We start from the raw sequence: 57,671 nt of genomic DNA, 5'->3' as shown, positions 1-57,671 counted from the left end.
TACACGGATTACGGCAGTTTGGGGCAGTACTTTATCAGTGGTACTCTAAACTTTAATAATATCCAGCGATGGGCAACTGGACAAGGCGGGTTTTGGGATACTCAAAAATGGCTAGTCGGCGATTTTAACGCAGATGGGAAAGATGATTTAGTCAACGTCTTCAATGATGGGGGTCTAGCTAGTATCGATACTCACTTATCTAATGGTGGGAGTTTTGATCTCCAGCGATGGGCAACTGGACAAGGCGGGTTTGAGGATACTCAAAAATGGCTAGTTGGCGATTTTAACGCAGATGGGAAAGATGATTTAGTCAACGTCTTCAATGATGGGGGTCTAGCTAGTATCGATACTCACTTATCTAATGGTGAGAGTTTTGATATCCAGCGATGGGCAACTGGACAAGGCGGGTTTGGGGATACTCAAAAATGGCTAGTCGGCGATTTTAACGCAGATGGGAAAGATGATTTAGTCAACGTCTTCAATGATGGGGGTCTAGCTAGTATCGATACTCACTTATCTAATGGTGAGAGTTTTGATATCCAGCGATGGGCAACTGGACAAGGCGGGTTTGGGGATACTCAAAAATGGCTAGTCGGCGATTTTAACGCAGATGGGAAAGATGATTTAGTCAACGTCTTCAATGATGGGGGTCTAGCTAGTATCGATACTCACTTATCTAATGGTGGGAGTTTTGATATCCAGCGATGGGCAACTGGACAAGGCGGGTTTTGGGATACTCAAAAATGGCTAGTCGGCGATTTTAACGCAGATGGGAAAGATGATTTAGTCAACGTCTTCAATGATGGGGGTCTAGCTAGTATCGATACTCACTTATCTAATGGTGAGAGTTTTGATATCCAGCGATGGGCAACTGGACAAGGCGGGTTTGAGGATACTCAAAAATGGCTAGTTGGCGATTTTAACGCAGATGGGAAAGATGATTTAGTCAACGTCTTCAATGATGGGGGTCTAGCTAGTATCGATACTCACTTATCTAATGGTGAGAGTTTTGATATCCAGCGATGGGCAACTGGACAAGGCGGGTTTGAGGATACTCAAAAATGGCTAGTTGGCGATTTTAACGCAGATGGGAAAGATGATTTAGTCAACGTCTTCAATGATGGGGGTCTAGCCAGTATCGATACTCATATTTGGTATTGAGCCAAGACAGGCGTAAAAATCTGTAATCTAATCTGAACATGGGAAGTGAGGTTTCACATGAATCTCAGTGCCATTAGAGTAAGAATTATGAGCTTTTACCAAAATTGCCAGAAAACCCTCTAAAAAGAAAAAACCCGCCGTAGCGGGTTACACAACAAAACTATGAACAATGAAAACTTGATTTAGCTGGAATACCTCATTTCAGCTTCCAGTTGACGGATTAGCTGCTCGTCGCCTTTTGCTCTAGCTATTTCCAAGCGATGCTCTAGGCTTTTTTGAATATTCGCTCTGTGAGTTTCTCGTGATTTGCTCAGACTTTGTAGTCTATTTTGACTCATAGTGATTACCTACTTTAGTTTTTCAATTTATGTCTTGTATTCTTAACATAGCATACATTTTGTAGCTGTTGCTACAGAAAATATATTTTTTATATATTCTTACCAAAATATGTCTAATAACCAGATAGATCGACAACCCCTTGTGACTTTACTGAGCGATTTCGGCGATCGCGATGTTTATGTAGGCATAATGAAGGGAGTCATAGCCCAAATCAACCCCAGACTGACGGTAGTAGACTTAACGCACCAAATTCCGCCACAAGACATCGCCGCAGCTAGGTTTAGCCTGATGAATGCTTATGCCCATTTCCCAGTTGGGACAGTGCATCTGGCAGTAGTAGATCCAGGTGTGGGAGGTAAGCGACGAGCGATCGCAGTAGAATTTGCTCAAGGGTTTTTGGTCGGGCCAGATAATGGTATATTTAGCGGGTTACTTAGTCAAAGTCCTGCGATCGCAGCCGTCGAACTTACAAATCTTAATTATTGGCGCACTCCTCAACCAAGCAAGACTTTTCACGGTAGAGATATCTTTGCACCAGTAGCAGCTAATCTTGCTAGTGGTGTCCCCCTCAAACAGCTAGGGCAAGAAATTGATCCAGTAAGTTTGGTAAACCTGGATATAGGCAACTGCAAGCAGACAACCATTGGTGTAATGGGTTGCATTCAATATATTGACCATTTTGGCAACCTAGTGAGTAACATTCCAGCGAGTTACGTGCAAGGCAAAACTTGGTGTGTGCAAGTTGCTGGATTGAGTGTACCAGGCCGTGAAACTTACGGTGAGGTCAAAGTGGGAGAGATAATAGCTTTAGTCGGCAGTCACGGCTGGGTAGAAATTGCCATTAATTACGGAGATGCTCACTCACAATTACAGATTAATTTACAAGATCCGCTAGAAGTCTTGTTTTTTTCAGAAAATCAGACCAGTGAATATTGTTAAAGTTAAGACAGTGAAAAATAACCAGGCTGCAAAGTGCCTGTTACTGATTTGTAGGAAAGTCAAAGAAAGTGGAAAATCCTAGATATAAAACAGAGGGTGAGCAACTGCACACCACTTAAAAACAAGCATTTTCATTCACCATAGGCAGTGCCGATTCTACAAAAATTTCCAGAAAGCAACTGCTAAAAGACGTAAGTTTAAAAATGGTGACATGAAGTTCGCCTTATTGCTCATAATAATAAAAGTAACCCTTGAGCAATTTCCTGTTGTACTCTACTAGAGAATCATAATTATATTCTTAGCTATGACTACACAAACACTCTCTGCACCAGAAGTTTATCAAGGTCAGTTTGGGGAATTTACAATTACTCAAAGCGATCGCACTGGCGTAATTATCTACCGTGCTGGATTGATAGTAGCAGCACTGAGCTTTGCCATCGGCAGCGCCTTGATTTTACTCAACAATAACCCAACTGTTGTAACTTTACTGACACCTCTATATGCTTGTTTTAGTCTCGCTCTTGGTGTAAGTTTATTTACAATCCATATCTATATGGCATCACTGCACCGAACGTTGCAAGTTTTTTGGGCGATCGGTAGTATCGCATCAGTGATTCTGGCAATCACTAGTAGTGAACCTTTAGCTCTTGCTGTTTACAATCAGCCAATTACCTTATTTGGAGTTGGTTTTATCTTCGTAGCTTTGACAGGTATTTATTTTAAAGAAGCTTTTTGCTTCAATCGCCTGGAAACTAAAATATTAACCCCAATTGTACCGCTACTGTTGTTAGGACATTTGGTAGGAATTTTACCAACTCAGGCAGAAAGCATTTTATTAGTAACTTGGGCGATATTATTTTTAGTGTTTGCTCTGCGAAAGACAGTGCAAGCAATTCCTGCTGATATTGGAGATAAGTCTGTGTTTACCTACTTGAAAGAACAACGTTTAGCTAAGGTTTAATGCGGATAAAAAATCGTCGGTGTCAAAAATTTCCCAAAATCAAACTAATCAAACGCCAAGAAATGTGGACACTTACGGCTCAAGGGTGGGCGATTGCAATCGCTTTGATTGCCTATTTAATATTTTTCCTTTTTACTCATGTACACTCATTTCTCGCCGTAACTGCCCCGCTCAAATCAGCAGAAGTATTAATTGTTGAAGGATGGCTACCAGATTACGCTATAGAAGAAGCTTTGACTGAATTTAAAACCGGTTCTTATCATCAAATAATTACTACCGGAGGCACATTAGGAAAAGGAAGTTATCTTACCGGATATAATAATTTTGCAGACGTGTCGGCTGACACCTTTATAAAACTCGGTTTAGAAGCAGAAAAAGTAGTAGCTGTTCCGACACCTTTTGTGGTTAAAGATCGTAGTTATGCATCTGCTGCTGAATTTGAACGTTGGCTATCCAATTCAAATTTAAAGATAGAATCGATTAATCTTTTTTCCTTGGATGTTCATGCCCGTAGGAGTTGGTTTCTTTTTAAAAAAATACTTACCCCTGACATTAACGTTGGTGTAATTGCTGGCAAAACGCAAGATTATAATCCAAACAAATGGTGGAGTTCTAGCGAAGGTGTGCGGACGGTTCTTGATGAAGGCATCGCTTATATTTATGCACGATTTTTGAATTGGAAAGCCTAACGGTGATACAGCAGAAATATTTGCTTCGGCAGCCATTTAATTTTTAATTTGAGATTTTGGATTTTTCAGTCAATCCAAAATCCAAAATTAAAAATGATATTACTACTGACCCAAGATTTGTAATAATGCTTGTCGATAAATTTTCAAACCCTCTGCATTCAAATGGTCGCCATCACTGGTAAAATTTTCTTTAAGAACATTATTTTCATATAATGATGCTAGTCCAGCTGCGGCAACTGGTACTTTTTCTGTTTCAGCAACTTGATTAATCAGAACATTAATCTGTTCAACTCTAGAACGTGGGGCTGCTACTGTTGGATCTGAGCTTGCTGCAACTGTCGAATAAAAAGCCGGAATCAGAAAAATCTCTTTAGTTCCCATTGTACGCAGAAGTGCGATCGCCTCTTGCAGATTTTTGCTAAATAACTCATCACTAATTCCATACAAAGCATCATTTGCACCAATGGCAATAATGGCTTTTTCGCATTTCACCTTGGTAGGAATTAAACTTTTCAGTTGTTCTAGTAATGAGATTGTACTCAGACCATTTAACCCAAAATTAAAAGTACCATTCCCAAGGGTATTGCCAAGTCCAGCCGAAATAGAATCGCCAAATAAGCAACCTGAGAACTGTTTATTCTGGGCGGCGAGTGTTTGATATTGTAGGGCAATTTTCCCTAAAGGTGAAGAACTTACGTCATCTTTCGGCCGCGCATCAGCAGAACTAGCAGAGGAATTTGCCATGCCGACTAGCTTCTGAATTTTTGACACGTCAATAACTAGTTGATTACTGGGATAGGCTTCTAGAAAGCTGGTTATTCCTAGACCATCTGGTGATTTTGCTCCGATAATGAGCGCAGATCGTAGTGCTTGTATACTGGCTTGATCGCGACGAGCGATCGCTTGGGAAGCAAAAGACAAAATTTGCTTGCCCATTCCTGTGTTTACCAACTTATCTAAAGCCACAATATCAAGCGACATTTTCACTTGAAGGGCTTCTTGAAATTTCTGTTTCTCTTTAGCGCTGAGGTAATCCAAAAAAGATTGCAGATCGGCAGAAACCTTTTGTGTTTCGTCATAGTTGCGTATATCTGCCACCGGAATTGATTGCTCAAACAATCCGTACCTGACGGTAACTTTTTCGGCTGCCCAACTAGGTAATAAACCAAGTCCACTATGCAGCAGTAAAAATATTAAGCACCCAGATAGGCTTATTAGAAGACGATAGAAATATTTCATCACAGAAGATAAGAAGATAGATAGTCAATAGTTAATAGTCAAGAGTCAAGAGTCAAAAGTCAAGGGGAATTAGGAATTGCGGATTGAGCATAGAGAACAGACAAGGTGACAAGGAAGAAGAGGGAGACAAAGAAGAGGCTTGTTCAATAATTCCCCCTTGTCTCCTCTGCTCCCCTGCTCCCCTGCCCCCCTGCCCCTCTGCTCCCCTGCTCCCCTGCTCCCCTGCTCCCCTGCCCCTCTGCTCCCCTGCTCCCCTGCCCCTCATCCCCACCTCCACATCAACAGCCAACCCCAATTTGGGAATACTCAATCCAGTAGGCGTGAGGATAGAACGGTGGTAGAAGAAGGCGCATATTGGCTAGCTTGGGCACAAATTTCCGGAATTGGGCCAGTATTACTGCGACGGCTGCAACAGCATTTTGGCACGCTGGCAACAGCTTGGAACGCTACTAAGGTACAGTTAGGAGAAGTAGAGGGTTTTGGTTTTCAGACACTAGAAAAAGTAGTACAACAGCGATCGCGTTTGCACCCAGAACAACTATTCACCAAGCACCAGCAGGAAAATTCTCATTTCTGGACACCAGCAGATGCAGATTATCCCCGTTTACTGCTAGAAACTCCGAGTCCACCGCCGATTTTGTACTATCGCGGTGAAGTCGAACTCCAAGAAAATCTTGGACAAAAACCAATGGTTGGGATTGTCGGAACCCGCCAACCTTCAGAATATGGTATCCGTTGGACTCGCCAAATTAGTACAGCTTTAGCTAAAAATGGCTTTACAGTCGTTTCTGGTATGGCAGAGGGAATTGACACTGAAAGCCACATCGCCGCCATGAAAGCAGGTGGACGCACGATCGCAGTTTTGGGAACTGGTGTAGATGTCATCTATCCGCATAAAAATCGGGATTTATACAAGCAAATTTTGACGGCTGGGCTAGTCGTCAGTGAGTACCCCACAAAAACCCCACCCGATCGGACTCATTTTCCCCGTCGCAACCGCATTATTGCAGGCTTAAGCCGCGCCATCCTAGTAATGGAAGCGCCTTTAAAATCTGGTGCCTTAATTACTGCTACCTACGCAAATGAATTTGGTAGAGATGTCTATGCATTACCTGGAAGACTAGACGATTATCCATCCCAAGGATGCTTAAAGTTACTGAGTCAGGGAGCTTCCTTCATTCTTAAGGAATTAGACGAACTGTTAACAATGCTAGGAGCAATACCACAAATTGATGCGATTGAGGCTTCTACAGCACTAGAACAGTTAATGCCAACATTATCGCCAGAATTGCAAACAGTAATGGATGCGATCGCCGCAGGCGTGCCGGAGGCACTCGCAAGTGATGCTTTACCCTTCGATTTTATTGTCCAACAAACTGGTATGGCTGCTGGCTCAGTTTCCAGTGCTTTGTTACAATTGGAACTTATGGGTTTCATTTCGCAACTACCAGGTATGCGGTATCAAAAAAGTTAAGAATCAAAAGATAACGACATTATTTAGCTTTGTTTTTAGGAACTTCCAGTTAAAAAAATATCCCGTCGTAGGGGTGCAAGGCCTTCATTGGTGTCAAATGAAGTTCAAACGCTTACCCTACAAGCATTTCACCCCACCCTAACCCTCCCCTTAGTAAGGGGAGGGAACTAAATTTTTTGTTTCCGCCCTTACCAAGCGATGCCCTGAGCTTGTCGAAGGGGGGGGATTAAGGCTGACAAGTGTAGGTTTTTTATGTGGGCATGAGTGGATACTCTCAAACAGAGTTCTAAAGGTGGTTCAAATAACGAAATTTCGTTCTTAGGTGGAAAATCAGAGACTAAAATTTGAGTTTTCAACCAACGCAAAAACCTCATTTCAGCCATGTTTGTAAAATACCTACACCTGTCAGGGGGATTAAGGGGGGTAATTTGACTTATGTGTACACCGTAGTTAGTGAGGGGTTTCGACGACTTAATTGGTAATTGAGCCGACGTCATATAACATCATTGCCAGGGTTTGACGTTAAGTTGACACCAATCTAAGGCCTTACGCCCCTACAAATCTATAAATAATTTGGGATAATTTATTTTTTGCAAGTCCCTTAGCAATTTAATCATCAGATTTCTGGCAATGTAAAAATACAATTTTTATATAAAAACAAATTACTTAAAATAATGAATCAGCGGGCTTTTGAATACCAAGTATAACTATTTTGCCTCGGAATACAATTCCAAGGCTAATAGTTCAAGTTCTCTTAACTGGACTAAACAACAATTATCTCAAGTTCGATTAAAAACTCGCCCGAACATCATTCAAGTCCACTTGAGTGAACAGTAGCTCAAAGCCCCAGAACTTAAGTTATAGACAGGATGTGGTTTAGCATAATACTTCGACTGTTACCAAAATGTGGGTAATGACGAGATTTTAATTATGGGGATTCTCTTTTTGCTTTTTAAAGCCTAAATTGGTTCAAATGACTACGGGGATTATAAGTACGTATAGCCCGGATTTTTTCATAATATTCCCGCTCTTGTTGGCTGAGGTCTTTTGGTGGAACGATCGCCACTTTCACTAACTGATCGCCTCGTCCACCTTTGGGAAGGGGCCAGCCTTTGCCACGTAAACGTAGAGATTGACCAGAACGCACTCCTGCTGGTAGTTTGACATTCACTGAACCATCGGGAGTGGGTACATCAATAGATGCTCCCAGAGTCGCTTCATCTGGTGTGATTGGCACTTCGCATACCAAGTTATCGCCTTCCATTTGGAAGAACGTGTGCGGCTGAAGTTCAACTTTTAAGTATAAATCCCCCCGTTGTTGAGTCATGGGGTTGATTTGACCTTTGCCCCGCACCCGTAGGCGAGTACCAGTTTTAGCCCCAGATGGGATGTTGACATCTATTGTTTCATTACCTAAACTGAAGCGTTTTTTCACACCATTAAATGCTTCAGCAAAAGTTAGAGCGATCGCAGCTTCACTATCCTGGGTACTACCCGCACCTCCATCTTGAAACCCAAAATCGTTAAAGCTGCTGCTAAAATGAGTTGAGGTACCTGGAGAAGTGCGGTAAGACTGACTTCGGGCGTGACTTTGGCGCCCCGCACCCGCACCACGAGGGGGAGAACCACCAAAGCGTCCTAGCAACTCATTAATGAACTCATCAAAATTGCCGTATTGAGTGAAGTCAAAGTTACCCATATCTGGGCCAGCACCGCCAGATGGGAAACCTTCACCAGCTTGTTTCCAATATTGACCAAATTGGTCATACTTTTTGCGTTTATCTGGATCTGACACAACTTCGTAGGCTTCGCTAACTTCTTTGAAGCGTGCCTCTGCCTGCTTGTTGTTTGGGTTGACATCAGGATGGTATTTGCGGGCTAGTTTACGAAAGGCTTGTTTAATTTCCTCTGAACTGGCAGTCTTGCTGACTCCCAAAATAGCGTAATAGTCCTTGAAGTCGGTTGCAGCCATCTACCAGCCTCCTATAGAAATTCCCGTTATGTTTTTTTTTAAGATGAGAGATATTGAATTTGCCTGGTATAGTGCCAAACAAAATGAATCTGATTTCAAATTAACAAAAAATATAGAAAATCAAGTGTGGTTCTCGCTCATCAAGGAATCGCAATTCCCGTACTCCGATTTTTCTGATAAGCGGCTGAGGCTGTCTAATCCTTCTTCCCGACTTGGGGGAGCATCCCGGAGTTGACGGTGCATCCGCAAAATAATTTCTTCTGGAACTTGGCGCGATCGCCTTTTATTCCGTGCCAAACACAGCCAAACTGGTGTATCCACCCAAATTCCCCTAATGTGGGTAAAGCCCAAGTTACGGGCGAAAGCAATGACTTCACGACGATGGCGGCGCTGGGCATTGGTGGCATCAAAAACAGCTGTATTAGTTGTGGAAATAGCTTGTTGAAATTGCCGCTCAATTTCGCGCCAAATCAGTAGCCACGATCCTTGAACAGCTTGGGAACCGAACAATTGCCCCCGAATGGCATCTGTAGAAATTAGAGCCATTTGGGGGCATTCTGCCAGTAATTGTTTTGCCAAAGTTGACTTACCGCTACCTGGAAGACCAATCAGCAAAATTAGTGCTGAGTGCTGAGTGCTGTTAGCGGAAGCGGGGCGTTTAGCCCGTGCTGAGTAAGAAGTTAAGAGTGAGGAGTTAGAAGTTAGGAGTGAAGAGTGATTAGAAGTTTTATTCATAACTTATAACTCATAACTTATAACTCATAACTCAGCACTCACAACTCAGCACTCACAACTCAGCACTCACAACTATTAAATGATTGTTCCATCAGGAATTACAGCATTTTTCAGTACGACAACGATGCCACTACGGATGTAGAAACCTTGACTTTCTCGGTCGGCTTCTTGCACGTTATCTTTATTGATAATTTTGACATCGTGACCGATACTGGCATTTTTATCAATGATGGCACCGCGAATAATCGAGTCAGTACCAATACCTACAGGTATATCACCTTTTTCTACGTTGCATTGGCGTTCTACAGAAGCTTGGTAAAAATCTGCACCCATGAGAAGGGACTCTTCGATAACACAACCAGATTCAATTCGCGATCGCACTCCCAAAACTGAATGTTGAATGCGGCAATTTTTCAAAATGCAACCTTCGCCGATAATTGATTCTGTGATCTGGCAATCTAATAGTTTACTCGGAGGTAAGTATCGAGCGCGGGTATAAATTGGTGCTTTCTCATCGTAGAAACTAAAAGGTGGCTGGGGCTGCTGAGTCAGCGCTAGATTTGCATGATAAAATGCTTCGATTGTTCCAATATCTTCCCAATAGTCATCAAAAAGATAAGCTTGAACGTTGTAATCTTTAGAGGCATCAGGAATAATTTCTTTACCGAAATCAGTCCTTTCTATTCCTTCTCTCAACAACTTGAACAAAACATCTTTTTTAAAGACATAAATCCCCATTGAGGCGATGTAAGGTTGTTGCTGGGCTTGTTCTTTTGATAATCCCAGTACGCTTGTATCAACCTGCATTTGGGTTAACGCTTCACCTTTGGGTTTTTCGCTAAAATCTATTACTCTACCAGAATCGTCAATTTTCATCAAGCCAAAATCTGAGGCGCGGCGCTCATCGATGGGGATGACTGAGAGAGTAATATCAGCCCCCGTTTCCCTATGGCGCTGGATAAAGTCGCGATAATCCATGCGGTAGAGGTGATCGCCTGAGAGAATTAGATATTCTTCTACATCCCATTCTTCCATTAACCATAAGTACTGACGTACAGCATCGGCTGTACCTTGGAACCAGTTAGGGTTTTCTGGTGTTTGTTGTGCAGCTAGCACTTCCACAAAGCCTTCATTGAAACCAGTAAAGTTGTAGGTACGGGCGATGTGACGATTCAGGGAAGCTGAGTTGAATTGTGTCAGGACGTAGATTTTGAATATTTCGGAATTGATACAGTTACTAACAGGGATATCGATTAAGCGGTACTTCCCCGCTACTGGTACTGCTGGTTTAGCGCGTAGTTTGGTTAGCGGGTAAAGCCGAGTACCCGCGCCACCACCAAGGATGATTGATAATACTTTTTTCACAAAATTTCTCCCGACTGCCTTTCAACTCTCACTCTCAGTTTAGGACTGTCTGCCACCACAGGTAAGGGGGATCGTCTGATTCTTAGGGATGAATTTTACAGAATGCTACTGATGATGGATAGTGAGGCTGATAAGGAGAAAAGATAGAACATTTGTATTAATTGGTTTGAGGAGAAGTAAGTGCGATCGCTATACCCGAAAAATTAACAGAGAATTGTTTTTGGAATATCACATCATATCAAGCACTGAAGCTACCTAAACTTTTCCTCTGATTTACCAAACGCAGTTGTTGTGATCGCTTCAGACTCATCACCCAAGGTTGCTCTGATAACTGTGAAATGGCATTTGGTGAAAGTGTTGCTGTGAAAATATCTTTGCCATTGCTACCACCGCTAATGCCTAAACTTTCTAAAAGAGCGATCGCTGCCGAGTCTAAAATTGGTTCTGTATGGATGAAAACCCCCAAACTCGGTTCCTCTAAGTTTTGAGTATCATTCAGCGCTGTAGCAAGTGCAGCATCTAGCTTTTGATAATTCATCACCAATTCCTTTGTAAAAGGGCGGGCAATTTTTAGCCTATCCTAAGACCAATTTATCAAATTTATGAGTTTTCATTACCTATCTTTCTACAGACTTAATGCATGAATTTCTACGTCCAATTACAGATTTAGTGCTATTATCTGTTAGCTGTTGAGCTTTCTTCAGAACCTAAATGCCCAGTATGTTTGCAAGAGTAGGCAAATAAGTTTTGAAGACTTCGGCTAGTTTACTAGCATCCGTAACAGCAGATGCTATACCTTTAAGAGCATTGAGAGCCATTGAGCAGAGTTTATTTCCTCGTTCTCCTGATGGTTTTTTCCCTTCTTCTGCTATGGTTTCTACAGCTTCTAGCGCCTCTTTTTTTTGATTTTCAGAAAGGGCAGGTTCATCATTGATGGATTTTTGCAAAGTGCTTAAAATCTTTGCTAACTCACCGCTAGTATCAGTACTAATATCTCTAAGCTGTTGAATCGAATTACTAACTTGACTGTTTGCATCTGCAAGTGTCAAGTTAGAGTTTGTGACATTGCCACCTACGGTAATATTATTACCGCTAGACATATCGACATTTCCATCTGCATTAATATTTTGATTATTGCTTTCCATGATTTCAACTTCTGCTGCTGGATTTAGTAATATATTTGCTTTTTCACCTTGAATATATAATTCGTTATAATAGTAATTTGTAATTGTTTGGTGAATAGCAGGTTTGTCAGCTTGTGGAGATACACCTACCTTGCCAACAAATATGCCTCCACCTTTATTTTCAATACTATAACGAGAAAAGTCTAATCCTTCATGCTCTTGAGCAGCTTTAGCAAGCGAAATGCCAAAAGCCCGCAAATTAAACCCATCTCGCAAAATTACATCTACTGTCTCTTGTAATTTATCGATCCATTTTTCAAAGTCACCGTCTTGAAACTCGCCACTGTCTGGCTTCCGTTCTGAAAGAATAATGCGATCGCCTTGTTTAGTACATTTTAAATAAACGTGTGAACATTTCACCCTTGTAAAGCGGGTATTTTTATTAATATTCCATTCTTGAATACAAGCACCACTCAAAGTTGCTTCAGAAAAATCAGTATCTAAAGCAGTTATTCCGCTCAAAATTGCCCCTGTCAAGTCAGCTTTTTTTAAATTAGCACCATTGAAATTGGCAACTGTATAATCTTCATTATTGCCTATTTTCTTTACTAGCAGTTTTCTCACTTTTGGATTTTCTAGTATCGTTCCTTGGAGACGAGAAAATTCTAATCCAGTTACATCTTCAAAGCTAGTACGAGTTAAATTAGCTTCTCTAAAATCTGTATGGGGCAAATGTGCGCTATCAAAACAAGCATCTGTTAAATCTGCTTTATAAAAAGACGTTCCACCTATTGATGTCCAGAATACAGCTACTTCCTTAATCAATCTCAATTTAAAAGATCCTCTAATTGCTTTTTGTGCAATCAGTGCGGCTGCTAATATAACCGGAATCGCTGCAATTCTAATTATAAAACGATCGCCATACTTTAGCTCTGGTAAAATTTTTGACACACCCATAATTATAGCTTCAGCAATCAGCCCATATCCCATAATAGCTAGGAATTCACCTATAACTCCACAGTAGATAAAACTAATGGTTATAAATAATGCTGTAGTAGTTGCACTAACCCACGCAAAAGTTATACTCAAACCTAGACATAATAGCCAGAATCCTATTCCAGTAGTCTTGTGCTTTGCCTCAAAACAAATATGAATAACAACTCCGATAACTATCAAGATAACAGTAGATAATACTACCTCGTCACTGCGAACTACAAATATTATTAATGCTATGCTATACAAAATAATTGCAGTAATTTCTATTAAATTAAAATGACTAATGTTGAAATTACTAGGTATAGCCGTCAATATTCCGCCCGCCAGAAGCATTACTATACTAAGGAAAGCAGCTACGACAATACTAAAAATACCTATTAGTATTTTTTGAATAAGCTTTTGTCCTGCAAGTGCATTTTGGAATTTGCTCTTGGTTAAAATCTTTTCTGTATATTGATTATTACGAATGTCTTGTTGATAAAATTCCACTGATAAAGTCACGATAAATTAATTACAGGTGCAATGCAAAAATTTACATATTATTTCACATATTACTTTTTCCTCTCCCCAACTTGGTATGTTTCTTAGGTCTATAGGATTCGTGGCAATCAAATCTATAAACTCACTATTGACTCCAGTTAGCAAGCTCAAATCTTTTATATTTAAATCTGTCACCTCCAAAAATTCTTGAACTCGCAGCATAGTTGGAGGTAAATCTACTTTTTCTTTATGTTGCAAATCTTCCAAACTGCAATTTAAAGCTACACTGATTTTACTGAGATTAGTATGAAATGGCTCTTGTGTTAATTTTTTATTTTCAATAGGCTGTGAACTATAAAAACAAATAATAGAAAAATCGACTTGAGACTGGTTTGCCAACTCTTTAAGAGATATTTGTTTGTCTTGAGCTAGTTCATTGAGCTTGAGTCTTACGCCTTCCCTTGTCTCTCTAGGCTTTACTAATTCTACTGTCTCTACATCTAACGCTTTGGCAATTTTTTTCAAATCCTCTATTTTTTCTGTAATATTAAAATCTGTATTTTCATTGGCATACTTCTGAATATCATCTGGAGAAATATCAGAAGCTGTACCCAGTAAATCAACAGCCATATCTTTAGCTTTGACAGGATCTAACATTTGAAATACTTGAGTAACACCAGGTTCAGTTACAGGCCAATTTAGGGCTATAGAAATTTTTTTAAAATCATCAGTAGTCTGAGTTGCATAAGTCCGAATAGCTTCTTCAGAAACTCCTGAAGTCAGACTAAGTAAATGGTAAACCTTTTCTTGTGCTAGTTCTCGAACGCGAAGTTTAACCATTGATATTAATTATGAAAGTTTTTTATAAAATTTACTACTCTAAGTTAGAAATATACAAATAAAATTAAAAATTATTTGAACAGTTAAGAATAATTTTATTATTTTGTTACGTATATTAACTTACAGGGTACATCGAGCGATCGCCTTTATAACCCTAAAGAGACACGATATATCTATAGTGTTCAATATATCGCGTCTCTCAGTCTAATTACAGATTAGCTGCGTTAATCACTCCATAGCCCCATTTGTCATCAAATGTGCCTGCGGGTTTGCCAGGAATTGCACTATTTTTACGTAGCAAGTCTTTCACAGCAGCCGGATCGAGTTTAGGATCTCGCTGCAACAGTAGTGCTACTAACCCACTTACGAACGGTGTCGCCATACTTGTACCAGCCTGAACCACAAACTTGGAATTAATCATCGATGAGCGGTCAAAATTTGCATCTGCGGAAAGTGTAGAAATAATCATCGCTCCTGGTGCTGCTACATCGGGCTTCTTCCCATCAGTGCGTAGAGGCCCTTCACTACTGAATTCCGAAATAGTATCCAATTCTAAGCCCATTTCTCGCACTTGGCCGTCAATATCTGTGTATTTGGTTTTAGTAGTATAGGCGGCAACTGTAATTGCACTGCTGGCGGCTCCCGGCGAACCAATTTTTAATGCATCTTTCACACTTTTACCAGTGAAAAACACTGATGAGCTATCATCTAGTGTCCACACATTTAAACATGTGTCAGTTGAAGAAGTGTTGCGGACTCGCAGCTGCCAAATACCTCCCATAACTTGCGACGGGCCAATACCGCGTATTTGCACAAAGAAATTATGGTCGCCGTTGGCTTGGTCTGGTGCTGGTGTCGCTAATTGCACCCGTGCATCTGGTAACTGGTAATCTTGGGCGGGATTACCGTCAGTAATGATTTTTTGAAAGGGGGTGACAAAACCGTTAGGACTCCGCACAGATACTTCCAATTCGCTGTCTTTGGCATACCAAGCGTTTAACCAAACTATGCCTACTTGATTCAAAGGGACATTAAAGCGCATACCACGAGTGCGTCCACTGGGTATGGTCGCTTGTCCATGAATGTTATCGTTTCCTTCATTACCCGCAGCACAGCAAACAATTCTTCCAGGGCCAGTTTCGGCATCGATAACTTTGGATAAGGAATCGCTACCATCATGGGCATCAGCGTGTCCGCCCAAGCTGAGATTTACCACTGCTGGGCGTCCCAACTCTCTAGCAACTCGGAAAATATAACGCACACCATCTGCAATGTGGGCATCCTGTAAATCTGACCTAACGACAACTAATTCTGCTTCTGGTGCGACACCGCCATAACTAGCATCAGCACCAGCGGCAATGCCAGCGACGTGGGTACCATGACCGCCAGTATCCTGAGAAACTGTCAGTTGCGCTCCGCTAAATTCAGCCCCATAGCTGCCCTCTGTGACTCCTGGCCCTGGCAATGTTTGATCCCAAATGTGTAAAATTCGTCCAGCAAAGGCGGGGTGTTTCGGATCGATGCCACTGTCTATAATGCCGATAATTACTCCTTTTCCAGTCAGTCCGGTTTGATTCTTAAATTCCGGCAATTTGACTGTTCCCATTGCAGTGTCCATCCTCAAATGAAGTTTGCGTGATGGCTTAATCCGCTGAATCACATCTTCTTCAGATAAGACATCTAAACTCTCTATGGGTAAGAAAGCTGTCCGCACACTCCCAGAGTTTTGATTGACTTCAATATTATATTGTGATAAATAACTTAAGTCTGCATCAGGGTCGCAGTAGATAAAAACAACGCTCTTGGTGGGCTTGACTGGGCTTTTGTGGGCAATGATGCCAAGCGATCGCTTATGTGTAACTAAAGCTTGATCTCCTTCATTTTGATAGTCTCGATATGCCAAAAGTAGTCCAGGAGAAAGTTTTTCGTGTCTCATTTTTACCTTAAATTAAATTGAGTTGCTGTCAATAAAGTAGTGATTCTAGCAGGATAAGTCGCTCTAGCATTAACGCAGGCTATGTATTTGTTTAGGTTCGATTATTTGATGCGACTATAGTTATCTATTTATTTTATAGATAACATCAAATAAGCTTAGGAGGTGGGAGTTATTCCTAAGACAATTGCTAATTCATAACTCATATTCTGGAATTACGTATCCCTCATAGTGATTTTCTGTGGTTCATAAGACATCTTTGATCGGTTGCATCTAAGAATTACCTAAGATTGGAGTAATAGGTAATTTTTATGAACCTATTAAACTAATCCATTGTCTGCTTAAATCATTACGGACAAAGTGAGGAAAATAAAATTAAGAATAATTAAGTAATAAATAAATTTCTTAAAGAATAATTCAGGAATCAGAATGCAATCAGTGACTAGTCTATCTAGCTGAACTGTTAAAAACTAAAACAAATTGTAGTCAAAATAGTTAAGACTGATAACATTTGCGTATAAAACAGGATGAAAAAGGCTAAATCACTAATAAATACTGAGAAATAACAGATTCTCTATCATAAGTAAGAACCATAAAGAAGCTAATATTTGCAACGATCACTTCTAAACATACAAAAAGTTATTCATGCAAATTCAAACACCAGACTGGGTGAAGCACGCTGTTTTCTACCAAATTTTCCCAGATCGTTTTGCCAGAAGCAAACAGCCGCGCAAACGGTTATTGCAAGAAGCCCGTTGGGAAGATTGGGACTCTATGCCAACACTCCAAGGCTATAAAGGCGGCGATTTATGGGGCATTATGGAGGATTTAGATTACATCCAGAATTTAGGGATTAACGCGATTTATTTCACACCCATTTTTCAATCCGCCAGTAATCATCGCTATCATACCCACGATTATTATCAAGTTGACCCGATGTTAGGGGGCAACGAAGCTTTTCAGGAATTGCTCGATGCAGCCCATCAACGGAATATCAAAGTTGTTCTGGATGGAGTGTTTAACCATTCCAGCCGGGGCTTTTTCTTTTTCCACGACGTTTTAGAAAATGGCCCCCATTCTCCTTGGGTAAATTGGTTCAAAATAGAAGGCTGGCCCCTTTCACCATATAATGGAGAATTTCCTGCCAACTACGTGGGGTGGGCGGGAAATCGGGCCTTGCCAGAATTTAACCACGACAATCCAGAAGTACGAGAATACATTATGGAAATTGCCGAATATTGGATTAAATTCGGCATTGACGGTTGGCGATTGGATGTACCATTTGAAATCAAGACTCCTGGTTTTTGGCAAGAATTTCGCGATCGCGTTAAAGCCATTAATCCCGAAGCTTATATTGTGGGCGAAGTCTGGGGAGATTCCCGCCAGTGGTTGGATGGGACGCAATTTGACGGCGTGATGAATTATCTATTTGCTGGGCCGACAATTGCATTTGCGGCAGGCGATCGCGTAGTCTTAGAACAAGTCCAAAGCCGCGACTATCAACCTTATCCACCCTTATTTGCTGCCGAGTACGCCACCAAAATCCAAGAAGTACTGCAACTTTACCCTTGGGAAATTCAGCTAACTCAACTCAATTTGCTCGCAAGTCACGATACAGCCCGATTGATGACCATTGCAGGCGGCGATATAGCCAGTATAGAATTGTCAACTCTACTGTTACTCACCTTTCCCGGCGCCCCCAGCATCTACTATGGTGATGAAGTTGGTTTACCTGGTGCTATAGATCCCGACTCACGTCGTGGTTTTCCTTTAGAGAGTAACTGGAATCAAGAAATTTTTAATACTCACCGCCAGTTAATTGCCCTCCGCCACACTTACCCAGCCTTGCGTACAGGTGATTACCAAGTTCTCTTTGCTCAAGGGCAACTTTATATCTTTGCGCGAACTTTGGGGGCAGAAGAATTAATAATTGCCATCAACGCTGGTACAAGTTCGGCAACAGCAAATGCAGATGTCCCCACTTTGCGTACTCAACCCAACAAGCTTTTATATGGCACTGCTGAAGTTGAGTGGAATGCTGAAGGAGAAACTCAGCAGTTGTCATTGACTATTCCTGCACGCAGTGGCTGCATTCTGGGAGTGGGGAGTAGGGAATGAGGGGACAAGGGGCAGGGGAGCAGGGGAGCAGGGGAGAAGTTGCAGTAAGCTTAAGCTTTTCCCCTCTGCCCCTCTGCCCCTTTGCACCTCTGCCCCTCTGCACCTCTGCCCCTCTGCCCTTACTTCCCCGCCACCATTGCAGGCATCAACACCGCATCAATAACGTGGATCACGCCATTGTCTGCCAGAATATCTGTTTTGACGACATTGGCGTTATTTACCTTAAATTTACCGCCGACAGATTCAATGGCTACAATTGACCCTTCAAGCGTCTCTGCCTCGTTAATCTGTACCAAATCATCAGACCTAACATCCCCACTAGCGATATGATACGCCACAATTTTCTGGAGCTTAGGGATATCTTGTAGTAGCGAGTCTAAAGTTCCCTCTGGCAGATTGGCAAAAGCTTCGTCAGTTGGTGCAAAGAGCGTGAAAGAACCAGGGCTTTTCAAAGTTTCTATGAAATTTACAGCTTTAGCAGCCTCTATTAGGGTATTGAAATTACCCGCTGCGATCGCAGTTTCCACAAGGTCAGCCATGAGGGTGCGTTATTTAATACTACAAGTTACTTATAAAGTGACTAAAATATCTTAGCCTCTATCAATAGAGAGGTTGCTGGCGATTTAACAGACGGCAGCAGACTGATTTAGTACTGTTACACTGGAGAATGACCCCAAGAACCACTGATTATGCTAAAGCGCTCTAAGTTCGAGACAACTCAATCTCAGATCATGCACCGTGCTGAGGATCTGATTAGTGCAGCCTCAAATCGATACCGCATTACGGTTCAGGTAGCAAATCGTGCTAAACGTCGTCGTTACGAAGACTTTGAAAGTAACGAAGATGCGATGATGAAGCCAGTGCTAAGGGCAATTATCGAAATGTCCGATGAATTGACTCAACCAGAAATTATCGGCGAACTATAAGATTTAGTGCTGAGTGCTGAGTGCTGAATTCTGAATCAGGCAAATTCATATTTTCACTCAGCAACGCCCAAAATATTGTTCTATGAAAAAGAAAAAATTTCTGTTTAAATCAATTTTCTCAAAACTCGCAACTAAGCACTGGCTCAAACTGAACTATCCCCTAACACCACTACTCCTTACCTTAATGGTAATCGGTGTAATTGTTTTGGGTTCAGGGGCGGATAAATCAATACATAGAAATTTATTTAGTATCCAACCTGCTTCTGCCCAGAGAATCACGCCTACCGATGTTTGGCAGCTAGTGTATCAGCAATTGCCAGATTTCCCACGGGAAAATAAGTATATCAGTAAAGAAAATGGGAAAGTTGCCGAAAGCAACACCTTAGCAAATCGTCTAATTAGATATCACATTTATACCAAAGGGCGTGCCCCAATTTATCGCTTAGATTGGAAGCTGACTTTAGCTGATTACCTGGGTGCGAACGAAATTATGTATGATACTACTTATCCAGGAAATGATGCACTACAGAAAAATCCGATAGAAGGCGATCGCAAAGCCATCAAGAGTCTCACCCGCAGCCAACGAGATGCCCTAGTACAAGTCTTAGTCAATATATTTAATCCTACTTCCCAAAACACCGTACCCCCTAACTCCAACACCGCTCCCAGTCCAACTACATCAACTACCCCACAGCCACCACAACGAGGAGGTGCTGAACTACTTAAGTAATAGAAGAGTTATAAGTTGTAAATTAATAACTCCTAACTCTTAACTCCTCACTCCTCACTTTTTATGGAACGCGTTGTCAAAACCGGATTGGGTTGGCGTATTGGCTGGAACCCCGATACATCTGAGTTTAAAGGTTTAGTCGGTACAGATGATTGGGCAATTGAGTTAACCGAAGCCGAGTTAAATGATTTTTGTCGACTACTAGCACAGCTAGCAGACACCATGAAGCAACTCGCAACTGAATTGATGGAAGAGGAAAAAATTACTTGTGAAGCCGAAAGCGATTTATTATGGATGGAAGTGGAAGGCTATCCTGATGATTACAGTCTGCGCTTCATCTTGAATACAGGGCGATGTGTAGAAGGTAAATGGAATGCTTCTGCTGTTCCAGATTTACTGCAAGCTAGTGGGATGCTTAAGGTTTTTTAAAATTGCCTCTTGATTATCCTACAGTTTTGCTATATGATAGGAATTCTGACCGGGGCGTAGCGCAGCTTGGTAGCGCGCCACTTTGGGGTAGTGGAGGTCGTGGGTTCGAATCCCGCCGCTCCGATTGATGATAAGCCATACCTGCTAGTCTTTTTAAAAGATTAGCAGGTTTTTTCATAACTTTTACCTGAAAAAACCTAACCGAACAGTAAATAGGGGTATACCCAATACTTTTCGGGTTTTGGGGGAAAGGGGAAAGGGAAAAGGTTTGAATTTACCTTTACCCGCAAACCCATTAACCTTTCCCCTAGTAGTTCGCCAAGTTCACTTGGCGGGGTAAAGGGGAAGGTGGGGTCCCCTCTGGGGATAAGGGGCAGGGGGAATGGGTAAAGGGTTTAAATCCCTTACCCTTTTCCCTTTCCCCAATCAAGAGTCCTCACTTAGCATTTTTGGGTTGGCAGACTACTAGACCAAAAAAGAGATTGTTGGGTTTATCCGAAAAGTATTGGGCGTATACCCGCACAATCAAATTTTGTCAGTGATAAGTAATTAGGCGGACTTAATATAAAATCTCTAGCAGATTAGTAGGTAGATTGGCATGAGTGAAAGTACAGAAACGATTTTCAGCAAAATCATTCGTCGGGAAATTCCCGCTGATATTGTTTACGAGGATAATTTAGCCCTAGCATTCAAAGACATCCATCCCCAAGCACCCGTTCACATCCTCGTCATTCCCAAAAAACCCATTGCGACACTAGCTGAGGCTGAATCTGAGGATCATGCTGTGTTGGGGCATCTTTTGTTAACTGCTAAACGTGTTGCAGAAGAAGCTGGATTAAAAAATGGTTATCGAGTTGTCATCAATGCTGGTGATGACGGCGGTCAAACAGTCCATCACTTACATTTGCATATTTTGGGAGGACGGCAGTTGGATTGGCCCCCTGGTTGATGCGAGGCAGGAGGCAAGGGGCAGAGGCGCAGAGGGGAAAAGCTTACTGCAACTCTCCTCTGCTCCCCTGCACCCCTGCTCCCCTGCACCCTTGCTCCCCTGCTCCCCTGCTTTTTAATACCAATGCTCATAGTGCTGAATTCTGGCAGTTCGTTTTCACTTGACTGTGCGGTAGTGTAAAAACAACTCACTTCCAACCTGACGAGTTTCTATGAGTTCTAGATGAGGAGCAGCATTGGGAAGAAAACCCTCTCCCTCCACTGGGCTAGGGGCGTGCTTTCCCCCAAAAATGATCGGCCAAATAGTCAACCACCAATCGTCAATTCGCCCTGCCTTAACTAGAGCAGCTGTTAAAGAACCACCTCCCAAAGCAACGACTTTGTGAATACCCCGCTCTGCCATCAAGGTGTAGGCCCGATCCCAGTCCAGGTCTGTATCTCCCAAATCAATTAATTCAGCCAGTTTTTGCAAGGTTGTTGTATCAGAACTGCTCTCTAAAGCAGTCCGTGTGGTAAATATCCATCGCTCAATGTCTTGACTCAAAAAAGGCAAGTCCGGCGATAAGTTAAGGGAACCTGAAACAACACAAGTAATCGGCTGAGGAGACTGACCGCGAACCTCACGTGCTGCCAACAGTTCGCGATCGCGAATTGTAAAGGTTCCCCCCTCAGCCCGAATTGTCCCTGCTCCTACCAGCAATAGATCGGCAAGGGAGGCTTGATATTCCAAGTGTGCTTGATCGACTACATCGGGTTCACGGGGCGCTTTCGGATCTACGGCACTAATTTTTCCATCGGCCGTCATGGCAAGAACTACAGTTGTTTGGATAGCTGACATGATTATGTTGTAACGATTCTTTATAATTTTACCTTTTTGAATCCCCTCAATACTTGAGAGTGAATAGTTGTTGCGTTGTGCCTTAAATCGCTTTGTGAACTATGGCTGAAGGTGCTAAAAAACTGTTGTTGAATGATCCTCTCTACACAAGAGTTTTTTTACGCCTAAGAAACTATCATGCCTAAACACATATCTGCAATCGTCGTATTTGTCTTAACTTTAATTTTGGGGTTTGCATCTCCAGTTCAAGCTGCAACTCCCCGTTCAACTTGGGTAGTGAATGAAATTTACCAATATAATCATCCTTTTGCTTCTCAATTACCTCAAGAACTGGCAACGAAGATGCAAAAGATGACAGCTAAAGATAGCCCTTTCACCTTTTACCGGGGGACGGCTCACATTTTTTATCGTGATATGCAGACCTTACCAAATTCAGAATTTGTAAACTCTTCAACCTCAGCCATCTGGTTAGAAGGAGATATGCATCTGCAAAATCTTGGAGCGATCAGAGATAGCAAAGACAACAACGTTTTTGACACCACCGACTTTGATGAAGGCTATCTTGGCCCTTACGTTTGGGACTTGCGACGGATGGTAGTCTCCATTTTGTTGGTAGCTAAAGAGAATGGTCTTAATTCAACTGATGCTGAGGATGTTGTGCGAAATTTCTTGGATGCTTACCTCAATAAGATGAACGACTTTAAGGGAAGCAATGATGAACTGTCGTACCGTTTACAACCCAGCAATACAAACGGTGTGGTCAAAGATTTAATTCAAAAGGCATCAGAGAAGAGCCGTTCTAAGTTTTTAAAACAGTACACGGTGCTAAATAACAGTAACAATCGCGTCTTCAAGACAGTCTCAAATCTCCAGCCTGTATCTAGCAGCACCTATTCTGACATTGCTGGGGCTATGAGCAGCTACATCACCTCAATTCCTATCAGTAAGCGCTACAACGACAGTTACTATACCCTCAAGGACATTCGGCTTAAATTAGGTTCAGGTGTTGGTAGTCTTGGGAAGTACCGATATTACTTGCTGATTGAGGGACCAAGTTCAGCAACCGACGACGATCGCATTTTAGAGATGAAGCAGGAAGGCAGTAGCGCAGTTGCGATGGCGTTCCGCCCGCCGGAGGCGATCGCAGTTCCAGGTTTGCTACCGAGTTCAGTCTACGGAAACCAAGAAGGGGCAAGGGTGACAATCACTACGAAAGCGATGTTATCCAATCTCGATCCCTTAGTTGGCTATACTACTGTTAGTGACATCTCCTTTATGGTGCGTGAAAAATCACCTTACCAAGTGGACTTTGACTATAAGTTGTTAACCAGCAAGTCAAAATTCATGGATGCGATGGGATACGCAGGGAGGGTGGTTGCCAAAAACCATGCAATCTCCGATCGAGACTACGATGCTGCGATTATTCCTGTCAGCGTTGACAAAGAAGTGACTGATATTGTGAGTGGTAATAAAGCTGTATTCAAAGACGAAATTTTTAACTTTGCAGTGGACTATGCAACTCAAGTCGAATATGACTACAGGAGTTTTGTAGATGCTTATAAACAAGGGGTGAAACTCTACTAGAACATTAATTCAGTATTCAGAGATTGTTTTAATCTACACCAACATCAAATAATTACTCCAATGAATTCATTCTCTATGTACATCGTATTTAGTCTAGGTTTATCTTAAATGGTTCAAACAGATGTGCCATTAATATTGATTCCTTCTCTCTTGCTAGGTAAGACTCTCAGCATTTGGAACTAAGTTGTAAACACAGATTTGGTTTGAACTATGAAAACCTCTGTGACTAAATAGCAAACAGTTTTCCTCTCGGACAAAGTGCAGATTCAATAGAAGCACGCCTTGCTAAACTCCATATTGTGGCTTGATTTGCTGTAACGACAGGAATCTTTAAATCTGCTTCTAATTCCTCAATTACCTCAAATGTTCTCCATGCCGTACAGGGCAAGACAATAGCATCTGCATCTTTGTGAGATGCATCTTTGATAAAAGTTGCGGCTTCATTGGGTAACTGATGCCAAAGGTAATTCTTTTTTGCTACTTCTTTTGACCGTTCATCACCTTTAAACGCCACTATTTCAAAAGGCGCTTTACTCAAAAACGTTTTTAGGGTTTGGTTATTCCATTCTGGATAAGGAGTGACTACAGAAATTTTCTTAATCTTTAGATATGCCAACGCTTCTAATAGAGCCAGAGCAGGCACAACAACAGGTACTCCTAACACCTGTGTCAAACGTTGCTCTAATTGTTCGGCAAAAATTCGCCCTCGGTAAAATGTTGCTGTTGTGAAGCCGTATGCTCCAAAATGTACCCTGGCTCTAGCTAATTTTTCTACTTCTTTAACAGCTTCTTCATTGATGTCATCCATTGATTCATAGCTCTCAAATGCGTGTGAGCGTTGAGCAACCACACGATGGCTATGAATACTGACTTGACTGGAAAAAGCAGAGTGAAAGTCAGGCTCAAACGTGGTGTTACCTGCGGGTACTAGCAAGCCAAGACGGATTTGTCTATTAGAGTCAGCTTTCGAGTACATATAATACCTCTTTTTGACAAGCCTGATTATGTCTAGATATTTATTTAGTTACACCAATAATTAGATATACATATTTTCAGAAAGACTGTACAATATACATACTACGTTAAATCGACCGATAAAGTGTAATATAACATTTAGCTGACATAGATACCTGCCAGTCAATTATTTAACTGCACTAATCAACACATCTCGCTTTTGTCTTATTGCTTTAGTTTGAGTTGTGCAATCTCAAATAGTCTGCATCCACGATTATTACAAGGAAAAAATTTCATGAGTAACATACAACTGTACTTCGCCAAAGCCTCTACTTTCTCTCAACGGACTCGTGTAGTCTTACTAGAAAAAGGTATTGACTTCACCCCGATAGAAATTGACTTACAAAATAAACCAGATGGGTACACGCAGATTTCGCGCTATGGTAAAGTTCCGGCGATCAAACATGGGGATGTTGAAATTTATGAGTCCGCCATTATCAATGAATATCTAGATGAAGTTTTTCCAGAACCACCTTTGTTTCCCCGCGATCCCGCAGGTAAAGCGATCGCTCGGATTTGGATAGACTACGCCAATACTCGCCTTGTCCCGGCTTTTAACAAATTTTTACGTGGTAAAGATAGCACCGAACAAGAACAAGGACGAAAAGAGTTCACAGAAGCACTTTTATATATTGAACAGGAAGGATTAGGCAAAGGTGATTACTTGTTAGGAGATCAGTTTAGCCTAGTTGATATCAGCTTCTATCCTTGGTTTGAACGTTTACCACTCTTAGAACACTTCCGCAAATTCACATTACCAGCAGAAACACCTCGTTTGCAGACATGGTGGAATTTGGTAGGCGATCGCTCCTCAATCCAAGCAGTAGCAAACCCTGTGGACTTCTATTTGCAAAGATTCGCCAAAGTTCTCGGTGAACCTGTTCCCGTTGGTGCATCTCAAAAATAAGACGTATGGATTCACAGAAATTAACCAAAATCCAAAATGGGATAACCTATGAGCTTAAATAACCAAGTTATAGACAGACCGATTTCCCTGGATCTGCCATCCGTAGAGGCCAACCTCAGTTACCTGATTCCAACGGCAGAAAAACCCGTTAACTATACTTATGAACCGCCAGCCGGGATTCCCCGCACGAATGCAACTTATCAGACGTACAAACTGCCAATTTACAATGCTCGTTCTATCTCAGAGAACATCTCGTTAGATCGAGAAGGATTCGCCTTTACTAGACATAATACTAATGTCCGCAACTTTTACGATGAAGACGAAGTACGCCGCGTCTACTATCCAGAAGCCGAGCAATTGTTAAAAGAGGTGACAGGCGGAACTAAGGTAGTCATATTCGATCACACCTTGCGTAACGCTGGTCAGTCAAAGCCAGGTGAGAATAATATTAAAGAACCCGCCAAACGCGTACACAACGACTTCACCGCCAAATCTGGCTATACTCGCGCCCGTTTGGAACTAGCAGCGCGAGGTATAGATGATGATAATATTGATACGTTACTAAAACAACGATTTGCCATCATCAATGTTTGGCGAGCGATCGCACAACCAATCCAAGAGTCACCCTTAGCACTGTGCGACGCTCAAAGTATCGCATCCACAGACCTTGTAGCTGGCGATCTTGTGTACCGCGATCGGGTTGGTGAGACATACGGAGTCACGTATAACTCCAAACATAAATGGTTCTACTTCCCGCAAATGCACAGAGACGAAGCACTATTTATCAAATGTTTCGACTCCGCAGAAGACGGATACGCCCGTTTTGCCGCCCATACAGCCTTTGAAGACCCCACTAGCCCAGCTAACGCTCCTCCACGAGAAAGCATCGAACTCCGAACATTGGTCTTTTACCCCGCATAAATCGCAAAAACTTGTCTCAAACTTTTACTATCTGCGCCTCTGCGTCAAACAAATTACACCAGTTTTCATGTATTGAACCACACCGTTCGTAGGGGCGCAAGGCCTTGCGCCCCTACTAGCGATCGCCCACATAAACTCAAAATGAGCCAAATTGTAGAAGAAGTTCGGCAGCTAAACAGGGCAATTAATTGAAGTTTTTGAAGCTACTAAACTTGGTCAAGCTGCGTAGTTTTATCGTGTAACGTAAAAGTAGTATTTAATGAAGTAGCTATTTGTGTAAAAACCTCCTTTGCTGGTGAAGCATATTCACTTATAGCAATCGGATTTCCAGTATCACTACCGCTACAAATGCGGGTATCAATGGGAATTTGTCCCAACAGAGGGGCTTGTAATTCTGCGGCCAGTTGTTCGCCGCCACCACTACCAAAAATCGGTGTGCGTGAACCACAATCACCGCAAATTAAATAACTCATATTTTCAATGATGCCAAGCACAGGAACACCCACTTGGCGAAACATATATATATTACGTCGTACATCTGCAACAGCCACTTGTTGAGGAGTTGTCACTAAAATGACTCCACAAATTGGGCTTTCTTGGATAATTGTAATTTGAGCATCACCTGTACCGGGAGGTAAATCTATCAATAAATAATCTAATTCCCCCCATTCCACATCTTGCAAAAATTGCGTGATAATTTTATGCAATACAGGTCCCCGCCATGCCAACGGACGATTTGCTTCTGCAAGTAAACCCACTGACATTATTTTTATTCCTTGAACTTCTAGAGGTAAAAACTTATCACCTGTGGGAGTATTAATCACTTGAATATCAGCTTTTCCTAAACCCAACATTTGGGGAACATTGGGGCCATAAACATCAGCATCTAATAGTCCTACTTTTGCACCTTGTAATTTTAAAGCTGCGGCGATATTAACGGCTGTTGTAGATTTGCCCACACCACCTTTACCACTAGAAACTGCAAGAGTTGTTTTAACACCGGGAATTGTACAAATTTGAATATAAGTTTTTTTACACCAAGATAAAGATGATAATTTAGATTGAATTTGTGGCTGTAATTGGTGCTGATGAGAACCAACATATAAACGTAAGTAAATATAGTCATCAACTATGCGAATATTTCGCACCATTCCTAAGCTAACAATGTCATTTTTTAAAGTTGGTTCAATAACCTGTTTAAGGATTTCAACTACTTCTTGCTGGTAAAAATTAACTTCTGATTGCACCATTATTACTAACTCTCTCAGAGTCTATTTATAAAGTAAATCTAGAGGCGATTAGCAAGGAATTAACGCAAGTATAATATACCTCATATACGGCGTAATTACATAATACAGCGGTTGTCAGTTGAGTGAGGTACAAGAACCCCACCCCCAACCCCCTCCCCGCAAGCGAGGAGGGGAATATGATGTACCTCATGTGATTAGTAAACGCTATAACTCATGGCACGAAAGCCTTATTGCGCAGACTTAGACTTAACTGATATTGAGTGGAAAGTCCTGGCTCCCTTGATTCCACTTCTATAGACCTAATTTCAATAAATCATTTAACCCATTGATTTGTTTGACAATCAGAGGATATGCCCCTAAATTTCTGTGGCTGCGGTTAAGCCAAATTCCTATTAAACCAGCATCGCTAGCCGCGATCGCGTCTAATTCAAGGTTATCCCCTACATAAACACTCTGTGTTTGTTGTACTCCTAGTTTGGCACAAGCATACTGAAAAATTTGAGGTGCAGGCTTGGCAAATCCTGCTGCTTCAGAAGTAACAACCACATCCAGAACGGGTAGAATACCACAGCGTTTAAGTACTTTAAGCTGCTGTGCCTCCTGACCATTTGTAAGTACCCCTATCTTGTATTTTTCTAATTGTGCAAAACACTTAACCACATCATCAAATAGTTGACATTTACTGATATAATCTTCCCAATACTCTGACAATAGATTATCCGCATCAGTATCTGAAAATTGATATCCATAATTCGAGAATGCTTCTCTTAATCTTCTTCTACCCGATTCTTGAAATGAGACTTGTTTAGCAAAGAACTGTTTGTACCATTTACGAGTTAAAGATATCCATTGCTCTTGAAATAATGTTAACTCATATTCGCTATTGGGAATGATTTTCTTAAACAATGTACTTGCTGCATTTCTAATTGCTGTATTGTGATCTATCAGCGTATCGTCAAGGTCAAAAAATACGGCCTTAATCATATGTTGAACTATAGAGGTAAATTTAAATTCAAAGTTTTTTCTGAGGTTATAAAAATAAGGACAAAAAAAACTCTGCGTCTCTTTGCGCTTACTTAGCGTTACTCCGCGTTAAAAACAATATCTCTTTGTAACCTTTGAATTGCCCGTTGTGCTTGAATAGCCACCTCCTTATCAGGATCATCTAAGGCTTGTTGCAGGGAGTTAATAACGTCGGGATAAGCTAAATTTCCAAGTGCGATCGCAGCTTCTTTGCGGACATCTGCATATTCATCTGTTAATGCTTGAATTAATCTCGGCATAACTTGAATATCCGGGATTTTTTGTAAAGCTTGTGCTGCTGATTTACGCACTTGCCAATGTTCATCATTTAAAGCTATTTCTAATGCTGAAACTGCTTGATTATTTGCATGAATAGCCAGAGATTTCGCTGCATTCCGGCGAACTTGCCAGTCACTATCATTTGTAAGTGCTTGACAAAGTATTTTAATCACTTCTGCATCTTGTAAATATTCTAAAGTTAAAGCAGCAGCACGACGTACACTTGCTTCTTCATCAAAGATTAAATTTAAAGCTTGCGGACATTTTTCTAGTTGATTGATATATCGCAGTGTCGTAACAGCTGCTTCTCTTAACTCAGGATTTTTTGATTCTAAAAATGGTAAAATGTCGGGTAAAGATTGAACATCATGTATTTTCCGCAAAAGCACCAAAATATTTAATTGAATATTTACATCATTACTTTGGAGTTTATCTAGTAAAAGTAACAATTCATCTTGTGTAACTAACTCGTTTAATGCTGATACGGCTTCAGTACGAATATCTGTATCTGGTGAACTGAGGCATTCAATTAACGCAGGGATGGCAACAGGATTAGCAATTTCCCAAAGGGCAGATATTGCTATTTTCTGAACAGTAAAGTTTTCGTCTTTCAAAGCAATGATTAAAGCATCGATTGTTTCGTCATCGCCGAGATGTTGCAAGGTTTTGACAGCTACTATACGATCATTTACGTCAGGCGATCGCAACATTTCTAACCAATGGTTGAGGTCATCATTCATTAATTTTTACCCAGATAGTTAACGTAATAAAAAGGGAATTTGCACAGTAATTGCATTGGTTGGACATTCTTTTTCACAAGGTAGACAAAACCAACATTCATCATATTTCATGTAGGCTTTGCCTGTTTCTGGATTTTTTGCCAATACATCCAAGGGGCAAACTTCAATACAGGCTGTGCATTTTTCTAGACATTTAGATTCATCAACGATTACAGGAACATCTATTCTCTGATTAATTAAAGCCATAAAATAACTCCATGATTTTGTATTGAAACTGCTAAACGGTAAAATAAATAGGGTAATATTACATGAATTATCTCACGATTTTGGGTTATCTAGATGTATACGATGCAGTTCATTCAAATATTTAAATTACAGACGATGAGCAGGCAGACGGTGAGTGGTAAATGTATTAATTAACTGTATATTTTTCAATAAATCAATTTTTTATGAAAAGTAAATGATTGTTTGATATTAGTATAGCCAATTTTCTCATAAAATAAGTGTGCCTCTTTGCGTTTAATATTAGAAGTGAACAAAATATTCTCACATCCAGCCAGAAAAGCCCACTGCTCAATTTGCTGCATTAAAGAACGTCCAATTCCATTATTTCGATAATCTTTATCTACAACTAAACCCCAAATAATTGCTGAAGTTTGCCTAACTATCAAATCAGAAATATGAGCATGTGCCCAGCCAACTATATATTCATTTGCTAAAGTTGCAACATACACAATGTGAGAATTATTATTTTTAATTTTAGCAAGACGTTGCTCTATTTCTTGATTTGTCACAGTAAATCCAAGTTGTTCGTCGCAAAGAACAGCTATTCTCTCTGCATCCTTAATCTCTGCTTGTTTAATTTTAAATTGCTCAACCACAGTAAATTGATTTGTCATTATTTTCAGTAACCCGACATCAAGCGATATTAATTTTAGCGAATAATTAAGTATAAAAAATAAGTTTAGCATTGATTTTATCTAATAAATTGAGAGATATCATGTAAATATTTTCTGTTTTCCCGGTATTATGTGTTAGGTTCCACTACATTCCACCCAACCTACAGGAGATAGCGATCGCACTGCATATTTATTACTACAGCAATTTTTTATAAAAAGTTAATGATTGCTTGATATTGCTATAGCCAATTTTCTCATAAAACAAGTGAGCTTCTTTGCGTTTAATATTAGAACGTAACAGAACATTATCACATCCAGCCAGGGAAGCCCACTGTTCAATTTGTTGCATTAAAAAACGTCCAATTCCACTATGACGATAATCTTTATCTACAACTAATCCTAAAAGAATCGCTGAAGTCGGAATAACTATTGAATCACAAATAGAAGCGTGCGCCCAAGCAATTACATATTCATCTTCTACAGTGGCAACATACACAATATGAGCATCGTTATTTTTAATTCTAGTAAGGCGTTGCTCTATTTGTTTATTTGTCACAGAATATTCAAGTTGTTCGCGAAGACTAGCAATTCTCTCTACATCTTTAATCTCAAATTGTCTAATTTTAATTTTTTCACTTACACTAACTTTATTTGTCATAATTTAATTTTAAATTACAATTATTTAGTTATCCAGAGTTGCACGGATAAAACGATAGCCTATATCAATCTCTGTCAAATTGTGAATATTGCCATATTTTTTCGTCCATTCTCCACTACTTAAATCTGCTGCAAGTAACTTTACTCCTTGCTCTACTAAATCTTGACTAGCTAAAGCAAAAGATGATATTCCTGCACGTACTTCTGGTTGAAGATATAACTCTGGCCGTCTCCAGCCGGCTGCTGCGAATAAATCAGATAAATCGTATGGTAATAAAAGGGGTATAGCTTCAACACGCCTTTTAGTATTACTCTGAATTAAATTAACCTGTTCGTTAAGTGGTAAAAATCGTAACGCATCTTCCCACAAAAACGGAAAATAATCATAAAGCCATATCTTCTGAGCTAATCTAATATCAAAAGTTAACAAAATTATTGCCCCGTCTCTAATTATTCTGTGCATTTCCTGAACAGCTTTTTCGAGATGAGAAAAGTGATGAATTGCCAGGATACTTACAACTCCATCAACAGACTGATCTGGTAGAGGTAAATTTTCTGCATAGCCAGTAAGCCACTTAATTTGCTGATGTTCTACTGCTTGTTTTCGCATAACTATAGAAGGTTCAACAGCATTAACAAGAAATCCTTTATTAGCTAGTGCTAGACTGTAACCACCAGTACCAGCGCCGATATCAGCAATAATGCTACCTTTGGGTAAATTGAGTAAATCAATTAATTTGTTAACAACACGGATATCAGGAACGCGAGTTTTTGAGTATTGTTGACCAATTGAATTATATATAGACATATTATAAAAATCTTTAAAATAATTTACAAAAAACTATTTAAAATCTAACTTTAGATGAATAAATAAAAAATCTGTTAGTTAAACAATTGCAGCAAATTTAATAGTTCACTTATCATAAACTTTGGTTTTGCTTCTTGTGGTAAATTTTGATTTTTTTTGTTGTAATAGCAAAAATCCATTTTGACTTGTGTTGCTCCTGCATAGTCGTGCTTTAGAGAATCTCCAACGTAAAGAACTTCTGCTGGTGTTAAATTTAATCTAGATAAAGCATGATGGAATATCTCAGGAGATGGTTTAGCAAAACCAATTGCTTCAGAAACTACAATTTCTTCAAAAAAATGTTCAATTCCAGCAGCTTGCATTCTCGGTAATTGCGCTGATACAAACCCGTTTGTAATGACAGCCAAACGATAATTGCGTGCGAGAACAGTTAGCACTTCATTTACATCAGGTTCCATTACGCCCGAATGATTAAAAATTTGCCAAAAACTTTGACTAAGATTGCTGATTTGATCTGTTTGTATATCTAATTGAGCAAGTGTACTTCGATAAGACATCTCGATTAACTCACTAGGAGAAAAGATATCTCGCTGTCGCCAATACTTAGAATTATAAGTTTCAAAAACTTTAAGAAAAATAGTCTCCCTGACTCCATTTAAATCTAAAGATACTGCACAATCTTCCAATGCGCCAAGAATAGCTTGGCGTTCACATAGCTCAAAATCCAACAGTGTATTATCGAGATCAAAAATTATGGCTTTATAACTCATTCAATTTTTTAATTCACAAAAATGCTTTCTTCCATAGTTGAAAGGTTTCTAATTATTTTTAGTATTTCTTTGAAATCTGGACTATAAAATTTATAATTTTTATCATTAGGCTTCCTGACTAAAATTGCTTGTATACCTGCCCGTAATGCTCCAGTAATATCAGCACTATAGCTATCACCTATCATTATACATTCTGTTTTTTCAATCTTTAAATCATTGATGACATGAGTATAAAATTTGAGGCTAGGTTTCTCATGTCCAATTTTTCCAGACGTATATATTTCTTCAAAGTATTCTGTAATATTTAATTCGCCAATGATTTCGTGTAACTCAGGTATATGATTTGATAAAATTATATTTTTATAATTATTCTTAATTGTATATTGTAAAGTAGGAATTACATCATCATATAAATGCCATTTTTCAATACTCTTATATTCATTTTGGACTTGGAAAGCATATTTTATTGCCTGATTTCTATTTATCCCTACTCTCTCATATATTTCTGCAAAGTATTCATTCATGTATTCCCACCATGTTTTTTCATTAAACAATAAACTATGGGGAGTTTCAGGCGAGTGCCAAGGAAAGACATTCTTCAAGAATGGTCGAATATCTTCTAAATCTATATTGTAGATTCCATTCAATACTAAAATTGAATGTAATGTTTCACTCCACATTCCTTGACGATAACCTAGTGTATTATCAAAATCCCAAAATAAATATTTCATGTTTATTTCACTGCTACATCATAAATTTCATGATGTAAATTTACATCTACAAGGTAAGTATCTACAGGACGCTTAAACAATACCATTTGTCCTGATTCATCTTTCTTTAAGTTGACATGACAAAACCACTCATCATCATTCTTTTCGGGGTAATCTAAACGGTAATGATAAAGTCCCCAACGAGTTTCTTGACGATATAATGATGCTCTGGCTGCCATTTCTGCACAATCGCGAATAAAGTGAACTTCTAGACTACGCATCAATTCATGAGGGTCACGAGCGCCCATTAAATCTAATGTTTCTTGATATTGCACAAAATGTTTTAAACCAATCTCGATTTTATTACCTGATTTTGGTGGTTGCAGATAATCATTAACTAAGCGTCTTAATTTATATTCTACTTGGGTGTGAGGTACACCATTCGGACGAGCTAAAGGTGCGTAAATTCTGGCTTTTTCAGCCTCTAAAAAATCTGTGTCTGGTTCAATAAAATCTAAATCTTCGATATATTCAATGGCATGAGTTCCGGCTATGCGACCAAAAACAAATGCCCCAATCATGTAATTATGGGGGACGCTGGCCATGTCTCCAGCTGCATATAAACCTGGAATGGTTGTTTGAGCATTTTCATTTACCCAGACACCAGAAGCACTATGACCGCTACATAAGCCTATTTCAGAAATGTGCATCTCTATGCCGTGAGTGCGATAATCTTCATTTCTACCTTGATGAAAACGTTCTCTACTCGGTCGTTCATTCGCCCACAGTATAGATTCAATTTCTGCAATTGTATCTTCATCGAGATGGGTCATTTTCAATTGAACTGGTCCTTTACCAGAATTTAATTCTTTCCAGATTTCCAACATCATTTGACCACTCCAATAGTCACAGCTAATGAAGCGATTTCCTTCGGCATTAGCAGTATGTGCGCCAAACGGGCCTGCAACATAAGCACAAGCGGGGCCGTTGTAATCTTTGATTAAAGGATTAACTTGAAAGCATTCAATATTACTAAGTTCTGCACCTGCATGATAAGCCATTGAATAGCCATCTCCGGCATTGGTAGGATTTTCATAAGTGCCGTAGAGATAGCCGGAAGCAGGTAATCCTAATCTGCCACAAGCACCTGTACACAGGATGACTGCTTTAGCTTGAATAACAATATAATCTCCGTTTCTAACATCAAATCCTACTGCACCAATAGCACGTCCGGCTTTGACTAAGACGCGGGTTGCCATGACGCGATTTGTGACTTTGACTTTGTGGCGTTTAACTTGTCGGGTGAGAATGGTTTTGAGGTCTTTTCCTTCTGGCATGGGTAAGACATATTTACCTACACGATGCACTTGTTTTAAGTCATAGTTGCCTTGGGCATCTTTTTGAAATTTCACACCCCAACTTTCTAATTCTTGGATGACTTCGTAACCTAATTTGCCTGTTTGATAAACGGCTTTTTGGTTGACAATGCCATCGTTAGCAAGGGTGATTTCGCGCACGTATTGTTCTGGTGTGGAATGTCCGGGAATAACTGCGGTATTGACGCCATCCATACCCATTGCGATCGCACCACTCCGTCGGATGTTAGCCTTTTCTAAAATCAGCACCTCTGCATCGGGATTCGCTTGTTTGGCTTTAATTCCAGCCATTGTTCCGGCCGTACCGCCACCGATGACAAGTACATCCGTTTTTATTTGTTGGGTATTGATGTCCATAAGCTTTTGCGAGTAGGGAGGAACTTCTAAGATTTATTACCGTTCCAAACGATATCTTTGACTTGGATTTGCTTGGGAATTAGCTTGATTTTGTGAAAAGTATCCGCAATGTTTTGTTGCTGAGTGATTACTTCATCTGTTAGCGGTAAAACACCATACTTTCGTCGTTTTTCGGCAATTTCTAATGCTGCTGCGGGAATCCCTAACTCTGGTTCTAAAAACTTGGCAACTTCTTCTGGATTATTTGTTGCCCATTCATTTACTTTGCTTACTTCATCTAACAGGGTTTTCAACAAATCTGGATGAGAATTAACAAACTCTTGACGCGCAAGATAGTAACCCCGATTCGGTGCTAAATTTGTCGCATCTGTTAATTTTCTAACCTTTGTGTCGTGTTCAACTGCTGCTAGGTAAGGGTCCCAAATTGCCCAAGCATCAACGTTACCACCAGTAAATGCTGCACGGGCATCTGCTGGTGTTAGATGTGCTGGTTGAATGTCACTATACTTTAATCCGGCAGCTTCTACAGCTTTGACAACAAGATAGTTAGTGTTCGAGCCTTTAGCAAAGGCTAATTTTTTCCCTTTAAGGTCAGCAACCGTTTTAATTGGTGAATCTTTCGGTACAATAATTGCTTCGGCTTTGGGACTCCAAGGATCGTAAGCAACATAAACCAAGGGAGTACCTCCGGCTTGGGCAAATATTGGTGGTGATTCACCTGTATAGCCAAAGTCAATACTACCTGCGTTCATTGCTTCTAGCATGGGTGGACCGGCGGGAAATTCTGCCCATGTCACCGAAGCACCAGCAGTCGTTAAAGTTTGCGCTAAATTGCCTCGGTTTTTGAGAGCGCTGAGAATAGTTGCCGCTTTTTGATAACCGATACGAACTACCACACCTTGATTTGCTGTCTGTGTTGCTACAGAGCTACCTGTATTGTTGGCAGAACACGCAGATATCACAAGAGTCAAACTTAACCCACACGTAAAGAATAAAGCAAATATGCCAATTCTGAATATTTCATAATTTTGAAGAAGGCTGCTGACAATCTTCATCAGTCGATTTGCTAAATACTTTGTGAACATACATACATTTAAACAATAAGCAACATAATACTACGATAAATCAGGCAATTTACCGTATTTTATGATGGAATATTCACATATATAAGCTGCAAATGCAAGATCCGAAAAAGTATGTCTAGGGGTAATATCATGTCCGGTTAAAGACTTATCATTAACACCACAGAGGAGCAAAGGAGCGGAGGGGCAGAGGGGCAAATTAGCCGGACATGATATAAAACACTTAACCTGACCAAAAACTTGCACTCCATGACTGCAAAGGCTTGATTCTTAGTTGTATCCCTCTCCTAAGAATCAAGCCTACTGAAATTAACTTTGATAGGGGCGCGGCAGTTGGCGTAGTTTATGAGCAGTATCTAATTCACTATTGTTTTTTCTGCCATATCCCCAACCCAAGATGCGACGATATTCACCCATGATGCCACTTTCAATTAATTCATCCTCATTGACTGCAACATTGGTATGAGATTCGGGCGCAACATAGAGCGCATCCGCAGGACAATATGCTTCACACATGAAACAAGTTTGACAATCTTCCTGTCGGGCGATCGCAGGTGGTTGGTTCGGTACGGAGTCAAAAACATTAGTAGGACATACTTGAACACACAGATTGCAATTGATACAGAGTTTATGGCTGACAAGCTCGATCATGATTCTGTTCCTGCTACAACTTTGATACAGAGGGTGTGGTTTGAGTGGTTAGTGCTGGTGGTGTAGCGATGGCATCCTTAATCCAATCGCGTCTCACCCAAAGTCTTTCTAAGCCGCCGGTTGCTTGGTAATAACGCTGATTTGGATCGGTTTCGGGATAGTCCACACGAATATGTTCGCTGCGGGTTTCCGTGCGGTGTAAAGCACTAAAATATGCCCATCGCGCTACAGCCGTCAGAGCAGCCGCTCGACGAGAAAATTCCACATCGCGCACTGTATCTTGTTTCGGGTTCCCTTGTACTTGCTGCCACAGCGTTTCTAATTTGGCAAGGGAATCCAGAAGTCCCTGCTCAGAACGCAGGTAGTTCTTCTCCAACGGGAACATCTGCTCTTGTACACCGCGCACGATCGCCTCACTATCGAATGTTTCAGAAGATGGTGAAGGCGATCGCGTTCCGCCCACCGCAGGCGATCGCAATCCCACTTGACCAGCAGGACGCGCAACCCGTTCATTTGCTTGAGCGCCCAAACTTTTGGCAAAGCTAGCTGCCCCAACTCCAGCCCATTGCCCTGTGGAGATTGCCCAGGCAGCGTTAGGGCCACCACCTCCAGAAGCTAACCCGGCTAAAAACTCCCTTGATGCAGCATCACCGGCGGCGTAGAGTCCAGGAACCTTTGTACCACAACTATCATCGGTCAAACGGATTCCACCTGTACCACGGACTGTACCTTCTAAAATTAGTGTTACAGGCACTCGTTCTGTATAGGGATCAATGTCAGCTTTTTTATACGGTAGAAAAGCGATGAAATGAGACTTTTCAATCACTGCCTTGACTTCAGGTGTGGCTCGATCCAAACGAGCATAAACGGAGCCTTTCAAGAGGGCATTGGGAAGGAACGATGGATCGCGACGACCATCGACATAGCCACCAAGATCATTACCTGCTTCATCGGTGTAACTAGCCCAGCCAAAAGGAACACCTCGTGTCACTGTGGCATTGAAAGCGGTCGAAATTGCATAGTGATTGGAAGCTTCCATACTAGAGAGTTCGCCACCAGCTTCTACTGCCATCAGCAGCCCATCACCGGTATTGGTATTGCAACCTAATGCTTTACTCAAGAATGCACAACCGCCATTCGCCAAGACCACTGCACCAGCACGGACGGTATAGTTACGATGATGTTGCCTCTGCACACCTCTTGCCCCAGCTACTGAGCCATCGTCAGCCAATAAAAGTTCTAGAGCCGGACTTTGGTCGAGAATTTGCACACCAACACGCAAAAGGTTTTTGCGAAGTACTCGCATATATTCAGGCCCATAATAACTCTGGCGCACAGATTCACCATTTTCTTTGGGGAAACGATAGCCCCAATCTTCCACTAAGGGCAAACTGAGCCAAGTTTTTTCGATCACACGCTCAATCCAACGTGAGTTAGCGAGGGTTTTTCCTATGCGATAACGCTCCGATAAAACTTTGTCCCAATTCTCTGGAGAAGGAGCCATGATGCCATTACCACTAGCAGCGGCCGCACCACTCGTACCCAGAAAACCTTTATCAACAATGATGACTTTGACTCCTTGGGATGCGGCTGCCCATGCTGCCCATGCTGCGGCAGGGCCGCCACCAATTACCAGCACATCAGCAGATAGTTGTAGTTCATTTTCTGTTAGCAATTCCTTTTCTCCTTTTTGGCAGTCACATATTTCTTTGGCACTGTGAGCGGCTTCTACAGGCAAAAATCTAATTGCCTGCATTTTAAGCACCACTTAATTTGTCATCGGTGCAGTCTTCGCCAATGAGTTTCTATAACTGGCGTGTTTTGCTCATCTGCTTTTTTGTCTATAAACTTGCGCTAGCGGTAGCCATACCGGAGGTATCGCTGATTTGTCTGGCTAAATTATGCAGTAGATAGAGTTTGCATAATATATACAAAGAGTGTATGGCAAATCACAGTTAACATGATACTCTAATTGTTAGTTTATCAAACATTAAGTATTACAAGTTAATTCTTATCCGGTTGGAACTGGTGCAATAATTGTCGGTTAAGGAGAAAAAACCTTTAACCCAAACCCAGTAACCTTTTCCCCAAACCAAATTCCAGTTTGAAATTCTTAACCGAGCAGTATTGGGAACTGGTCTACTTGAAGCCGAATCACAGAGAGAAAATAAATTAGCGATCGCGTGCGTTCATAACTAGCATCACTAACATCAATCGGTTCATCTGGCGCATGGAGAGGGACATTACCTCTAACAGGGGCCCAAATACCGTAGCGTGGTTCTGACATTTTTACCTCCAAATTAAATGGGGACGGGGGAGATATATCTTGTTTTTTATCCTCACCTATGCAAATCTCATAACATACTACTATAAATTTATCGATTTATAGTAGTATATTTATTGTAAGTGCAAAGATAGATGGCAAAAACCACAAACTCTATCGAGATTATTACAGATATTAAGCCATTACTATTTTATCCCGCCGCCTTAGCAAAGATGATCTTAGGTATATTAGAGGTATCTACTCAACATGAGTGTGACCCAGAGTTTGCGATCTTTCAAGTCTAGAAACTACCGTCTATTTTTTGGTGGTCAAAGTTTATCTATGATTGGTAGTTTTATGACAGAAACTACCTGTGCATGGCTAGTTTATTCTCAAACAGAATCAGTAGCTTTACTGGGCTTAATTGGTTTTCTGAGCCAGGTTCCTAATTTAATAGTTAGCCCTTTAGCTGGTATTTGGATAGAGCAGTTTAATCGACGTAATATTCTAATTACCGCGCAATTTATCATGATGATTCTCTCGTTAGCTTTAGCAATTTTTGCTTTAACAGGAATAATCAGTATTTGGCAGATAATTTGTGCAAGTATATTGCAAGGTTTAATCAGTAGCGTTGAGATACCTGCTCGCTATGCTTTCATAATGGATATAATTGAAAATAAAGAAGATATTACTAATGCAACCGCTCTTCATTCTTCTTTACTTAGCGGTTCGCGGATTATAGCTCCGGCGATCGCAGGAATTATAATTGCTAGTCTTTCTCCTGGGCACTGTTTTTTAATTGATGGTATTAGTTATATGGCTATCATTACAGCTTTGTTAGCAATTAAAGTTAACAAACTAATAATGGTACGCCGGAATTATCAAAATAATATTTGGCAGAATTTAAAAGAAGGCTTTATATATGCTTATTATTTTTTGCCTATTCGCTCAATTTTACTATTGATAGCATTACTCAGTTTTTTGGGAATGCCGTATTTAAGAATTATGCCTGCTTTTGCCATTCAAATTCTTCAAGGAGATTCTACTACTCTGGGTTTCTTAACGGGAGCCTCAGGACTGGGAGCATTATTTGGTGGCATTTATTTAAGTTCTCAAACAAATGTAGTTAGGCTTGGTAAAATTATTGCCTTTGCTCCGGCTATATTTGGTACAGCATTAATTACCTTTTCATTGTCGAGAAGCTTTTGGTTTTCTTTAATGATAGTTCCAATAATAGGTTGTAGCTATATTTTAGAGTATTCATCTAGTAATTCTGTTTTACAAATAATATCAGATGATGAAAAAAGAGGTCGGCTCATGGGTATATATAATATGTCAGTTATGGGAATCATTCCATTTGGAAATTTATTTATAAGTGGATTAGCAAGTATATTTAATGTAACAAATGTTTTAATTTTTGGAGGCTTGTCTTGTATTCTTGGTTCAATTATTTTTTACAATATGTTACCAAAAATTGAAAATTTATTGCACCCAATTTATGTCAGTAAAGGAATATTGGATGAATAGCTTATACTTACAGCTTATTGCAAGTAAATGAAGTACATAGGTAAGAAAACAACATTGTTGTGTCCTCACAATCATCTGTACCTTACCCTACTAGTCTGGCAAGTCAACTTTACATGGTGGTTAGCAGAGGGGCAGAGGGGAAAGAACTTGTATAAGCCTCTCCTCTGCTCCCCTGCTCCCCTGCCGACCTCCTGGCGAACTACTACGGGTGACGCTCCTGCGTCGCTAACGCTACGCTAACAGCAGTCGCTCATGGGGGGAACCCCCAAGACCGTTGAAAAGATGAAACTTAGTCAAAGCAGGGTGTTGGGGGTAGGGGGTTGGGTGTAGTGTTAAGAAAATTGAATTTTAGTGCATCAAATAGAACAATTCGCTCAGTAGCAACGGTTACTGCTTTAACAATTGTCGTAATTAATCCGGCTAAATAGGGTTGAGGATTACGTCATTGCAAGATTGAAACCACTTAGAGCCGCCAAAACCTCCAGTAACGTAGTTTCTGCTAAATTCTGGGACTCTTCCGTTCCAGCCTGGTGGAACACTCAAATTAAGAACCCCTCCAGAACGGATTCCACCTCTAGGAACATCAGCCCATTGCCCGATAACCGTATCGCCAATTCTTGTTCCCTTGTATACATTAGTCCAGGTTCTGCCATCATCAGCGCTCATTCCCAGCCACCAAATTTCATTGCCAATTTGCCTAACGTAATAGGTGCCTCCGTCATCCGAACGCCAAATTCCATTGAAGTCTGGAGACGCAATACATAAAGCTTGCACTGGCTGGTTTAGCACTAACGGCATGGTTACAACTGAAATCGGAATCACTGACAGGGCTACAAGTGTTGATAATCCAAAACCGAGTTTTTTAACTTTCTCTTTTTTTGGCGAAGGTATTTTTGTTCCACCACTGTTGGTATCTATATTGTTAGATATTACATCGCCATTGGCATCGTAAGTATAAGTTGTAGTTGAGGTCATAAATTTGTGTTCCTTGATAAATAACTGTATGACTCCACAAGATATGCTCTTGTGTATATCTGCACACAAGCGCAGAAAAAGGAAAAACATTTTTGATTTTTGACTTACGCTTTGCAGTATTTAGGACAATCTAATATTTTATTTTTAAGCACAATCAATTATTAGTGAGAAAATCTAGTCGGGTCAACTGACCCGACTAGATTGAGCCTTTGGCTTATTAGCTGAGATTTCTGAGAGGATGTTGAAAAAGGGTCGGCTTGAGCCTCAAGTGCAATTCAGGGGTGCGATCTCAAATTTCAAAACTCCGATTCTCTCGTAGGAGTTTTTCGGTAGCCTGGGTAGTAAAGCACGCGCTAGAGGACTTTTCAAACACCCTCTGACTAGTGATTTGATCTCAACTAAAACAGGACAATATAACCTGAGAGATTCAAAACAGGAAATTAACCTGAGATTTACCTATTAGGTTATGTCAAATAGCTCAATATCTTTGTCATACAAAGTCCCGGTGTCGTATCTAAATGCATATTTACGTCCATCAGCCAAATTGTATGTGCGCAATTGGACTCCTTCAAGACCAAAATCATAGTCAAACTTAATTATTCCTCCTTGTCCAGTAGTCCATTCCGAGTCCCCGTATGGGCGGCCTGTTAGTGTTCCATCAACCGTGTAAGGTATCCGAAGACCCGTTTCGTTATAAATAGTAAATGTTTCTAGTCCGCCGCTAACTATTTCAGCATCATTTTCGTTTAAATCAACAAATAGATGTTGGTTAGCAGAAGTGCTTTCGAGCATTGTGTTAATATTCGACATGGTTTTTTTCCTTTTTTAGTTGATTGATATTTTTTTAAGCCCCGTGCGGGACTGATTAAATCAGTTTTCATTCACCTTATTTGCACGTTTTTTGTAGTACTTAATAGGTGAACTTCTCTGATATCACTCTCTACGATGACTTTTAGTCTTTATGCACTTTGATCAGAAAAATTTTGAAAAATCTGTAAAATCCTTACCCAGTAAGGATTTAGCTTTTATACCTATGGCTGTATAATTGAAATCAGCTATGTTTCAAACAGCGGCAAGTATTCCATGCAACCCCGACAGGGCATTGTTGAAATCTTTTCTACCTTTGTGCAATTTGATCTAGATCAATTTAGTGGTTGGGCAACAGATGCCAAACTGCGACGCAGTATGAAAGTTTGCCTAGAGTCGTCAACTGAGAAATCAGATACCTTTTGGGCGCTTTACTGGTATAGAGTTTGGCAGACTCAATCTAGTGCTGTAGCACTTGCACATATTTCTGCTTATTTACAAGAGGTGTGCTATTGGACTGCCAGAAAATTCGCCCTCAACTTTCCCACGCAGTCGTCTGTAGCAGACTGTTTTCAGATGGCGATCGCTCATATTAACAAAATACTTAAAACTTTCAACCCTCAATACAGTTCGCATTTAAAAGCCTATGCAGAATTAGTTTTTGAATCGATTATCAAAGATGCACTGCGCTTACACCGGGAAGCAGACATTTGCTCAGACTGGGCATTATTGCATAAACTCAGCCGTAAACGACTAGTGCAGTCATTACAAAATGCCGGATTTAACGCCGAAAGCATCGATAGTTATGTTTTAGCCTGGGAATGCTTTAAGGAACTCTACACAGGTGATAATACAAAAATTCGTCAGCTGACCAAACCAGATGCTCGGACTTGGGAGGCTATTAGTAATCTTTATAATGCAGAACGTTTCAGCCGATTGAGTTCACCCACTGCCGCAGTCAATCAGCAAACTATAGAAACTTGGGTATTATCTGCTGCTAAAGCTGTCCGTACTTTCCTATATCCTAAGTTTGTTTCCGCAGACGCTCCCCTGAAAGAAGATGAGGGTAATTTATTAGATATATTGCCTGTAGATTTGCAAACATCTTTACTAACGGAAATTATTGAGCAGGAAGAAGCTGCGAATATGCGATCGCAGCAAGCTCAGTTAAACCAAGTTTTGTGCCAAGCGATCGCTGCACTCGATGCTGAGTCCCAAAAAGTATTACAAGCTTACTACGTTCAACAACTGACTCAACAAGAAATTGCTGCACAGCTAGAAATTAAGCAGTATACTGTTTCCCGCCGCTTGAGTAGCATTAAAAAATCATTGCTCCTGACTCTAACGCAATGGAGTCAAAATACCTTGCATATTTCCCCTAAATCCGACGTAGTAGATGCCATAAACACAAGTTTAGAGGAATGGCTTAAAGTCCAATATAGCCATACCCAAATTCAATCAGTAGACAAGATATAATTTTGTCTCTCCCCTCTCCTTAACATGGTCTTTATATGGAGCCATTCTGAAATTATTTATGTTGAACCCACCTCCGCCATTCACTATTGACTCACAGCATTTATACCTGGAAATTACTCAATCTCCAGAGGCGCAAGAACAACCATACTCAACCGCTGGTGCTTGTCAACGTGGGTGGGTAAATCAAAAATGCTTGCAAGCATTTTTGCCTTGGTTGAAGGAGGAAATTGCTCCCACCGCCAGAGTTTATCCTAACAGTGCGGCATTGCCGAGTTTTTGGGAAGTAGTCAATGGCACAGCTATTACTTTCGATCGCGATCGCCTGGTATTAATTCCCACCCTGGCGATGGATGACGATGAGTTACGCGTACCGCAAGAATGGGTAGATATACTAGAGTGGGTTGCTGACTATTACATAGCAGTACAAGTCAATCCCGATGATGGCTGGATGAAGGTTTTTGGCTATACAACCCATCAAATTCTGAAAACCAAAGGGGTTTATGATCCTGGCGATCGCACTTACAGCTTGGAAAGTGAAGATTTAATTCCAGATATTAATGTGCTGTGGGTTACACGCCAACTCGATCGGTCAGAAGCTTTACGTGCTGAGATTGCACCTTTAGATCCGATTGCCAAAATCCAGGCAGAAAACCTTTTAGAAAGATTGGGCGATCGCGATGTGAAATTCCCACGTTTAGCAGTTCCATTTTCACTCTGGGGTGCGCTCTTAACACATAGCGGTTGGCGAAAAAAGTTGTATGAACTGCGTCAGGGTTTACTTATACAGCAGTCAATTCCGCAATGGTTGCAGACAGGAGTAGCCAATTTAGCCCAACAGTGGGGATGGGAAAAAAGAGAATTTGTTGTGGTACCTGCCGGAATGCGGAGTGCAGAACCAGTTCTAGGCTTGTCTCGGCAAATAATCATTGCAGAGCAAACATACGAGTTACGTATTTTCCCAAAAAGCGCTTCTGAGGATTATGTTTGGCGTTTTGAATTGCGAAGTACAACTCTTGATGGTCAAATTCCGGCCGGGTTTAAGCTTCGACTACTAACGGAAGACTTACAAGCTTTTGAAAATAATGAAGATACGGCAATAACCCCTGTAGATATGTTGTATTTGGAAGTAATTTTGGAACCAGGAGAAGGATTGGTTTGGGAGATAGAACCTACACCTGAAGACTATGACCGAGAAATTTTGCGGTTTTAAGTGTTACCTTCAAAAATCTTCACGTTTAGCCTCTATTATTTACTCTTAAACTGAATTTCACTACACACAACAACCTATTTAGCAACCAAGATATATATAGCAGGGTGTAAGGGCACGGCAGTGCCCATAGGTGTTAATTTAACGTGAAACCCTTGTCAAGCGTGATATTGAGTTCATTCATTTATGGTTACTCACAGCGTCACCTCACCCCGGTTTTGTCTAAAGCCAAAACCGCCCCTCCCCGATGCCTTGGGGCTACGGTGTACACACAAGTCGAATTACCCCCCTCAATCCCCCCTTGTAAAGGGGGGAAGCCGGAAATCCAGTTCCCTGTTAAAGGGGCTAGAGAATTGTCGCCCACTAACTAACCTTGTAAAGGGGGGAAGCCGGAAATCCAGTTTCCTCCCCTTTCCAAGGCTATGGTGTACACACAAGTCGAATTACCCCCCTCAATCCCCCCTTGTAAAGGGGGGAAGCCGGAAATCGAGTTCCCTGTTAAAGGGGCTAGAGAATTGTTGCCCACTAACTAACCTTGCAAAGGAGGGAAACCGGAAATCCAGTTCCCTCCCCTTTACAAGGGGAGGGTTAGGGTGGGGTAAAACGTATGTGGAACAAGCGTTTGGGCTTAAGTTGACACCAATGGTTACTGCCGTGCCCCTACGGGCATACTCAACATCTAGGGAGAACTAGCTGTGGACAAGTTAATCATCTTAAAGTTAGGGGAAGGAAACTTTGAACAAGGGTTTACCGTGACTCTACAGATTGGCGATGAAAATGTCCGCCCGACTGTGGAAATCACAGGTGAGCTTCCCCCCAACCCGGAAATTCTCCGCGATTATCACCGTTGGCAATCTATTTATCATAATTTAAAGCTGCCATCTCGTCCGATTGGTTTACCTAAAGAACTCAACCAAGCCCCCAGCTTAGAATACTGCCAACAGGTGAGTGAGGAATTTAAAGTCAGTTTTAATACTTGGCTTGCTTCCGATTCCTTTCGTTCTATCCGCGAGAAACTGTTAGAAAAACTCATGCTTGCGGATAATATTCGGATGCTTTTACAAACCAAAGACTTGCGATTACAAAAATTCCCCTGGCATCTTTGGGATTTGATAGAACGCTATCCCCAGGCGGAAATAGCCCTCAGCGCTCCTGCCTACGAACAAGTCAACCTTAACCGCATAGCAACTACATCCGACAAAGTAAAAATCTTAGCGATTTTGGGTAACAGTCAAGGTATTGATACCAAAGCAGACCAGACGCTGCTTAATTTGTTACCCAATACAGATATCACTTTTTTAGTTGAACCACAATGCCTTGACCTTACCGATCAGCTATGGGAGCAGAATTGGCAGATTCTATTTTTCGCTGGACATAGTTCCACTCAGGAAACGAATCAAACAGGAAAAATCTATATCAATCAAACTGAAAGTCTAACAATTAGCCAGTTAAAGTATGCCTTAAAAAAGGCAGTAGAGCGAGGTCTAAAACTAGCGATTTTTAATTCCTGTGATGGCTTGGGATTGGCATGGGAGTTTGCAGATTTACATATTCCTCAAATCATCGTCATGCGAGAACCTGTACCCGATCGCGTGGCGCAACAGTTTTTAAAGTATTTTTTAGAAGCCTTCGCGCGGGGAGGCTCATTGTATTTAGCTGTAAGAGAAGCACGAGAAAGGTTACAGGGACTAGAAAACCAATTTCCTTGCGCTACATGGTTGCCTGTCATCTTTCAAAATCCGGCTGAGATGCCGTTGAATTGGGGGGAATTGTTTAGAAATCCACCCAATCTTCCTGCATCTTTATCTCAAACCACGCCTGTTAGAGGAATCACAAATCGGCTTGGCTTATCATTAATCTTACTGACGAGCATGGTAGTAACTGGAATATTAATCGGGGTAAGGTATTTGGGTGTGCTGCAACCATTAGAGTTAAGTGCATTTGACCAACTGGTACGCTTGCGTCCTCGTGAAAAACCAGATTCACGCCTACTGATTGTGACTGTGACAGAAGAAGATGTCCAGGCGCAAAAACCGGAAAAACCTCAAGGTTCGTTGTCAGACAAATCACTTGCCAAACTGTTAGAAAAATTAGAGGCATATCAACCACAAGTTATTGGTTTGGATATATACCGAGATTATCCAGTGGGTAAGGATTATCCAGCATTGGCAGAAAGGATGCGAAAAAGCGATCGCTTTGTGGGGGTGTGTCAACTCAGCGATTCCCAAGCCGGAAAACCAGGTGTCAAACCACCCCCAGAACTTTCTTCACAGAATCTAGGTTTTAGCGATATTGCCATAGATTCAGATAATGTTGTGCGTCGCCATCTGTTAGTGTTAACTCCTGCGCCCTCATCTCCTTGTACTGTGCCCTATGCCCTAAGTGTTCAACTGGCGCTGCGTTACCTGTACGCAAAGGGAATTCGGTTGCAATTTAACCCTGATGGCGCTTGGCAATTAGGGAAGCTGACATTTAAACCAATAGAAGCTCATACCGGAGGTTATCAAGGAGTTGATGCTTTGGGACACCAAATTTTATTAAATTATCGTTCTTCTCCTTCACCAGAAGCGATCGCACCAAGTATGACCTTACAACAAGCGCTAACGGGTAAGCTCAATGCCAATGCAGTCAAAGGCAAAATAGTCATTATTGGCACAACAGCAGAAACTTTTGGTGATTACTGGTTAACTCCCTACATCACTCCTCAAGGAAAATTACAGGCAATACCAGGAGTATTTTTACAAGCCCAGATGGTAAGTCAGCTGCTTAGTGCTGCTTTGGACGGAAAACCTCTGTTGTGGACTTGGCCACTTTGGGGTGAGGTAATTTGGGTTTGGGGTTGGTCTTTTTTAGGCGGTTTGTTTACTGCTTATCTGCACCGATTCATTTATTTAAGTTTGGCAGGAGGAATAGCCATTATCAGTTTATACGTTAGCTGTTTTATATTTTTAATTGTATATAGTTGTTGGGTTCCGCTAATTCCTGCTATGTTGGCTTTAGTAGGTAATAGCTTAATAGCTACAACTTACTTAAACATGAAATTTAAAAATTAATAATAACGCCAATTTAAATCAGTGAACAGTGAACAGTGAACAGTTATCATAGTTGCAGTCGGAGATTTGAAGAAAGACTGAAACACGCCATTTTTAGAAATGGGGAACTCTAACTCCCAACGGAAAAATTAACTGATAACTGATAACTGATAACTGATAACTGTTGAAGCATGAAAATCCCCGTTCAGCAGACAGGAGTTAGGAGGTTTTATGAAAAGCTATTGGCAAAAAATACAATTAATCGCTGCATTCGGAATGACTTCGTGGGGAATTATCGGCTATTCTGCAATGATTTGGATAACACCAGTTGCCGCCATTCCTAAGACATTTCCGCCTCCTCCGCCTCCTCCTGATAGGGGGGCAGTAGGCGATCGCAAAGCAGCTGCAAGTCGCCTGAGATTTTCGCCTCCTCCGCCTCCTCCAGACAGGGGGGCAGCAGGCGATCGCGGAGGGGCTGCAAGTCGTGGTTGTGGTATTGGGAATCAGTCTGTTATTGCACTTGTACCTCTATACAAAGAGACATTTAATCAAGTGCAAACAGAACCTGTTGCTGTTACTAAAGTTTGGGGTTTGACGAATGAGGAATATCCAACTTTTTCGTTTTTTGTCCCCTATCAAAAATCTCTAATTGATTCGATTGAGTTTGTTGTCAAAGATGAGTCAGGTAAATCAAGTCAAACTCTTTACCGAACAATAGTAACAATACCAGAAGCACCAGGAATTATTAGTATTCCTTTAAGCGCAAATACTCCCCCATTGCAAGTAGGCAAGATGTATCACTGGTTTTTCAAGATAAAAGTCATTTGCAATCCCCAACAACCTCCAGAACGAGAGTATGTGGAAGGATGGGTGCAACGGGTCAATCCAAATCCTCAATTAGTAGATAGCTTGAAGCAAGCAACTCCTCAGCAACGGGCAAACCTTTATGCTGAGAATGGTATTTGGTACGATGCCTTGACTACTTTGGCTGAATTACGTCTTAGCAAACCTGAAGATCCAACTCTAGCGATGAAGTGGATGAATTTGCTTCAATCCGTAGATTTAGAAAATTTAGCTAAACAACCTTTGATAAAGTGTTGCCAAGCTAATGCAAAGTAGCACAGCAAAGTAATAAACCTGAATGGCACTAAGAAAAGGTAAATTGTCGAGAGCAGGGGAGCAGGGGAGCAAACAAAAGGATGGGGAACTCTTGAGTAAAGTGCTTTGTTGCAAATTCTTTCCCCTTTGCCCCTCGATCACTGAGCGACTTACCTTGAGCGTTCGCGTAGCGTCTCGTAGAGAAGTCGAAAGAAGCCGAAGTACTGACCTCTACGATCTAAATTAACGTGAGTTCGACAAGTCTTATTTGACCTCTCCCCAAACCCCTCTCCGACACGGAGAGGGCAGGGTGGTTTCATACAAAGAAAGAAAAAACCTTTTGGATTTGATTGGCTAAAGCACGTTGAGCTTGAGGGATAGTGCGAAAACCAAGAAATCTGGCAAGAGTGATGAAAAAATTATGTAAAATTGCCCAATTAACTGGTGCATTGCCACCTCGTCGTAGTGGAAAGTCTTCTTGGAATGTCACATCGCGAACCCAATGGAGTCAGTTTTCAATTCCCCAATGTTTCTGGGTGTCGGTTAAAGCATCTTTAGCCTTAATTGTTTAAATTCTTCAGCTATTACTCTCTGCCAATCATTAGGAAATTGCAAATTTATCATTCGATAATTATTTAGCGTCCAGACATATTATCGTACATTTCATTTCGTAACCCTCAAAAATTCCGTGTTTTTCACAAATAACTAACACTGTGATGCAGTTAGAGAATATCTTCTAATACCAATTTTATATGAAGCTGCATATAATAGAGGAAATAAATTGGATAAATGAAAATAAGCATGAGCCGCCCTTTTAAGATTGAAATTGTAGAGAGCGAAGCAGAACTGAAGAAACGTCTACAAACAGCCAACGTAGGAAACCAGAAAGAAAAACTGATGATGCTGTGGTGGATAAAAAGCGGGCAGGTTTATGAACAGCAAGAAATTGGAAAACGCTTGGCTCTAGATACATCAACTGTCACAAGGTGGTTACAAAAATATAGAGTCGGTGGACTAGATGAATTATTAAAAATTAAAAAAGCTCCAGGAGCAAAACGAAAAATAGATGAGGCAGCGATGCCTACGGCGGTAAACTACGCGGCACTCTTAGAGAAGTTAAAAACAGGAAAAGGCTTTAGTAGCTATGGTGCGATAGTGGAGTGGTTAAAAAAAGAACAGGGACTGGAAGTAGAGTATGCAACGGTGTATGCGTTAGTGAGATATAAATTAGCAGCAAAACTCAAAGTACCACGGGAGCAAAGCCATAAACAGGATGAGAAGTTAGTATCTGAGTTTAAAAAAACTCGGTATCATTATTGAGAGGCTAGAAAAACATCTAGCACCAGGAAAGTGTATTCATTATCTGTGTCAGGATGAAACCAGGGTAGGATTAAAAACTCTAACGGGAAAAGTAATTACGGTTGCTGGAGTCAAACCAACTGTAGCCGTGAAATGGGAAAGAGAAAATTTTTGGATTTATGGTGCAATTGAACCATTAACAGGACAACATTTTCAGCCAAGTTTACCCGGATCTGAATGGTGACTATTTTCAACAGTTTTTAGACTGGTTATCGCAACAATTAGGTTCAGATTATGCAATTTTACAAATAGACCAAGCTCCTGCTCATATCAGTGGTGCAATTAATTGCCCCGAAAATATTATTCCTCTGTTTCAACCATCTCATTCTCCCGAACTGAACCCAATTGAAAGGCTTTGGCAGTTTCTCAAAAAGTCGCTTAAAAATGAATTATTTTCTTCTATACAAAATTTACGCGTAGGCGTAGCCCGCCGTAGGCATCGCATACAGCAATTGTTCGAGCAACTTACATTTGAGCAGGTAATTTCTGTTTCCTCTTATAACTTCATTTTAGAAGCCCTGTTCTATGCAGCTTCACATTAAATTGGTATAAGATAAAATTGTTTTGGCAGTAGCGATCGCCTGCTCCACACTCTCCACAATATAAACATTTTCTGGCGACAGTTTTTTAAAGAAAGAAAATAGCAATATCCACCCAAGAGGACATACCATCCTGATTTTCACCTGGAAGAATACCAAGCGATTGCTGCGCCAACACCTGCCGCAGGATGCACGAATGCGAACAGCGCCTCTTAGCTTGAGAAGGGCTGTAAGGCTTCTGCAAAGCTTTGCAATACAACCAAAATTTTGATTAGATATCAATATTTATCTATTCTATCTGTCTAGCAGCTTTATCCCAAAGCTTTGCAGAAGTCTCATCTTTGCAATAATTTCTGAGATTTTCTGCTTTTTTATAACTGATTTGTTCTAACATTTCTAGAACTGCGGCTAATGTTAATCGATCAACAATTGCCTTTAAAGACTCCATATATTCTTTTGTCATAACTAACCTCTTGAATAACAATAAAAGTTAACTTTTTTCTTGGATAATTGTAAATGTACAATTTTACTGTTGTGCATCACCTAATTATATGGACACGATTAAATACGTTCTGACTGAAAACCAAATGCCAAAAGCTTGGTACAACATCCAAGCTGACTTGCCACAAACCTTACCACCAGTTTTAAATCCTGCTACTGGTAAGCCAATTACACCAGATGAATTATTACCTTTGTTTCCATTGGCACTGATTGAGCAAGAAGTTAGCCAACAAAGATGGATTGAGATACCAGATGCAGTCCGCTCTATTTATTGCCAGTGGCGACCAACTCCTCTTTATCGTGCCCGTCGTTTAGAACAAGCTTTAGATACGCCTGCCAAAATTTACTACAAATATGAGGGTGTTAGTCCCTCTGGAAGCCACAAACCCAATACTGCGGTCGCCCAAGCATACTACAATAAACAAGCTGGAGTCAAAAAGCTAACTACTGAAACGGGAGCCGGACAGTGGGGATCATCTTTAGCTTTTGCTGGTGCGCTATTCGGTTTAGAAGTCTTAGTTTATATGGTAAAGGTTAGCTACCAGCAAAAGCCTTACCGCCGAGCTTTAATGGAAACCTACGGCGCGAGGGTCGTTGCTAGCCCAAGTACTCAAACCCAAGCCGGACGTAAAATTCTTGCACAAAATCCCAATAGTAATGGCAGTTTGGGGATTGCTATTAGTGAAGCTGTAGAAGTAGCTGCTGCTGATGAACAATCTAAGTATGCTTTAGGTAGTGTTCTCAATCATGTACTGCTACATCAAACTGTGATTGGTCAAGAAGCATTGACTCAATTAGAAATGGCAGGAGATTATCCTGATATTGTTATTGGCTGCACTGGTGGCGGTAGCAACTTTGCCGGAATTGCCTTCCCATTTCTCGGTGCTAAACTGCGAGGAGAACGAGATATACAAGTAATAGCTGTCGAACCTGCTGCTTGTCCATCATTGACTCGTGGAAAATATGCTTACGATTTTGGTGATACTGCCCACTTAACCCCACTTACCAAAATGCATACTTTAGGTAGTAGTTTTGTTGCAGAAGGAATTCATGCTGGAGGCTTGCGCTATCACGGTATGGCTCCCCTTGTTAGCCATATTGTGAATTTGGGATTAGTTGAATCACGTGCTGAATACCAACTCGCTTGCTTTGCTGCTGGATTAACTTTTGCCCGCGCAGAAGGAATTTTACCAGCACCAGAAGCTAATCATGCTGTCAAAGCAACAATTGACGAGGCTTTACTCTGTAAACAAGAAGGAAGAAGCAAAACTATCCTGTTCAACCTTTGCGGTCATGGACATTTTGATATGCAAGCTTATATCGATTATCAAGCTGGACGGCTTGTTGATACTGAATATAGTGCAGAAGAAGTGGCAATGGCCCTGGCAGGATTACCTGTAGTTGATTCATAACCCAACAATTCCCTATTCGCAGTGACGCTCGAAACAACCATACAGTGGAACTAACAAGCGATCGCTTAGAACAGACAGTAAACTGATACTATGCCGAAACTTCCAGAGTGCGATTGCTGTCTCCTATACTCATATAATCCTCACCTTGTCTATACCGTCCACCCTAATGGATCAGTTGCTGACAGATGCTTGGACTAAGGAATAATTTCTAACAACATACGAAAATTAACAATGCACGGCTACTACTGTGTCGATTTGGCGCGATAGATAATTATCATTTTGCTCCAAAACTGTCTAATTGGTGTAATGGTTTCCTTTTCGCTTAGGTCAATGCATCCTCATATTCAGCCAGAAGAGATAGGATATCTATACAGTACTTATGTACTATAAGAGGCTGAAATGAATCTAATTCATCACAAAGGAGAATACGACAATGAGAAAATTAAAACTTCAAGTACAAATGACCGTTGACGGATACATCGCCGGACTAAATGGCGAAATGGACTTTATGGCGTGGAATTGGGATGACGAATTAAAACAATATATTGAAGATATAACTGAACCTGTTGACTGCATTATTCTTGGACGAAAACTTGCCGAAGGGTTCATTCCTTACTGGGGTAGCGTGGCTGCAAATCCTAATGATCCGGAGTTTACATCTGGTAAGAAATTTACGGACACACACAAAGTTGTTTTTACCAAAACGCTTGATAAGTCAGAATGGGACAATACCGTTTTAGCAAAAGGCAACCTTGTTGACGAAATCACTAAATTAAAAAAACAAGACGGTAAAGACATCATTGCTTATGGCGGTGCGGCCTTTGTATCGGCTTTAATCAAACAAGGATTAATTGACGAGTTTCATTTATTTATTAATCCAATCGCAATTGGTGACGGAATGACAATTTTCAAAGAACTTGATAGTAAACAATATCTGACATTAGTAAAATCTACATCATTTGACTGTGGTATTGTTGCTCTCAATTCCGAGCCAAAACGTGACTAAATATGATGTGAAGAGTATTATATAACGGTACTTACTATGGATAAAGCGGGGGCAACATTAATTGTCCCTTATACAATTTACTTCTAACAAAAACTGCTCCAGCTTTCTCTTAGGACAGTTTTATATTGTCCGGTACAAGCCAGATTCTAAACTGCAATTAATGGTGAATGGTCATTGATATTTGGTTCATCTTGGCTAGGACTGTAAAGCGCTTTTATTGATAATCTCCTACATATTTTGGTTTTGACTGATTCTATAATCACCTTTTAAGAGGAAATTGTGTGAAGCTGTAAGAGAATGAAGAGTTAAACTTTCTTCCACTAATCAGTTCTAACTTACATAATTGTAAATATGCCTTCAATTTACTACAACCCACCAATAGCCAGCAATTACAAAGCATTACCATTGAAGGTTATGTTGTCCGTCCCGGATTACACATTCTCACTTACGAGCAACTCAAGTTGCTACGGGAGCAAACACAGCACCATTCTCAGCTTGAACATTTAGTCAGCCAAGGCGTGATTAAGTTGACTGGTTAATAGTCGCCAGCACAAAAATCCTAACTCGCTACATCTAATTTCACTATTGCTGGCTGTTATTCTGACTTTACAGCACCCAGTTCCTCAATAAAAGCGTCGATTGCCTTGGCTGCTGACTGCTTACCTGTTTTCAATTTAGAAAGGATATTTTCGCGTATTGCTGAATAATCTGGAAAGACTTGCTGCTCAACAGAAGCAGCCTCTTGTGTAAGTAGGGCAACTTCACTCGAACGCTTTTCTATTAAGCCCTTTATCTGAGCGATCGCATCTGCCATCTCTTGCTTAATCACCTGTTTTATCTCTTCTGCATCAGGTGTAGACGCAGCTAAAGCATTTACTTCCTGTTTAACTATTTCTTTAATCTCATCACCATTAGATAATGCCAGCCCAGCCTTTGACTGACCCAAGATTCCCTGAAGCAATCTTGTTGCTGTATGATTTAATGACTCATTCTCGGAAATCTGCATTGCCGATAAGGCTTTTATTTCTGCATCAGTTAACCCAATGGAAATTGTCACCTTAGCCATAGTTTTGACTCCTGTAAATATTAAACTCTACATCGCTATTTTTGGGTTACACCGTTTCTATACAATACTTTGATCGCTTATCACAAATGCTGTATAAACAACTTATCAATGACCCAATTATTAAACTTTGCCCTGTGAGGGACTTTTACCCTTAATTCTTGAATCTAGCTTCAAATCAATCAAGTTGCCATTAATTTAATTCTAACGCACATTTACCTGATATCCATCTTAAAAATGAGGGCAGATGTGCCCTCATTTAAACTTTTAACTTTTAAATATTGCCCTACATCCGCTACCCTTGCAGTTTTATATTGCATAAGGTGTGTCGCTTCAGTTACAACTTGACATCATTGCTAACTCTGAACATTACCAACTATCACAGTAACTATCTACCCGAATCTCCCACCAAATATCTGATACCTGCCACCCTGAGCTTTCAATTGCTTTAGCTGGAGGGTTGTCAAATCCTGGAGAATAGTAATAGTCAGAACCATACTCCAGCTTGTTACTATTCTCTTCCAGTTTTTGCTTGGCTTCTAATGCTGTTTTTGGAGTCTTAATATTTTCAACTTCTAGTTCTAACTGTTGGGATAAATTTGTCGCAGATACCTTTTTCAAAATGGGCTTTTCTATTTTTCTGATCAGTTACATATCTATCTAAAATTGACAAATATACTATTACAAAAAGTTGATTTTTGAATCTGAAGAGTTCAAGGTTAGTGGAAAGAATTAACATTGATACCTGACTTTATAATTACCTACTTTTTAGACTGCTCACAAGTCGTTAAAACTAGAACTTACTTGTTCGGTTCACTGCACTGTGTAAAGTCAGCGCAGTGAAGATAGATTACAGCTGGCTATAGACACTCAACTTCGACAGCAAAATCACTTGCTGGTACAAATGTATTGTATTAGTGGTAAATTAAACTATGCACCTTTATGCACCTTCTATGGTTTCGTCGAGATTTGCGTTTAACTGATAACGAAATTGTCACCTCTTCATCTGGTAATGATGCAAGAGTTCTGCCATTCTTCATTATTGACCCTTGGTTTTATACCTGGGCTGATGTCGGAAATAAGAGAGTCCGCTTCTTGTTTGAGTCATTGGAAAATCTCGACTCAAATCTCAAGAAGTTAGGTAGTCGGCTGTACTTATTTGAAGGTAATTCTACAGACATCGTGCAAGAGTTGACTAGAGAGATTTAGACAAAAATTAAGCCCAAATAAAGCCTAAACTGGCTTTGTAAGCAGTAAACACGTCACGGTTGAGGGTCAACCAATCGAAGAATCGATAAGACATAGCCGTTCTAAATGCTTCCAAAGCTTCAGTAAAGGTGTTTAAAGGTTTGTTTGCCCACCTGCGTCTCAAGCCTCCTGTCATCTGATGCCAAAGAATAAAAGTATAGGCACAAAAAACCAAAATAAAATGTCGAAGTAGACTTCTTTTATCTCGGACTTGATATTCTTTTAGCCCTAACCAACCCTTGGCTTCTCTATAAAAAACTTCTACCCAATTTCTTGAGCTATAAGTGTCAACTACCCATTGGGGTGTAACAATCAATGAGTCAAAATTAGTGATGAAATAATCAATATCAGTAGCTTGAGAGAAAGTCGCTGCGTTCATGACGATGGCAATATTTCGCTTACCCTCTAGCTGTGATATCTCTACTTCTCTAGTTACTACCCATAGTGTTTTGGGTTGGTCTAGGTTAAGTTTAATTTCAGTAAAAGCCTCTGCCGATAAGCTTTGTGCTAGTTCATCTAGCCTTATTGTTTGTTGAACATTCTCGTTTAGAGTAATATTTACTTTTCGATTTTTCGCTAATCCTCCTAAATACTTTAATTGCCGCTTCTCTAACTCTAATAAGAAGGATGTATTGTTACCATATCCTGCATCTACAATTACTATCCCTGGTTGATATTTTCTCGCTTGAGTTCTGTCTATTAACTTCAGGGCTAATTCAGTTTTTTTCTCAAATTCTGAGTCTTGTTTACCTTCAGGCAAAGAACTTGCGTGTTGATAGATGGAGATTTAGCAATTAATAATTGGCAATGGCAGATGCAAGCTGGTGTAACTAATTTACTTAGAGACTATTTATAAAGTAAATCTAAAGAAGGCTAGCCAAGTATAATTGCAAA

Annotated in this window: 58 protein-coding genes, 1 tRNA gene and 1 pseudogene (1 of these 60 running past the window's edge); 26 read left to right on the top strand and 34 right to left on the bottom strand. The window is 40.7% G+C overall.

Features of this window, described 5'->3' with window-relative positions; all coding sequences use genetic code 11:
- A protein-coding gene (locus RMY27_RS24345; RefSeq protein ID WP_322667453.1) for a hypothetical protein crosses the window boundary here: on the top strand, positions 1-1,161 show its 3' portion. The gene continues 1,044 nt to the left of window position 1, outside the view; only the last 1,161 of its 2,205 coding nucleotides appear in the window; the start codon falls outside the window, past its left edge; it ends in the stop codon at positions 1,159-1,161.
- A gap of 182 nt (positions 1,162-1,343) precedes the next feature.
- Here the strand turns inward: RMY27_RS24345 and RMY27_RS24340 are convergent, their stop codons facing one another.
- Positions 1,344-1,499, bottom strand: coding sequence for a hypothetical protein (locus RMY27_RS24340; RefSeq protein ID WP_322667452.1), 156 nt, complete (start codon positions 1,497-1,499; stop codon positions 1,344-1,346).
- A 109-nt stretch (positions 1,500-1,608) separates the two neighbouring features.
- Between RMY27_RS24340 and RMY27_RS24335 the strand changes: the two genes are divergently transcribed.
- From RMY27_RS24335 to RMY27_RS24325, 3 genes are all read left to right on the top strand, one after another.
- The gene (locus RMY27_RS24335; protein ID WP_322667451.1) at positions 1,609-2,439 is read left to right on the top strand and encodes an SAM-dependent chlorinase/fluorinase; all 831 of its coding nucleotides are present in this window, start codon (positions 1,609-1,611) and stop codon (positions 2,437-2,439) included.
- A 304-nt stretch (positions 2,440-2,743) separates the two neighbouring features.
- Entirely contained in the window at positions 2,744-3,400 is a 657-nt protein-coding gene (locus RMY27_RS24330; protein WP_322667450.1) for a DUF2301 domain-containing membrane protein, read from the top strand.
- Positions 3,400-4,089 carry an ElyC/SanA/YdcF family protein gene (locus tag RMY27_RS24325; RefSeq protein WP_322667449.1) on the top strand — a complete coding sequence of 230 codons (690 nt, stop codon included), beginning with the start codon at positions 3,400-3,402 and terminating at the stop codon, positions 4,087-4,089. Before RMY27_RS24330 ends, RMY27_RS24325 begins: the two co-directional genes overlap by 1 nt.
- A gap of 102 nt (positions 4,090-4,191) precedes the next feature.
- Here the strand turns inward: RMY27_RS24325 and RMY27_RS24320 are convergent, their stop codons facing one another.
- Together RMY27_RS24320 and RMY27_RS24315 are read right to left on the bottom strand one after the other, a co-directional pair.
- Entirely contained in the window at positions 4,192-5,328 is a 1,137-nt protein-coding gene (locus RMY27_RS24320; RefSeq protein WP_322667460.1) for an alpha/beta hydrolase, read from the bottom strand.
- Between the two features lie 52 nt (positions 5,329-5,380).
- Complete coding sequence (locus RMY27_RS24315; protein ID WP_322667448.1) at positions 5,381-5,638, bottom strand: hypothetical protein; 258 nt, start codon at positions 5,636-5,638, stop codon at positions 5,381-5,383.
- A 24-nt stretch (positions 5,639-5,662) separates the two neighbouring features.
- Here RMY27_RS24315 and dprA point away from each other — a divergent pair, with 24 nt between their 5' ends.
- A complete protein-coding gene (dprA, locus tag RMY27_RS24310) occupies positions 5,663-6,802 on the top strand; it encodes a DNA-processing protein DprA (protein WP_322667447.1) in 1,140 nt (379 codons plus the stop codon).
- Between the two features lie 952 nt (positions 6,803-7,754).
- Here the strand turns inward: dprA and RMY27_RS24305 are convergent.
- The 7 genes from RMY27_RS24305 to RMY27_RS24275 form a co-directional block, all read right to left on the bottom strand.
- On the bottom strand, positions 7,755-8,774 hold the full coding sequence (locus RMY27_RS24305) for a DnaJ C-terminal domain-containing protein (RefSeq protein ID WP_322667446.1): 1,020 nt from the start codon (positions 8,772-8,774) through the stop codon (positions 7,755-7,757).
- Positions 8,775-8,894: 120 nt separating this feature from the next.
- Positions 8,895-9,509, bottom strand: a complete 615-nt coding sequence (locus RMY27_RS24300; RefSeq protein ID WP_322667445.1) for an AAA family ATPase — start codon at positions 9,507-9,509, stop codon at positions 8,895-8,897.
- Positions 9,510-9,584: 75 nt separating this feature from the next.
- The gene (locus RMY27_RS24295; RefSeq protein WP_322667444.1) at positions 9,585-10,874 is read right to left on the bottom strand and encodes a glucose-1-phosphate adenylyltransferase; all 1,290 of its coding nucleotides are present in this window, start codon (positions 10,872-10,874) and stop codon (positions 9,585-9,587) included.
- A gap of 238 nt (positions 10,875-11,112) precedes the next feature.
- Positions 11,113-11,412 carry a hypothetical protein gene (locus RMY27_RS24290; RefSeq protein WP_322667443.1) on the bottom strand — a complete coding sequence of 100 codons (300 nt, stop codon included), beginning with the start codon at positions 11,410-11,412 and terminating at the stop codon, positions 11,113-11,115.
- A gap of 169 nt (positions 11,413-11,581) precedes the next feature.
- Positions 11,582-13,495 carry a pentapeptide repeat-containing protein gene (locus RMY27_RS24285; RefSeq protein WP_322667442.1) on the bottom strand — a complete coding sequence of 638 codons (1,914 nt, stop codon included), beginning with the start codon at positions 13,493-13,495 and terminating at the stop codon, positions 11,582-11,584.
- A gap of 6 nt (positions 13,496-13,501) precedes the next feature.
- Complete coding sequence (locus RMY27_RS24280; RefSeq protein WP_322667441.1) at positions 13,502-14,314, bottom strand: hypothetical protein; 813 nt, start codon at positions 14,312-14,314, stop codon at positions 13,502-13,504.
- 208 nt (positions 14,315-14,522) lie between these two features.
- Positions 14,523-16,250, bottom strand: coding sequence for a S8 family serine peptidase (locus RMY27_RS24275; RefSeq protein WP_322667440.1), 1,728 nt, complete (start codon positions 16,248-16,250; stop codon positions 14,523-14,525).
- A 642-nt stretch (positions 16,251-16,892) separates the two neighbouring features.
- Between RMY27_RS24275 and RMY27_RS24270 the strand changes: the two genes are divergently transcribed.
- Positions 16,893-18,365 carry a glycoside hydrolase family 13 protein gene (locus tag RMY27_RS24270; RefSeq protein WP_322667439.1) on the top strand — a complete coding sequence of 491 codons (1,473 nt, stop codon included), beginning with the start codon at positions 16,893-16,895 and terminating at the stop codon, positions 18,363-18,365.
- A 119-nt stretch (positions 18,366-18,484) separates the two neighbouring features.
- Here the strand turns inward: RMY27_RS24270 and RMY27_RS24265 are convergent, their stop codons facing one another.
- Positions 18,485-18,904: a fasciclin domain-containing protein gene (locus RMY27_RS24265; RefSeq protein WP_322667438.1), complete on the bottom strand. Its 420-nt coding sequence runs from the start codon at positions 18,902-18,904 to the stop codon at positions 18,485-18,487.
- Between the two features lie 150 nt (positions 18,905-19,054).
- Between RMY27_RS24265 and RMY27_RS24260 the strand changes: the two genes are divergently transcribed.
- The 5 genes from RMY27_RS24260 to RMY27_RS24240 all read left to right on the top strand — a co-directional run bounded on the left by RMY27_RS24260 (position 19,055) and on the right by RMY27_RS24240 (position 21,399).
- Entirely contained in the window at positions 19,055-19,291 is a 237-nt protein-coding gene (locus tag RMY27_RS24260) for a DNA-directed RNA polymerase subunit omega (RefSeq protein WP_094351515.1), read from the top strand.
- A 184-nt stretch (positions 19,292-19,475) separates the two neighbouring features.
- The gene (locus tag RMY27_RS24255) at positions 19,476-20,021 is read left to right on the top strand and encodes a hypothetical protein (protein ID WP_322667459.1); all 546 of its coding nucleotides are present in this window, start codon (positions 19,476-19,478) and stop codon (positions 20,019-20,021) included.
- Positions 20,022-20,084: 63 nt separating this feature from the next.
- The gene (locus RMY27_RS24250) at positions 20,085-20,450 is read left to right on the top strand and encodes a DUF1818 family protein (RefSeq protein ID WP_322667437.1); all 366 of its coding nucleotides are present in this window, start codon (positions 20,085-20,087) and stop codon (positions 20,448-20,450) included.
- A 50-nt stretch (positions 20,451-20,500) separates the two neighbouring features.
- Positions 20,501-20,574 (top strand) — tRNA-Pro (locus RMY27_RS24245).
- A 474-nt stretch (positions 20,575-21,048) separates the two neighbouring features.
- The gene (locus RMY27_RS24240; protein ID WP_322667436.1) at positions 21,049-21,399 is read left to right on the top strand and encodes a histidine triad nucleotide-binding protein; all 351 of its coding nucleotides are present in this window, start codon (positions 21,049-21,051) and stop codon (positions 21,397-21,399) included.
- A 156-nt stretch (positions 21,400-21,555) separates the two neighbouring features.
- Here the strand turns inward: RMY27_RS24240 and RMY27_RS24235 are convergent, their stop codons facing one another.
- Positions 21,556-22,236, bottom strand: coding sequence for a RibD family protein (locus RMY27_RS24235; protein ID WP_322667435.1), 681 nt, complete (start codon positions 22,234-22,236; stop codon positions 21,556-21,558).
- 177 nt (positions 22,237-22,413) lie between these two features.
- Between RMY27_RS24235 and RMY27_RS24230 the strand changes: the two genes are divergently transcribed.
- Positions 22,414-23,820 carry a DUF2252 domain-containing protein gene (locus tag RMY27_RS24230; RefSeq protein WP_322667434.1) on the top strand — a complete coding sequence of 469 codons (1,407 nt, stop codon included), beginning with the start codon at positions 22,414-22,416 and terminating at the stop codon, positions 23,818-23,820.
- Between the two features lie 226 nt (positions 23,821-24,046).
- On the opposite strand, the gene RMY27_RS24225 is transcribed toward RMY27_RS24230, so the two are convergent.
- Complete coding sequence (locus tag RMY27_RS24225) at positions 24,047-24,796, bottom strand: aspartate/glutamate racemase family protein (protein WP_322667433.1); 750 nt, start codon at positions 24,794-24,796, stop codon at positions 24,047-24,049.
- Positions 24,797-25,069: 273 nt separating this feature from the next.
- On the opposite strand from RMY27_RS24225, the gene RMY27_RS24220 reads away from it, so the two are divergent.
- Entirely contained in the window at positions 25,070-25,741 is a 672-nt protein-coding gene (locus tag RMY27_RS24220; RefSeq protein WP_322667432.1) for a glutathione S-transferase family protein, read from the top strand.
- 48 nt (positions 25,742-25,789) lie between these two features.
- Entirely contained in the window at positions 25,790-26,662 is an 873-nt protein-coding gene (locus RMY27_RS24215; RefSeq protein WP_322667431.1) for a CmcJ/NvfI family oxidoreductase, read from the top strand.
- 206 nt (positions 26,663-26,868) lie between these two features.
- On the opposite strand, the gene RMY27_RS24210 is transcribed toward RMY27_RS24215, so the two are convergent.
- The 14 genes from RMY27_RS24210 to RMY27_RS24145 all read right to left on the bottom strand — a co-directional run bounded on the left by RMY27_RS24210 (position 26,869) and on the right by RMY27_RS24145 (position 39,551).
- Positions 26,869-27,912 carry an Mrp/NBP35 family ATP-binding protein gene (locus RMY27_RS24210; RefSeq protein ID WP_322667430.1) on the bottom strand — a complete coding sequence of 348 codons (1,044 nt, stop codon included), beginning with the start codon at positions 27,910-27,912 and terminating at the stop codon, positions 26,869-26,871.
- A 291-nt stretch (positions 27,913-28,203) separates the two neighbouring features.
- Positions 28,204-28,896: an HAD family hydrolase gene (locus RMY27_RS24205; protein ID WP_322667429.1), complete on the bottom strand. Its 693-nt coding sequence runs from the start codon at positions 28,894-28,896 to the stop codon at positions 28,204-28,206.
- A 98-nt stretch (positions 28,897-28,994) separates the two neighbouring features.
- The gene (locus tag RMY27_RS24200; RefSeq protein WP_322667428.1) at positions 28,995-29,954 is read right to left on the bottom strand and encodes a HEAT repeat domain-containing protein; all 960 of its coding nucleotides are present in this window, start codon (positions 29,952-29,954) and stop codon (positions 28,995-28,997) included.
- A gap of 18 nt (positions 29,955-29,972) precedes the next feature.
- Positions 29,973-30,200 (bottom strand): 4Fe-4S dicluster domain-containing protein, encoded by a 228-nt coding sequence (locus RMY27_RS24195; protein WP_012408944.1) that lies wholly within the window; start codon positions 30,198-30,200, stop codon positions 29,973-29,975.
- Between the two features lie 185 nt (positions 30,201-30,385).
- On the bottom strand, positions 30,386-30,853 hold the full coding sequence (locus tag RMY27_RS24190) for a GNAT family N-acetyltransferase (RefSeq protein ID WP_322667427.1): 468 nt from the start codon (positions 30,851-30,853) through the stop codon (positions 30,386-30,388).
- Positions 30,854-31,049: 196 nt separating this feature from the next.
- The gene (locus tag RMY27_RS24185; protein WP_322667426.1) at positions 31,050-31,511 is read right to left on the bottom strand and encodes a GNAT family N-acetyltransferase; all 462 of its coding nucleotides are present in this window, start codon (positions 31,509-31,511) and stop codon (positions 31,050-31,052) included.
- Between the two features lie 24 nt (positions 31,512-31,535).
- Positions 31,536-32,318, bottom strand: a complete 783-nt coding sequence (locus RMY27_RS24180) for a class I SAM-dependent methyltransferase (RefSeq protein ID WP_322667425.1) — start codon at positions 32,316-32,318, stop codon at positions 31,536-31,538.
- Positions 32,319-32,392: 74 nt separating this feature from the next.
- The gene (locus tag RMY27_RS24175) at positions 32,393-33,088 is read right to left on the bottom strand and encodes an HAD-IA family hydrolase (RefSeq protein ID WP_322667424.1); all 696 of its coding nucleotides are present in this window, start codon (positions 33,086-33,088) and stop codon (positions 32,393-32,395) included.
- Positions 33,089-33,096: 8 nt separating this feature from the next.
- On the bottom strand, positions 33,097-33,819 hold the full coding sequence (locus RMY27_RS24170) for an HAD family hydrolase (protein WP_322667423.1): 723 nt from the start codon (positions 33,817-33,819) through the stop codon (positions 33,097-33,099).
- A 2-nt stretch (positions 33,820-33,821) separates the two neighbouring features.
- A complete protein-coding gene (locus RMY27_RS24165; protein WP_322667422.1) occupies positions 33,822-35,531 on the bottom strand; it encodes a fumarate reductase/succinate dehydrogenase flavoprotein subunit in 1,710 nt (569 codons plus the stop codon).
- 26 nt (positions 35,532-35,557) lie between these two features.
- Positions 35,558-36,493: a sulfonate ABC transporter substrate-binding protein gene (locus RMY27_RS24160; protein WP_322667421.1), complete on the bottom strand. Its 936-nt coding sequence runs from the start codon at positions 36,491-36,493 to the stop codon at positions 35,558-35,560.
- A 429-nt stretch (positions 36,494-36,922) separates the two neighbouring features.
- A complete protein-coding gene (locus tag RMY27_RS24155; protein ID WP_322667420.1) occupies positions 36,923-37,264 on the bottom strand; it encodes a 4Fe-4S binding protein in 342 nt (113 codons plus the stop codon).
- Between the two features lie 13 nt (positions 37,265-37,277).
- Positions 37,278-39,020, bottom strand: coding sequence for an FAD-binding protein (locus tag RMY27_RS24150; protein WP_322667419.1), 1,743 nt, complete (start codon positions 39,018-39,020; stop codon positions 37,278-37,280).
- Positions 39,021-39,377: 357 nt separating this feature from the next.
- On the bottom strand, positions 39,378-39,551 hold the full coding sequence (locus RMY27_RS24145; RefSeq protein WP_322667418.1) for a hypothetical protein: 174 nt from the start codon (positions 39,549-39,551) through the stop codon (positions 39,378-39,380).
- A 131-nt stretch (positions 39,552-39,682) separates the two neighbouring features.
- Between RMY27_RS24145 and RMY27_RS24140 the strand changes: the two genes are divergently transcribed.
- Both RMY27_RS24140 and RMY27_RS24135 read left to right on the top strand, forming a co-directional pair.
- The gene (locus RMY27_RS24140) at positions 39,683-39,832 is read left to right on the top strand and encodes a hypothetical protein (protein ID WP_322667417.1); all 150 of its coding nucleotides are present in this window, start codon (positions 39,683-39,685) and stop codon (positions 39,830-39,832) included.
- Positions 39,795-41,054 (top strand): MFS transporter, encoded by a 1,260-nt coding sequence (locus tag RMY27_RS24135; RefSeq protein ID WP_322667416.1) that lies wholly within the window; start codon positions 39,795-39,797, stop codon positions 41,052-41,054. The genes RMY27_RS24140 and RMY27_RS24135 overlap by 38 nt, the downstream gene beginning before the upstream one ends.
- A gap of 420 nt (positions 41,055-41,474) precedes the next feature.
- Here the strand turns inward: RMY27_RS24135 and RMY27_RS24130 are convergent, their stop codons facing one another.
- Positions 41,475-42,029 (bottom strand): hypothetical protein, encoded by a 555-nt coding sequence (locus RMY27_RS24130; protein ID WP_322667415.1) that lies wholly within the window; start codon positions 42,027-42,029, stop codon positions 41,475-41,477.
- Between the two features lie 459 nt (positions 42,030-42,488).
- Positions 42,489-42,839, bottom strand: coding sequence for a hypothetical protein (locus RMY27_RS24125; RefSeq protein WP_322667414.1), 351 nt, complete (start codon positions 42,837-42,839; stop codon positions 42,489-42,491).
- A 273-nt stretch (positions 42,840-43,112) separates the two neighbouring features.
- On the opposite strand from RMY27_RS24125, the gene RMY27_RS24120 reads away from it, so the two are divergent.
- The 7 genes from RMY27_RS24120 to RMY27_RS35595 all read left to right on the top strand — a co-directional run bounded on the left by RMY27_RS24120 (position 43,113) and on the right by RMY27_RS35595 (position 51,550).
- Positions 43,113-44,312, top strand: coding sequence for a sigma-70 family RNA polymerase sigma factor (locus tag RMY27_RS24120; protein ID WP_322667413.1), 1,200 nt, complete (start codon positions 43,113-43,115; stop codon positions 44,310-44,312).
- 58 nt (positions 44,313-44,370) lie between these two features.
- Entirely contained in the window at positions 44,371-45,522 is a 1,152-nt protein-coding gene (locus RMY27_RS24115; protein ID WP_322667412.1) for a DUF1822 family protein, read from the top strand.
- 692 nt (positions 45,523-46,214) lie between these two features.
- Positions 46,215-48,572 carry a CHASE2 domain-containing protein gene (locus RMY27_RS24110; protein WP_322667411.1) on the top strand — a complete coding sequence of 786 codons (2,358 nt, stop codon included), beginning with the start codon at positions 46,215-46,217 and terminating at the stop codon, positions 48,570-48,572.
- Positions 48,573-48,782: 210 nt separating this feature from the next.
- On the top strand, positions 48,783-49,670 hold the full coding sequence (locus tag RMY27_RS24105) for a DUF928 domain-containing protein (RefSeq protein WP_322667410.1): 888 nt from the start codon (positions 48,783-48,785) through the stop codon (positions 49,668-49,670).
- A gap of 389 nt (positions 49,671-50,059) precedes the next feature.
- Positions 50,060-50,221: a hypothetical protein gene (locus RMY27_RS35600; RefSeq protein WP_416212363.1), complete on the top strand. Its 162-nt coding sequence runs from the start codon at positions 50,060-50,062 to the stop codon at positions 50,219-50,221.
- A 229-nt stretch (positions 50,222-50,450) separates the two neighbouring features.
- Complete coding sequence (locus tag RMY27_RS24095; RefSeq protein WP_322667409.1) at positions 50,451-50,969, top strand: helix-turn-helix domain-containing protein; 519 nt, start codon at positions 50,451-50,453, stop codon at positions 50,967-50,969.
- Positions 50,970-51,157: 188 nt separating this feature from the next.
- Positions 51,158-51,550, top strand: coding sequence for a transposase (locus tag RMY27_RS35595; RefSeq protein WP_416212364.1), 393 nt, complete (start codon positions 51,158-51,160; stop codon positions 51,548-51,550).
- Here RMY27_RS35595 and RMY27_RS24090 read toward each other — a convergent pair.
- Positions 51,542-51,679: a hypothetical protein gene (locus RMY27_RS24090; protein ID WP_322667408.1), complete on the bottom strand. Its 138-nt coding sequence runs from the start codon at positions 51,677-51,679 to the stop codon at positions 51,542-51,544. The two genes, RMY27_RS35595 and RMY27_RS24090, sit on opposite strands and share 9 nt — an antisense overlap.
- A gap of 157 nt (positions 51,680-51,836) precedes the next feature.
- Positions 51,837-52,010, bottom strand: coding sequence for a hypothetical protein (locus tag RMY27_RS24085; protein WP_322667407.1), 174 nt, complete (start codon positions 52,008-52,010; stop codon positions 51,837-51,839).
- Positions 52,011-52,098: 88 nt separating this feature from the next.
- On the opposite strand from RMY27_RS24085, the gene RMY27_RS24080 reads away from it, so the two are divergent.
- Positions 52,099-53,460 carry a TrpB-like pyridoxal phosphate-dependent enzyme gene (locus tag RMY27_RS24080; RefSeq protein WP_322667406.1) on the top strand — a complete coding sequence of 454 codons (1,362 nt, stop codon included), beginning with the start codon at positions 52,099-52,101 and terminating at the stop codon, positions 53,458-53,460.
- Between the two features lie 433 nt (positions 53,461-53,893).
- Positions 53,894-54,466 (top strand): dihydrofolate reductase family protein, encoded by a 573-nt coding sequence (locus RMY27_RS24075; protein ID WP_322667405.1) that lies wholly within the window; start codon positions 53,894-53,896, stop codon positions 54,464-54,466.
- Positions 54,467-55,061: 595 nt separating this feature from the next.
- Here RMY27_RS24075 and RMY27_RS24070 read toward each other — a convergent pair.
- Together RMY27_RS24070 and RMY27_RS24065 are read right to left on the bottom strand one after the other, a co-directional pair.
- Complete coding sequence (locus tag RMY27_RS24070) at positions 55,062-55,532, bottom strand: hypothetical protein (RefSeq protein WP_322667404.1); 471 nt, start codon at positions 55,530-55,532, stop codon at positions 55,062-55,064.
- A 366-nt stretch (positions 55,533-55,898) separates the two neighbouring features.
- On the bottom strand, positions 55,899-56,150 hold the full coding sequence (locus tag RMY27_RS24065) for a hypothetical protein (protein ID WP_322667403.1): 252 nt from the start codon (positions 56,148-56,150) through the stop codon (positions 55,899-55,901).
- 321 nt (positions 56,151-56,471) lie between these two features.
- On the opposite strand from RMY27_RS24065, the gene RMY27_RS24060 reads away from it, so the two are divergent.
- Positions 56,472-56,738 (top strand): deoxyribodipyrimidine photo-lyase, encoded by a 267-nt coding sequence (locus RMY27_RS24060; protein ID WP_322667402.1) that lies wholly within the window; start codon positions 56,472-56,474, stop codon positions 56,736-56,738.
- A gap of 7 nt (positions 56,739-56,745) precedes the next feature.
- Here the strand turns inward: RMY27_RS24060 and RMY27_RS24055 are convergent.
- Positions 56,746-57,564, bottom strand: a pseudogene (locus RMY27_RS24055) (transposase); the annotation flags it as partial.
- Between the last annotated feature and the right edge of the window lie 107 nt (positions 57,565-57,671).

It is taken from the genome of Nostoc sp. DedQUE09 (assembly GCF_034530915.1).
GTDB lineage: Bacteria > Cyanobacteriota > Cyanobacteriia > Cyanobacteriales > Nostocaceae > Nostoc.
This window is presented reverse-complemented; position numbering and strand designations above follow the sequence as displayed.

Bases quoted from the DNA above. Each gene is read 5' to 3' on its own strand.
- RMY27_RS24255 (WP_322667459.1), top strand. From the start codon at position 19,476: ATGGTAATCGGTGTAATTGTTTTGGGTTCAGGGGCGGATAAATCAATA.
- RMY27_RS24180 (WP_322667425.1), bottom strand. From the start codon at position 32,318: ATGTCTATATATAATTCAATTGGTCAACAATACTCAAAAACTCGCGTT.
- RMY27_RS24335 (WP_322667451.1), top strand. From the start codon at position 1,609: ATGTCTAATAACCAGATAGATCGACAACCCCTTGTGACTTTACTGAGC.
- RMY27_RS24275 (WP_322667440.1), bottom strand. From the start codon at position 16,250: ATGAGACACGAAAAACTTTCTCCTGGACTACTTTTGGCATATCGAGAC.
- RMY27_RS24225 (WP_322667433.1), bottom strand. From the start codon at position 24,796: ATGTACTCGAAAGCTGACTCTAATAGACAAATCCGTCTTGGCTTGCTA.
- RMY27_RS24325 (WP_322667449.1), top strand. From the start codon at position 3,400: ATGCGGATAAAAAATCGTCGGTGTCAAAAATTTCCCAAAATCAAACTA.
- RMY27_RS24130 (WP_322667415.1), bottom strand. From the start codon at position 42,029: ATGACCTCAACTACAACTTATACTTACGATGCCAATGGCGATGTAATA.
- RMY27_RS24235 (WP_322667435.1), bottom strand. From the start codon at position 22,236: ATGTCAGCTATCCAAACAACTGTAGTTCTTGCCATGACGGCCGATGGA.
- RMY27_RS24320 (WP_322667460.1), bottom strand. From the start codon at position 5,328: ATGAAATATTTCTATCGTCTTCTAATAAGCCTATCTGGGTGCTTAATA.
- RMY27_RS24135 (WP_322667416.1), top strand. From the start codon at position 39,795: ATGAGTGTGACCCAGAGTTTGCGATCTTTCAAGTCTAGAAACTACCGT.
- RMY27_RS24170 (WP_322667423.1), bottom strand. From the start codon at position 33,819: ATGAAATATTTATTTTGGGATTTTGATAATACACTAGGTTATCGTCAA.
- RMY27_RS24330 (WP_322667450.1), top strand. From the start codon at position 2,744: ATGACTACACAAACACTCTCTGCACCAGAAGTTTATCAAGGTCAGTTT.
- RMY27_RS24140 (WP_322667417.1), top strand. From the start codon at position 39,683: ATGGCAAAAACCACAAACTCTATCGAGATTATTACAGATATTAAGCCA.
- RMY27_RS24120 (WP_322667413.1), top strand. From the start codon at position 43,113: ATGCAACCCCGACAGGGCATTGTTGAAATCTTTTCTACCTTTGTGCAA.
- RMY27_RS24340 (WP_322667452.1), bottom strand. From the start codon at position 1,499: ATGAGTCAAAATAGACTACAAAGTCTGAGCAAATCACGAGAAACTCAC.
- RMY27_RS24080 (WP_322667406.1), top strand. From the start codon at position 52,099: ATGGACACGATTAAATACGTTCTGACTGAAAACCAAATGCCAAAAGCT.
- RMY27_RS24210 (WP_322667430.1), bottom strand. From the start codon at position 27,912: ATGGTGCAATCAGAAGTTAATTTTTACCAGCAAGAAGTAGTTGAAATC.
- RMY27_RS24155 (WP_322667420.1), bottom strand. From the start codon at position 37,264: ATGATCGAGCTTGTCAGCCATAAACTCTGTATCAATTGCAATCTGTGT.
- RMY27_RS24190 (WP_322667427.1), bottom strand. From the start codon at position 30,853: ATGACAAATCAATTTACTGTGGTTGAGCAATTTAAAATTAAACAAGCA.
- RMY27_RS24185 (WP_322667426.1), bottom strand. From the start codon at position 31,511: ATGACAAATAAAGTTAGTGTAAGTGAAAAAATTAAAATTAGACAATTT.
- RMY27_RS24220 (WP_322667432.1), top strand. From the start codon at position 25,070: ATGAGTAACATACAACTGTACTTCGCCAAAGCCTCTACTTTCTCTCAA.
- RMY27_RS24270 (WP_322667439.1), top strand. From the start codon at position 16,893: ATGCAAATTCAAACACCAGACTGGGTGAAGCACGCTGTTTTCTACCAA.
- RMY27_RS24115 (WP_322667412.1), top strand. From the start codon at position 44,371: ATGTTGAACCCACCTCCGCCATTCACTATTGACTCACAGCATTTATAC.
- RMY27_RS24300 (WP_322667445.1), bottom strand. From the start codon at position 9,509: ATGAATAAAACTTCTAATCACTCTTCACTCCTAACTTCTAACTCCTCA.
- RMY27_RS24250 (WP_322667437.1), top strand. From the start codon at position 20,085: ATGGAACGCGTTGTCAAAACCGGATTGGGTTGGCGTATTGGCTGGAAC.
- RMY27_RS24105 (WP_322667410.1), top strand. From the start codon at position 48,783: ATGAAAAGCTATTGGCAAAAAATACAATTAATCGCTGCATTCGGAATG.
- RMY27_RS24165 (WP_322667422.1), bottom strand. From the start codon at position 35,531: ATGGACATCAATACCCAACAAATAAAAACGGATGTACTTGTCATCGGT.
- RMY27_RS24075 (WP_322667405.1), top strand. From the start codon at position 53,894: ATGAGAAAATTAAAACTTCAAGTACAAATGACCGTTGACGGATACATC.
- RMY27_RS24125 (WP_322667414.1), bottom strand. From the start codon at position 42,839: ATGTCGAATATTAACACAATGCTCGAAAGCACTTCTGCTAACCAACAT.
- RMY27_RS24095 (WP_322667409.1), top strand. From the start codon at position 50,451: ATGAGCCGCCCTTTTAAGATTGAAATTGTAGAGAGCGAAGCAGAACTG.
- RMY27_RS24150 (WP_322667419.1), bottom strand. From the start codon at position 39,020: ATGCAGGCAATTAGATTTTTGCCTGTAGAAGCCGCTCACAGTGCCAAA.
- RMY27_RS24260 (WP_094351515.1), top strand. From the start codon at position 19,055: ATGCTAAAGCGCTCTAAGTTCGAGACAACTCAATCTCAGATCATGCAC.
- RMY27_RS24265 (WP_322667438.1), bottom strand. From the start codon at position 18,904: ATGGCTGACCTTGTGGAAACTGCGATCGCAGCGGGTAATTTCAATACC.
- RMY27_RS35600 (WP_416212363.1), top strand. From the start codon at position 50,060: ATGAAAAAATTATGTAAAATTGCCCAATTAACTGGTGCATTGCCACCT.
- RMY27_RS24195 (WP_012408944.1), bottom strand. From the start codon at position 30,200: ATGGCTTTAATTAATCAGAGAATAGATGTTCCTGTAATCGTTGATGAA.
- RMY27_RS24290 (WP_322667443.1), bottom strand. From the start codon at position 11,412: ATGAATTATCAAAAGCTAGATGCTGCACTTGCTACAGCGCTGAATGAT.
- RMY27_RS24070 (WP_322667404.1), bottom strand. From the start codon at position 55,532: ATGGCTAAGGTGACAATTTCCATTGGGTTAACTGATGCAGAAATAAAA.
- RMY27_RS24280 (WP_322667441.1), bottom strand. From the start codon at position 14,314: ATGGTTAAACTTCGCGTTCGAGAACTAGCACAAGAAAAGGTTTACCAT.
- RMY27_RS24240 (WP_322667436.1), top strand. From the start codon at position 21,049: ATGAGTGAAAGTACAGAAACGATTTTCAGCAAAATCATTCGTCGGGAA.
- RMY27_RS24175 (WP_322667424.1), bottom strand. From the start codon at position 33,088: ATGAGTTATAAAGCCATAATTTTTGATCTCGATAATACACTGTTGGAT.
- RMY27_RS24305 (WP_322667446.1), bottom strand. From the start codon at position 8,774: ATGGCTGCAACCGACTTCAAGGACTATTACGCTATTTTGGGAGTCAGC.
- RMY27_RS24090 (WP_322667408.1), bottom strand. From the start codon at position 51,679: ATGGTATGTCCTCTTGGGTGGATATTGCTATTTTCTTTCTTTAAAAAA.
- RMY27_RS24145 (WP_322667418.1), bottom strand. From the start codon at position 39,551: ATGTCAGAACCACGCTACGGTATTTGGGCCCCTGTTAGAGGTAATGTC.
- RMY27_RS24060 (WP_322667402.1), top strand. From the start codon at position 56,472: ATGCACCTTCTATGGTTTCGTCGAGATTTGCGTTTAACTGATAACGAA.
- RMY27_RS24085 (WP_322667407.1), bottom strand. From the start codon at position 52,010: ATGACAAAAGAATATATGGAGTCTTTAAAGGCAATTGTTGATCGATTA.
- RMY27_RS24215 (WP_322667431.1), top strand. From the start codon at position 25,790: ATGAGCTTAAATAACCAAGTTATAGACAGACCGATTTCCCTGGATCTG.
- RMY27_RS24200 (WP_322667428.1), bottom strand. From the start codon at position 29,954: ATGAATGATGACCTCAACCATTGGTTAGAAATGTTGCGATCGCCTGAC.
- RMY27_RS24205 (WP_322667429.1), bottom strand. From the start codon at position 28,896: ATGATTAAGGCCGTATTTTTTGACCTTGACGATACGCTGATAGATCAC.
- RMY27_RS24230 (WP_322667434.1), top strand. From the start codon at position 22,414: ATGCCTAAACACATATCTGCAATCGTCGTATTTGTCTTAACTTTAATT.